This is a genomic window from Streptomyces sp. NPDC058001, assembly GCF_042886315.1.
Lineage (GTDB): Bacteria > Actinomycetota > Actinomycetes > Streptomycetales > Streptomycetaceae > Streptomyces.
This window is the reverse complement of sequence record NZ_JBHVQT010000008.1, coordinates 1-56,776: the sequence shown is the minus strand read 5'-3', so window position 1 is coordinate 56,776 and position 56,776 is coordinate 1. Positions and strand designations below refer to the sequence as shown.

The 56,776-nt window shown below is 70.3% G+C and carries 51 protein-coding genes; 22 read left to right on the top strand and 29 right to left on the bottom strand.

Going from position 1 to position 56,776, the window contains the following annotated elements; all coding sequences use genetic code 11:
• Nucleotides 1-31: 31 nt before the first annotated feature.
• The 4 genes from ACFVT5_RS20640 to ACFVT5_RS20625 form a co-directional block, all read right to left on the bottom strand.
• A complete protein-coding gene (locus ACFVT5_RS20640; RefSeq protein WP_389889605.1) occupies nt 32-241 on the bottom strand; it encodes a hypothetical protein in 210 nt (69 codons plus the stop codon).
• A 51-nt stretch (nt 242-292) separates the two neighbouring features.
• Nucleotides 293-538 (bottom strand): hypothetical protein, encoded by a 246-nt coding sequence (locus tag ACFVT5_RS20635; protein ID WP_389889602.1) that lies wholly within the window; start codon nt 536-538, stop codon nt 293-295.
• An 83-nt stretch (nt 539-621) separates the two neighbouring features.
• On the bottom strand, nt 622-1,164 hold the full coding sequence (locus ACFVT5_RS20630) for an NUDIX domain-containing protein (protein ID WP_389889599.1): 543 nt from the start codon (nt 1,162-1,164) through the stop codon (nt 622-624).
• Nucleotides 1,161-1,547 (bottom strand): hypothetical protein, encoded by a 387-nt coding sequence (locus ACFVT5_RS20625; RefSeq protein ID WP_389889596.1) that lies wholly within the window; start codon nt 1,545-1,547, stop codon nt 1,161-1,163. Before ACFVT5_RS20625 ends, ACFVT5_RS20630 begins: the two co-directional genes overlap by 4 nt.
• 192 nt (nt 1,548-1,739) lie before the next feature.
• Between ACFVT5_RS20625 and ACFVT5_RS20620 the strand changes: the two genes are divergently transcribed.
• The 4 genes from ACFVT5_RS20620 to ACFVT5_RS20605 all read left to right on the top strand — a co-directional run bounded on the left by ACFVT5_RS20620 (nt 1,740) and on the right by ACFVT5_RS20605 (nt 5,004).
• Nucleotides 1,740-2,984: an XRE family transcriptional regulator gene (locus ACFVT5_RS20620; protein WP_389889593.1), complete on the top strand. Its 1,245-nt coding sequence runs from the start codon at nt 1,740-1,742 to the stop codon at nt 2,982-2,984.
• Nucleotides 2,975-3,493, top strand: a complete 519-nt coding sequence (locus ACFVT5_RS20615; RefSeq protein ID WP_389889590.1) for a GNAT family N-acetyltransferase — start codon at nt 2,975-2,977, stop codon at nt 3,491-3,493. The genes ACFVT5_RS20620 and ACFVT5_RS20615 overlap by 10 nt, the downstream gene beginning before the upstream one ends.
• Nucleotides 3,494-3,588: 95 nt before the next feature.
• Nucleotides 3,589-4,116 carry an HD family hydrolase gene (locus ACFVT5_RS20610; RefSeq protein WP_389890711.1) on the top strand — a complete coding sequence of 176 codons (528 nt, stop codon included), beginning with the start codon at nt 3,589-3,591 and terminating at the stop codon, nt 4,114-4,116.
• Nucleotides 4,117-4,239: 123 nt separating this feature from the next.
• Nucleotides 4,240-5,004, top strand: a complete 765-nt coding sequence (locus ACFVT5_RS20605) for an alpha/beta fold hydrolase (RefSeq protein WP_389889587.1) — start codon at nt 4,240-4,242, stop codon at nt 5,002-5,004.
• A 78-nt stretch (nt 5,005-5,082) separates the two neighbouring features.
• Here ACFVT5_RS20605 and ACFVT5_RS20600 read toward each other — a convergent pair whose 3' ends face one another.
• From ACFVT5_RS20600 to ACFVT5_RS20555, 10 genes are all read right to left on the bottom strand, one after another.
• On the bottom strand, nt 5,083-6,294 hold the full coding sequence (locus ACFVT5_RS20600; protein WP_389889584.1) for a glycosyltransferase 87 family protein: 1,212 nt from the start codon (nt 6,292-6,294) through the stop codon (nt 5,083-5,085).
• Nucleotides 6,282-7,763 (bottom strand): polyprenol phosphomannose-dependent alpha 1,6 mannosyltransferase MptB, encoded by a 1,482-nt coding sequence (gene mptB, locus ACFVT5_RS20595; protein WP_389889579.1) that lies wholly within the window; start codon nt 7,761-7,763, stop codon nt 6,282-6,284. The genes ACFVT5_RS20600 and mptB overlap by 13 nt, the downstream gene beginning before the upstream one ends.
• Before the next feature lie 167 nt (nt 7,764-7,930).
• Nucleotides 7,931-10,735: an NHLP bacteriocin export ABC transporter permease/ATPase subunit gene (locus ACFVT5_RS20590; protein ID WP_389890708.1), complete on the bottom strand. Its 2,805-nt coding sequence runs from the start codon at nt 10,733-10,735 to the stop codon at nt 7,931-7,933.
• 64 nt (nt 10,736-10,799) lie between these two features.
• The gene (locus ACFVT5_RS20585; RefSeq protein WP_389889577.1) at nt 10,800-13,022 is read right to left on the bottom strand and encodes an NHLP family bacteriocin export ABC transporter peptidase/permease/ATPase subunit; all 2,223 of its coding nucleotides are present in this window, start codon (nt 13,020-13,022) and stop codon (nt 10,800-10,802) included.
• On the bottom strand, nt 13,019-13,825 hold the full coding sequence (locus tag ACFVT5_RS20580; RefSeq protein WP_389889574.1) for an HlyD family efflux transporter periplasmic adaptor subunit: 807 nt from the start codon (nt 13,823-13,825) through the stop codon (nt 13,019-13,021). Before ACFVT5_RS20580 ends, ACFVT5_RS20585 begins: the two co-directional genes overlap by 4 nt.
• Nucleotides 13,826-13,944: 119 nt before the next feature.
• A complete protein-coding gene (locus ACFVT5_RS20575) occupies nt 13,945-14,160 on the bottom strand; it encodes a type A2 lantipeptide (RefSeq protein WP_389889571.1) in 216 nt (71 codons plus the stop codon).
• A 551-nt stretch (nt 14,161-14,711) separates the two neighbouring features.
• On the bottom strand, nt 14,712-16,580 hold the full coding sequence (locus ACFVT5_RS20570; protein WP_389889568.1) for an AMP-dependent synthetase/ligase: 1,869 nt from the start codon (nt 16,578-16,580) through the stop codon (nt 14,712-14,714).
• A 67-nt stretch (nt 16,581-16,647) separates the two neighbouring features.
• Nucleotides 16,648-16,875: a hypothetical protein gene (locus ACFVT5_RS20565; RefSeq protein ID WP_389889565.1), complete on the bottom strand. Its 228-nt coding sequence runs from the start codon at nt 16,873-16,875 to the stop codon at nt 16,648-16,650.
• A gap of 95 nt (nt 16,876-16,970) precedes the next feature.
• Nucleotides 16,971-18,176 carry an MAB_1171c family putative transporter gene (locus ACFVT5_RS20560; protein ID WP_389889562.1) on the bottom strand — a complete coding sequence of 402 codons (1,206 nt, stop codon included), beginning with the start codon at nt 18,174-18,176 and terminating at the stop codon, nt 16,971-16,973.
• Between the two features lie 3 nt (nt 18,177-18,179).
• Nucleotides 18,180-18,710, bottom strand: a complete 531-nt coding sequence (locus ACFVT5_RS20555) for a toxin-antitoxin system, toxin component (RefSeq protein WP_389890705.1) — start codon at nt 18,708-18,710, stop codon at nt 18,180-18,182.
• A gap of 188 nt (nt 18,711-18,898) precedes the next feature.
• On the opposite strand from ACFVT5_RS20555, the gene ACFVT5_RS20550 reads away from it, so the two are divergent.
• Nucleotides 18,899-20,092: an RNA-guided endonuclease InsQ/TnpB family protein gene (locus tag ACFVT5_RS20550; protein WP_389889559.1), complete on the top strand. Its 1,194-nt coding sequence runs from the start codon at nt 18,899-18,901 to the stop codon at nt 20,090-20,092.
• A gap of 66 nt (nt 20,093-20,158) precedes the next feature.
• Here the strand turns inward: ACFVT5_RS20550 and ACFVT5_RS20545 are convergent, their stop codons facing one another.
• Nucleotides 20,159-20,842, bottom strand: a complete 684-nt coding sequence (locus tag ACFVT5_RS20545; protein ID WP_389889556.1) for a helix-turn-helix transcriptional regulator — start codon at nt 20,840-20,842, stop codon at nt 20,159-20,161.
• 373 nt (nt 20,843-21,215) lie between these two features.
• On the opposite strand from ACFVT5_RS20545, the gene ACFVT5_RS20540 reads away from it, so the two are divergent.
• The 3 genes from ACFVT5_RS20540 to ssuE all read left to right on the top strand — a co-directional run bounded on the left by ACFVT5_RS20540 (nt 21,216) and on the right by ssuE (nt 22,810).
• Entirely contained in the window at nt 21,216-21,887 is a 672-nt protein-coding gene (locus ACFVT5_RS20540) for a hypothetical protein (protein WP_389889553.1), read from the top strand.
• 81 nt (nt 21,888-21,968) lie between these two features.
• Nucleotides 21,969-22,052: a putative leader peptide gene (locus ACFVT5_RS20535; RefSeq protein WP_389890702.1), complete on the top strand. Its 84-nt coding sequence runs from the start codon at nt 21,969-21,971 to the stop codon at nt 22,050-22,052.
• Between the two features lie 182 nt (nt 22,053-22,234).
• On the top strand, nt 22,235-22,810 hold the full coding sequence (gene ssuE / locus ACFVT5_RS20530; protein ID WP_389889550.1) for an NADPH-dependent FMN reductase: 576 nt from the start codon (nt 22,235-22,237) through the stop codon (nt 22,808-22,810).
• A 10-nt stretch (nt 22,811-22,820) separates the two neighbouring features.
• On the opposite strand, the gene ACFVT5_RS20525 is transcribed toward ssuE, so the two are convergent.
• Nucleotides 22,821-23,225: a hypothetical protein gene (locus ACFVT5_RS20525; protein ID WP_389889547.1), complete on the bottom strand. Its 405-nt coding sequence runs from the start codon at nt 23,223-23,225 to the stop codon at nt 22,821-22,823.
• A gap of 68 nt (nt 23,226-23,293) precedes the next feature.
• Here ACFVT5_RS20525 and ACFVT5_RS20520 point away from each other — a divergent pair, with 68 nt between their 5' ends.
• The 8 genes from ACFVT5_RS20520 (at nt 23,294) to ACFVT5_RS20485 (ending at nt 34,633) form a co-directional block, all read left to right on the top strand.
• Nucleotides 23,294-24,646: a 6-phospho-beta-glucosidase gene (locus ACFVT5_RS20520; RefSeq protein ID WP_389889544.1), complete on the top strand. Its 1,353-nt coding sequence runs from the start codon at nt 23,294-23,296 to the stop codon at nt 24,644-24,646.
• A gap of 154 nt (nt 24,647-24,800) precedes the next feature.
• The gene (locus ACFVT5_RS20515) at nt 24,801-25,820 is read left to right on the top strand and encodes a LacI family DNA-binding transcriptional regulator (protein WP_389889541.1); all 1,020 of its coding nucleotides are present in this window, start codon (nt 24,801-24,803) and stop codon (nt 25,818-25,820) included.
• 269 nt (nt 25,821-26,089) lie between these two features.
• Nucleotides 26,090-27,505 (top strand): extracellular solute-binding protein, encoded by a 1,416-nt coding sequence (locus ACFVT5_RS20510; protein WP_389889538.1) that lies wholly within the window; start codon nt 26,090-26,092, stop codon nt 27,503-27,505.
• A 138-nt stretch (nt 27,506-27,643) separates the two neighbouring features.
• A complete protein-coding gene (locus ACFVT5_RS20505; protein ID WP_389889535.1) occupies nt 27,644-28,603 on the top strand; it encodes a carbohydrate ABC transporter permease in 960 nt (319 codons plus the stop codon).
• Between the two features lie 27 nt (nt 28,604-28,630).
• Nucleotides 28,631-29,506 (top strand): carbohydrate ABC transporter permease, encoded by an 876-nt coding sequence (locus ACFVT5_RS20500; protein ID WP_389890699.1) that lies wholly within the window; start codon nt 28,631-28,633, stop codon nt 29,504-29,506.
• A gap of 123 nt (nt 29,507-29,629) precedes the next feature.
• Nucleotides 29,630-31,225: an alpha-amylase family glycosyl hydrolase gene (locus tag ACFVT5_RS20495; protein WP_389889532.1), complete on the top strand. Its 1,596-nt coding sequence runs from the start codon at nt 29,630-29,632 to the stop codon at nt 31,223-31,225.
• Nucleotides 31,226-31,314: 89 nt separating this feature from the next.
• Entirely contained in the window at nt 31,315-33,483 is a 2,169-nt protein-coding gene (locus tag ACFVT5_RS20490) for a discoidin domain-containing protein (RefSeq protein WP_389889529.1), read from the top strand.
• Nucleotides 33,484-33,661: 178 nt separating this feature from the next.
• Entirely contained in the window at nt 33,662-34,633 is a 972-nt protein-coding gene (locus tag ACFVT5_RS20485; protein ID WP_389889527.1) for a DUF4331 family protein, read from the top strand.
• Between the two features lie 112 nt (nt 34,634-34,745).
• Here ACFVT5_RS20485 and ACFVT5_RS20480 read toward each other — a convergent pair whose 3' ends face one another.
• The gene (locus ACFVT5_RS20480; protein WP_389889524.1) at nt 34,746-36,803 is read right to left on the bottom strand and encodes a phosphocholine-specific phospholipase C; all 2,058 of its coding nucleotides are present in this window, start codon (nt 36,801-36,803) and stop codon (nt 34,746-34,748) included.
• A 226-nt stretch (nt 36,804-37,029) separates the two neighbouring features.
• On the opposite strand from ACFVT5_RS20480, the gene ACFVT5_RS20475 reads away from it, so the two are divergent.
• Nucleotides 37,030-37,410 carry a winged helix-turn-helix transcriptional regulator gene (locus ACFVT5_RS20475; RefSeq protein ID WP_389889521.1) on the top strand — a complete coding sequence of 127 codons (381 nt, stop codon included), beginning with the start codon at nt 37,030-37,032 and terminating at the stop codon, nt 37,408-37,410.
• Nucleotides 37,411-37,514: 104 nt separating this feature from the next.
• On the top strand, nt 37,515-40,127 hold the full coding sequence (gene valS / locus ACFVT5_RS20470; protein ID WP_389889518.1) for a valine--tRNA ligase: 2,613 nt from the start codon (nt 37,515-37,517) through the stop codon (nt 40,125-40,127).
• Nucleotides 40,128-40,205: 78 nt separating this feature from the next.
• Here valS and ACFVT5_RS20465 read toward each other — a convergent pair whose 3' ends face one another.
• The 3 genes from ACFVT5_RS20465 to ACFVT5_RS20455 all read right to left on the bottom strand — a co-directional run bounded on the left by ACFVT5_RS20465 (nt 40,206) and on the right by ACFVT5_RS20455 (nt 42,323).
• Nucleotides 40,206-40,394: a CsbD family protein gene (locus ACFVT5_RS20465; protein WP_389889515.1), complete on the bottom strand. Its 189-nt coding sequence runs from the start codon at nt 40,392-40,394 to the stop codon at nt 40,206-40,208.
• Nucleotides 40,395-40,500: 106 nt separating this feature from the next.
• Complete coding sequence (locus ACFVT5_RS20460) at nt 40,501-41,418, bottom strand: DMT family transporter (protein WP_389889512.1); 918 nt, start codon at nt 41,416-41,418, stop codon at nt 40,501-40,503.
• Nucleotides 41,415-42,323 carry a phosphatase PAP2 family protein gene (locus ACFVT5_RS20455; protein ID WP_389889510.1) on the bottom strand — a complete coding sequence of 303 codons (909 nt, stop codon included), beginning with the start codon at nt 42,321-42,323 and terminating at the stop codon, nt 41,415-41,417. The genes ACFVT5_RS20460 and ACFVT5_RS20455 overlap by 4 nt, the downstream gene beginning before the upstream one ends.
• A 176-nt stretch (nt 42,324-42,499) precedes the next feature.
• On the opposite strand from ACFVT5_RS20455, the gene ACFVT5_RS20450 reads away from it, so the two are divergent.
• The gene (locus ACFVT5_RS20450) at nt 42,500-43,168 is read left to right on the top strand and encodes a TetR/AcrR family transcriptional regulator (RefSeq protein ID WP_389889507.1); all 669 of its coding nucleotides are present in this window, start codon (nt 42,500-42,502) and stop codon (nt 43,166-43,168) included.
• Between the two features lie 139 nt (nt 43,169-43,307).
• Here the strand turns inward: ACFVT5_RS20450 and ACFVT5_RS20445 are convergent, their stop codons facing one another.
• Nucleotides 43,308-44,258, bottom strand: coding sequence for a DUF2510 domain-containing protein (locus ACFVT5_RS20445; RefSeq protein WP_389889504.1), 951 nt, complete (start codon nt 44,256-44,258; stop codon nt 43,308-43,310).
• Nucleotides 44,259-44,463: 205 nt separating this feature from the next.
• Between ACFVT5_RS20445 and ACFVT5_RS20440 the strand changes: the two genes are divergently transcribed.
• Nucleotides 44,464-47,157 carry an ATP-binding protein gene (locus tag ACFVT5_RS20440; RefSeq protein ID WP_389889501.1) on the top strand — a complete coding sequence of 898 codons (2,694 nt, stop codon included), beginning with the start codon at nt 44,464-44,466 and terminating at the stop codon, nt 47,155-47,157.
• Nucleotides 47,158-47,353: 196 nt separating this feature from the next.
• On the opposite strand, the gene pcaD is transcribed toward ACFVT5_RS20440, so the two are convergent.
• From pcaD to ACFVT5_RS20410, 6 genes are read right to left on the bottom strand one after another with little or no spacing between them, the layout of a single operon-like run.
• The gene (pcaD, locus tag ACFVT5_RS20435) at nt 47,354-48,478 is read right to left on the bottom strand and encodes a 3-oxoadipate enol-lactonase (protein WP_389889498.1); all 1,125 of its coding nucleotides are present in this window, start codon (nt 48,476-48,478) and stop codon (nt 47,354-47,356) included.
• A complete protein-coding gene (pcaB, locus tag ACFVT5_RS20430; RefSeq protein WP_389889495.1) occupies nt 48,475-49,854 on the bottom strand; it encodes a 3-carboxy-cis,cis-muconate cycloisomerase in 1,380 nt (459 codons plus the stop codon). The genes pcaD and pcaB overlap by 4 nt, the downstream gene beginning before the upstream one ends.
• The gene (pcaG, locus tag ACFVT5_RS20425; RefSeq protein WP_389889492.1) at nt 49,851-50,447 is read right to left on the bottom strand and encodes a protocatechuate 3,4-dioxygenase subunit alpha; all 597 of its coding nucleotides are present in this window, start codon (nt 50,445-50,447) and stop codon (nt 49,851-49,853) included. Before pcaG ends, pcaB begins: the two co-directional genes overlap by 4 nt.
• Before the next feature lie 5 nt (nt 50,448-50,452).
• Nucleotides 50,453-51,235 carry a protocatechuate 3,4-dioxygenase subunit beta gene (gene pcaH, locus ACFVT5_RS20420; RefSeq protein WP_389889489.1) on the bottom strand — a complete coding sequence of 261 codons (783 nt, stop codon included), beginning with the start codon at nt 51,233-51,235 and terminating at the stop codon, nt 50,453-50,455.
• Complete coding sequence (locus ACFVT5_RS20415; RefSeq protein WP_389889486.1) at nt 51,235-51,879, bottom strand: CoA transferase subunit B; 645 nt, start codon at nt 51,877-51,879, stop codon at nt 51,235-51,237. Before ACFVT5_RS20415 ends, pcaH begins: the two co-directional genes overlap by 1 nt.
• A complete protein-coding gene (locus ACFVT5_RS20410) occupies nt 51,879-52,634 on the bottom strand; it encodes a CoA transferase subunit A (RefSeq protein ID WP_389889483.1) in 756 nt (251 codons plus the stop codon). Before ACFVT5_RS20410 ends, ACFVT5_RS20415 begins: the two co-directional genes overlap by 1 nt.
• A 200-nt stretch (nt 52,635-52,834) precedes the next feature.
• Between ACFVT5_RS20410 and ACFVT5_RS20405 the strand changes: the two genes are divergently transcribed.
• Nucleotides 52,835-53,302, top strand: coding sequence for a MarR family winged helix-turn-helix transcriptional regulator (locus ACFVT5_RS20405; RefSeq protein WP_389889481.1), 468 nt, complete (start codon nt 52,835-52,837; stop codon nt 53,300-53,302).
• A 36-nt stretch (nt 53,303-53,338) separates the two neighbouring features.
• On the opposite strand, the gene ACFVT5_RS20400 is transcribed toward ACFVT5_RS20405, so the two are convergent.
• Together ACFVT5_RS20400 and ACFVT5_RS20395 are read right to left on the bottom strand one after the other, a co-directional pair.
• Complete coding sequence (locus tag ACFVT5_RS20400; RefSeq protein ID WP_389889478.1) at nt 53,339-54,337, bottom strand: DUF3048 domain-containing protein; 999 nt, start codon at nt 54,335-54,337, stop codon at nt 53,339-53,341.
• 83 nt (nt 54,338-54,420) lie between these two features.
• Nucleotides 54,421-55,491 (bottom strand): ATP-dependent DNA ligase, encoded by a 1,071-nt coding sequence (locus ACFVT5_RS20395; protein ID WP_389889476.1) that lies wholly within the window; start codon nt 55,489-55,491, stop codon nt 54,421-54,423.
• A gap of 111 nt (nt 55,492-55,602) precedes the next feature.
• On the opposite strand from ACFVT5_RS20395, the gene ligD reads away from it, so the two are divergent.
• Complete coding sequence (gene ligD, locus ACFVT5_RS20390) at nt 55,603-56,634, top strand: non-homologous end-joining DNA ligase (protein ID WP_389889473.1); 1,032 nt, start codon at nt 55,603-55,605, stop codon at nt 56,632-56,634.
• The last annotated feature ends 142 nt before the right edge of the window (nt 56,635-56,776 follow it).

The window sequence follows — 56,776 nt, the reverse complement described above, 5'->3', positions numbered from 1 at the left end:
GGGCCCAGCAGACTGACTGTCTCGTCGCGATCTAGGCGAGGCGGTGCTCCCAGCGCAGCGACGGGTTGTCCTCAATCGAGTATGTGTGCACCCTGTCGGTGATCTGGAGCCGAACGGCGCCGATGTCGGGACGGCCGGCGTCCTGCCATGTGGTGAGAGCCTGCTCGATGTCGTCCCGGCTGTCGGCCGTGATGGAGCCCCGGCTCGTCCCATTCGGCAGGGCGGCTCGCGTGGAAAGCACGGCCAATGGCGTCGAGGCTGTGGGTGCGCGACGCCTGAGCGCGGGTCGCGATCAGCGGTATTCGAGAGGCCGGTAAGTGGTCCAGGCGTCCTGCCTGATCAGAGGGTCGCGTCCGGTGAAGATCAGAACGCGGGCCGACGTGGCGCCGACGGTCCTCATGTCCCGGACCCGCTGATACTTACCGTCGACAAGGATGAAGTCGCCGACGCGGACATCGGTCGGCCATCTGGTGAGCCCCACAGTTCCGACCGGTGGAGGGGGTATGTAGGGCAACTCCCTGGCCCTGCGCTCGTACATTCAGCCTCTCCAGATGCCCACAAAGATTGCCCCTCCGAGGGCGACGACACTTAGGACGTAGGCGAGTTGTTGGGCTCCAGGGCTCATCGGATTCCCATCAGATGGCTTTCCACGCGCTTGTGGACCGAGGGGATGCCGATCTCGGCGAGGGTCACCCAGGCCGCCGTCCCTATTTCGATCACCGAGGGGAAAACCGCGCCCGAGTGGGCACGGAAGAGGTAGCGGATGCCCACCCGGAGGCGGGGCCCGTACCGGTGCTTCCCTGGCACGGTCACGTCGATCAGGAAGGGACCTTCGGCTCCAGGCTGCGTCCATACGTCGAGAAGGCCAACCTCCTCGGCAAGAAGGCGAAGAGCCGCCTCGCGAAGAGACTCGTCCTGCTCTTCGGGCTCGGCCTCCGCGAGTGCGTAACCTCCCCTGTACCGCAGGCAAAGGACACGATGGTGCTCATCGACCACGACAGCGCCCGTCATGACGAGGGGGCAGCGCTGCTCGTGAGTGCAGGCTCGGCGCCGCGAGTGATCGAGCGCAGCGTCATAGACCGGCATCAACGCCATGCGCTCGGACGGGTGTTCATGGATGTAGTGGGCCAACTCGCGGAAGATCTGGTCATCTCCGACGCTCACGGCACATCCAGCCCGTTCCGCGCGGAATAGATCCACAACAACCGACGAGTCAGAAGGGCGACATCGCGAAGGTACAGGAAAGTTCCGAAGGTGGGCGTTTCGGCGGTCGGCCGATTTGTGAGGTCGATCAGCCTGGTCGCCGTGCGGACCAGCTCTCGTACCTCGCTGTCGTCTTCGGCGCCCAAGTTCTGGGCGAGTAGTCCGTTCAACTCCTTGGCAATTCCAGATAAGTGCCGGTCCATCTCGGCGCGGGTCGTGGTCCCCATCCGCAGACTGAGGACGGAATCCGTCCGCGAGGAGATCGCATCCACGTCGATGGGGGAGTAGTCGGCCTCAGATTCCTCGACCAACTCCGTCGCCTTGCCCGTACTTGCCACAGTCATCACTGGCCCCTCCTCCGTGCAGCCGGGCGCCAGGGGTGGCGCCTCTTCACTGCAATGGTGGTTGCGACAAGACCAGTCCACCCGTAGGCCATCTGCGGCAACAGGTGAGTTCGTCGCGCGACGCGTGCGTGAACCCGGTGATTTTTACCTTCGTGCTGTCGTCGCAGGTCGCGTCGCCGCTACCGTGCACATGTGTCGGAGAACCGTGTGCTTGCCGAGGCTATGCATGAACTCGGCTTTTCACAGGCGGGGTTAGCCCGCAGACTCAACTCTGAGAGCGAAGCACTGACGGGGCGGGAGGGGTGCCTGACGGACCGGGACGTGCGGCGCTACCTCGAAGGCAAGACCCGGTGGCCGCACGCGAGGCAGCGGCTCTGCCTTGAGAGGGTGTTCGGTCGCCGGGCCACCGATTTAGGGTTTATCCCGCGTGGTAAGACCGTCCAGGCCCTGCTGGAGGACCCTGTGCACCGTCGTACGTTCATCAAATCGACAGGCGGTACCGCTCTCGCCGCGGCGACCCCTGCCATAACCCGTCTTGGAATGAGCGACGTAGACTGGTTTCATCGTGAGTACGTCCAGATCCTTGATGACGGCTGGCGAGTGGGCGGGGCGCATCCAGTGGAAAATGCTGCCGTAGAGCTGTCGACGCGTATTCAGGCGGCTCTCGCATCGGGGACCGCGTCTCCTCGGGTCCGACAGAAGCTGTACTCTCTGGCTTCCGATGTGATCAACATCGCGGCCTTTGCCGCCATCGACGCCAAGGCTCGGACACGAACGCTCGGGCACTTGGACAGGGCGGTCACCTTCGCGGGTCTGTCCGGGGACAGCGAGACCCAGTATCACGTGTGGAACAACCTTGGGATGGCGGCCAATCAGCGGGGGGACCTTGTCGAGGCCGCGGCTGCGGCCGACGCCATGAAGGCGCTGCGGATCGCCCGGCGAGATCCTGTGTACGCCTCCCTCGCCCACATGCGCAGCGCATCGGCGCTGGCCAGGAGCCACCAGCGCAGCGATGCCCTGAAGGCCCTTGCCGCCGCGGAGAAGTCCTTCTCCCGGGGTCTGGACCAGGAGCGGCCGGCGTGGATCGGCTTCTACGATCAGGGCGAAGTCGACGGGCTTTCGGCGATCGTGTGGCTTTCTCTGGGGCAATTCAGCAAGGCCGAGTATTTTCTTCACCGCGCAATGTCGGGAATCCGCCCGGAACTGGTGCGGAACCGGGCTCTTACCTTGGCCGATCTTGCGGTATCACAGGCAAGCCAAGGAGAGCTGGAACTGGCCTGTGCGACTGGGCAGAGGGCCTACGAAACGCTAGAGCCGGAGTCGGGCTCCAAGCGGACGACAGACACTTTGGAGAAGGTCCGAAATCTGGTAGTCGCCACAGGCTCGGCGGCGCCCGAAATCACTTCCTGGATCGAAAGGTCACGGCAATGGAGCTGAAGCACTACGGGCATGAGGACGCGAAGGACATCCGGACCCTGCTTCTGGACATCCATGACGCGATTTACGAGGGCTCGTCAGATGCCTTCCGTGCCCGGGAGCGTTTCGCGCAGTTTGTCGACGGTTGGAGCGGCCGGGACGGGTGGGTGTGCGTCATCGGCTTTGATGAGGGGGAGGCGGTGGGCTACGCCTACGGAGCCCCCTTCAGCCCCGGCGGTTGGTGGCGGGACTCTGAACGGCCCGAGTCCTTGGCGCCCACGGAACGGGCCTTCGCGCTGTCAGAGTTGATGGTGTTGACACGCTGGCGAAAGACGGGTGCCTCGTTGAAACTGCATGAGGGGCTCCTCGCCGGCAGGGACGAGGAAGCGGTCACGTTGACTGTTGACCTTTCGCACCCCAAGGTCGTTGCCCTATATGAATCTTGGGGGTACGAGAGGGGCAGTGAGTCAAAGCCGTTCGACGACTCCCCGACGTTCGCAGTCATGCTGAAGCGGCTTAAGCCGCTGTGAGCACTGGCGACGAGGCGACGGCCCCGCGTCTTGCGCATCTCAAGGCTGACGCAGAGCAGGAACAGGCGAAGGGTACGGCGGGCTTCCTGCTGGAGATGGGGATGTTGAAGCGGGCCAAGCGGTCCGGCTGGTGGATCGCCGGAGTCAAGGATCCCGAGACCATCGCCGAGCACTCGTTCCGCGTCGCCCTCATCGGCTCTGTGCTCGCGATGATGGAAGGCGCCGATCCGGCGAAGACCGCGCTGCTCGGTCTCTGGCACGACACTCAGGAGACCCGCGTCAGTGACATCCCGCATATCGGTCGGCGCTACCTCCAAGCCGCGTCCAACGAGAAGGTCACCGCGGATCAGGTGTCGGCGGCGCACCCGGCGGTGAAGGCCGGTGCACAGCGGATCGTGGAGGAGTACGAGAACGGTGACTCGCTCGAAGTGATCTGCGCGCACGACGCCGACAAACTCGAATGCCTGGTTCAGGCCGTCGAGTACCGCGAGCAGGGTTACTCGAACGTCCAGCCCTGGATCGACAGCAGCCTCGCGAAGCTCAAGACGGCCTCCGCCCAGGCGCTTGCCGAGGCGGCGTTGAACATGTCCTCGATCGAGTGGCAGAAGACCTACCTGCCCTGAACCCGCCCGACGTCCCCCACCCGTACGTCCAGTCGTGGAGGGCATCACGGCATCGGGGCTCAAGTCGTGAGGGGGTGGCCGGACACGGCCTGGTGCGCGTAGGCGCTGTATAGGATCTTTCGGATGACGCTCTCTCATGACGTGGCCGGCGACGGCCCCGCCCTGGTGCTCTTGCATTCCGGGGTGTGTGACCGGCGGATGTGGGATGCCCAGTGGCTGCCCTTGATCGATGCCGGTTACCGGCTGGTGCGCTGTGATCTTCGGGGCTTCGGTGAGACTCCCGCGCCGGACCGACCTCACAACGACGCCGAGGATGTGCTGACCCTCCTCAACACCGTGGGCATCACTCAGGCGGCACTGGTGGGGTCCTCATTCGGCGGGCACGTCGCTCTGGAGATCGCCGCGCGGTGGCCGGACCGGGTCAGCGCCCTCGCGTTGATCTGCTCCGCCCTTCCCGGGCATGAACCTTCCGCCGAACTGAACGCGCTCGGCGACCGCGAGGAAGCACTGATCGAGACGGGCGACATCGCCGGCGCGACGGAACTGATGGTCGAGACCTGGCTCGGTCCGGAGGCCGACGAGACCGCCCGCGAGGCGGTACGCCGGATGCAACGGCACGCCTTCGAGGTGCAGATCGCCGCTGCCGAGGCGTTCGAGCCGATCGAGGCCGAGATCGATCTGGCGGCAATCCTGGCTCCCTGCCTCGCCGTGTCGGGCGCGCATGACCTGGCGGACTTCCGACAGATCGCCGCCCAACTGCCGGATCTGCTCGCCAACGCCGACCACGTCGAGTTGCCTTGGGCAGGTCATCTCCCCAACCTGGAACGCCCATCGGCCGTCACCGACCTACTGATCGACTTCCTCAAGGACACCGTCCCCACCAATTGATTCCGCCCGCGGTTCCCCTGTCACGCGGCGTCGGTGCTGGAGATCCTGGGCAACACCGACCCGTTTCTGCACGCCCACCTACGCGGCGCGATCGGCTCGGAGTTGGACGGGCTGCGGTCCTGACGCGCCTGTCCGGCTGGGCATTTCCCTCAGGGGGAGGAACAAGAGCAATGCGGCGCACAGCCATACATACGCGTTGCTGCCCAGGAAACCCGTCACCCCCGCGAAGTCGAAGCGCCACAGCCACACCAGGCTGCTGCACAGGAGTACGTGGGCGCCCGCCGCTGCCAGCAACAGGCCCCGGCGGCGGGGCTGTCGCAGGCCCGCCTCTGTCAGTGCGATCAGTGCCGGGACCGCCCAGACCAAGTGGTGCACCCAGGTGATCGGGCTGATCAGGCAGGCCAGGAGTCCGGTCAGGGCAACGCCCGTCCTGTCGTCGCGCCCTGCGGCCCGTACTCGCCGCGCCCAGACGGCCAGCAGGACCGCGACCCCCACCGCCCACACCGCCCGGCTCGGATGGGACGGGTCGAAGTAGCGGGCCACAACGCCCTGCCACGACTGGTTCGAGACGTAGGTCAGGTCGCCCACGCGGGTCGTGTCCCACAGGGCCTTCGTCCAGTAGTAACGCGACGCGTCCAGGTCCGCCCACGCCGCCAGCACCGTGCCGCCGACCGCCACCGACGCCGCGACAAGGGCCGCTCGGCGCCGCCGGGTCAGCAGCAGGTACCCGATGAAGACGACCGGCGTGAGCTTGACGGCCGCCGCGACGCCGATACCGATCCCCGCGTACCGCGCGAACCGTGTCGACAGCAACCGCACATCCGCCAGCACCAGGGCGAGCAGGATCAGATTGACCTGACCGAAGGTGAACGTGTCGTGGACCGGTTCAAGGAGCAAGAAGAGACAGACCGCCAGCACCACCGCGAACCAACCGCACCACGCCTGCCGACGGATCACGGGCCACACCAGCCAATACAGGACGGCCGCCGACGCCGCCACATTCAGCGCCACACTGACCATCACGGCCAGCGGCCAGTTCACCCACGCCATCGGCAGCATGCACACCGCCGCGAACGGCGGATACGTGAACCCGTACCGCGTACCCGGCACCACGAAGTCGTAGAGACTGCCGCCGTCATGGACCCAGTACCCCACCGCACCGTCGTACACCGCCAGGTCGAACCACTCGCGGAACAACGGCACCGTCACCAGGAAGACCCCCGTCGCCGCGACCGCGAGTACCGCCAGCGCGATACGGCCACCGGTCGTGCGCCCCGTCACCGGAGCCACGCCGACAGGGTCCCGCCGGGACGCAGCGTCGAGGCCGACGACGGAAAGGAAGACGACGGGAAGGACGGGGTGAGTCGGGCCTGTAGCAGTGCCAGGGCGGCCAGTACCCCACCGGACACCGCGAGCACCAACTGCGCCTGATCGGGCGCGAATCCGCTAGGCAGCACCATCAGCGCGAGGACGGCGCACCCGCCCGCGACCAGCCGCCGTACCGGACTGTCGGGTGTCGCGGCGGCGATCAGGAACAGCCCCCAGAGCAGGTACCAGGGTCGGGTCGCTGGGCCCAGGAAGGCCACCGCCAGCAGACTGAGCCCCAGTGCGTGCACGGGTACGGTGCGGGGTCTCCGTAGCCAGATGAGGAGCACCGCGACCCCGGTGGCGCAGAGCCCGAGCAGCCGGAACGCGGGCAACGCGAGCGGCGCGAGTTCGCTGCCCGCGCCTTCCAGGACGGACCCGGCGAGCCGCCCGAGGATACTCGTCAGGGACCAGTTGTCCGGTGACGCGGGCGTGCCCAGGGCGGTGAGCCAGCCGTATCCGGTGCCGGTGACGGCGGTCGCCGCGGCCGTCGTGGCGAGCCCGACCGCGAGGGTCGCCGCACCGGCCCGCCACCACCGGTACCGGCCCGTGAGATGCCCCGCCCACAGCACCGCGACCGCGACGAGCCCCAGCGCGGCGGGCGCCTTCACCAGCGCGGACAACGTGACGAGTACCGCGCCGGGCAGCGGACGGCCGCCGAGTACCGCCACCAGACCGACACCGAGCAGTCCGAGCATCACGGCGTCGTTGTGGGCACCGGCCACCAGATGCAGCAGGAGCAGCGGGTTGAGCCCGCCGAGCCACACCGCGGCCCGGGGATCCGTACCGCAGCGGCGGGCGAGCGCGGGCAGCGCCGCCACCATCAGGGCCACGCCGAGCAGCGCGACCAGCCGCATCCCGAACAGGCCCACCGACAGCTCCGAACGCGACACCTCCGCTATCGACGCGGCAAGCCCCACCGCCACCGGTCCGTACGGCGCCGGAGTGTGCTGCCACAGTGGCGCCACCTCGGAGGCGAAGGGGCCGCCGAGCTGGGCCGGTCCGTACGCGTACACGTCCATGTGGGCGTCGGCCATCGCACCCTGCGCGAGATAGCTGTACACGTCCCGGCTGAACAGGGGCGGCGCGATGAGCAGGGGAGAGGCCCAGATCGCCAGGGTCAGCAGCAACGAGCCCTGCGACGGCGGCTGCGGACCGCGTACCGCCCGGCCCATCCGCCACCACGCCGTGATCAGCAGGACCAGGCCGAAGTAGGCACAGACCAGCCCGAGGCTCGCATGTCCGGACGCGGGATCGAAGGTGTCCCGCAGCGGCAGGGCACCCGCCGTCGCGCCGCCCGCCGAGAGCACCGTCGAGCCGATCAGCCCGAGCAGTTGACAGCGGCGTACATCGACGGAGGGGACGGAGGAACCGGACGAACCGGTGAAACCCATGGCCAGCACCCGCCGAAGCCTTCCAAGCGCCTCTGGCGGGAAGACGAAGGGAGCGTCACCGGAGGCATACCGGCGTGTGTCCGGAGTGTGAAGTCACGCCCCACGCGAGCCGCAGTGTCAAGTCACGCCCTACGCGAGCCGCAGTGTCCGGAGTGTGAAGTCACGCCCTACGTGAGCTGGCGCCGCACCAGTTCCCGCAGTCGGCCCCCCGGATCCGCGAGCAGCGCCGCCGGAGGGCCCTGTTCCGTGACCCGGCCCTCGTCCATCACGATCACCCGGTCCGCGTCCATCACCGTCGACAACCGGTGCGCGATGACGATCCGCGTCGCTTGCAGCGCACGGGTGCTCTCGATGACCGTGCGCTGCGCCTCGTTGTCGAGGGCGCTGGTGGCCTCGTCGAAGTAGAGGATGCGCGGACGCCGGATCAGCGCCTGCGCGATCATCAGCCGCTGACGCTGCCCACCGGAGACCGCACTCCCGCCCGCGACGATGGTGTGCAGCCCCATCGGCATCCGCCGGATGTCCTCGGCGAGCCCCGCCATCTCGGCCGCCTCCCACGCCTCCTCCTGCGTGAACGGCTCCGTGCCGCAGATGCAGTCCAGGATCGACCCGGTGAACGGCTGCGCGTGCTGAAGGACGACACCGCACTGCCGGCGCACCGCGCCCTGGTCGAGCGCCGCGAGATCCTGCCCGTCGTACAGCACGCTGCCCGTGACCGGCCGGTCGAAGCCGATGAGCAGCCGCAGCAGCGTCGACTTGCCGCAGCCGCTCGGCCCGACGACCGCCACGAACTCGCCGGGCCGCACCTCGAACGACACATCGTCCAGGACCAGCGGACCGTCGTCCGCGTACCGGAAGGACAGCTTGCGGGCCGCGACCGCGCCGGACAGGACACCCGGCCGGGTACTGCCCTCGCTCACCTCGGGCGCCGCGTCGAGCACCGGCCTGATCTCCTCGAACATCGGCAGCGCGGCGGCGGCCGACACCAGCGCCCCGGTGACCTGGGTGGCCGAGGTCAGCAGCATCGTCATCGCGGTGTGGAAGGTCAGGAAGGCACCCGCCGACATCGAACCCCGGGCCGGACCGGCGAGCAGCATGAACATCAGCAGCGAACAGGCCGGCAGATACAGCGCGCCCAGCACGGTCGTCAGGTTCTTGATCCGGCCGACGCGCTGCTGGAGTTCCCGGCTGCGCGCGAACTCGCCCGCCCACGCGGCGTACGCGTAGTTCTCGGCCGCCGCGACCCGTAGCTTCGGCAGCCCGCGCAGCGTCTGGAACGCCTGGTTGTTCAGCTTGTTGGAGAGCACCACCAACCGCCGCTGCCAGCGCACCTGCCACAGCCCGAGCCCGAGGAACACGGCCGCGATCACGAGCAGCATCCCGATCGCGGCCAGGGCGAGCGGCACGCTGTACATCAGCAGCAGCACCAGGTTCATCACGCCGACGGTGCACGCCTGCACGGCCACCGGACCGATCCCGCTCAGCAGCCGGCGGATCGCGCTGACACCCATCGCGGCACTGGCCAGCTCACCCGTGGACCGATCCGTGAAGAACTTCGTCGGCAGCCGCAACAGCCGGTCCCACACGGCGGGTTGGAGCGTGCTCTCGATCCGGCCCTCCATCCGCAGGATCGTCAAGTTCTGCAGCAGCAGGAACCCCGCAGTCACCACACTGCTGATCATCACCGCGAGACACACCTGCGCGATGAGCCCGCGCTCCGCGTCCGGAACGAACGTACCGAGCACCTGGCCCGTCGCGATCGGGACGAGCGCGCCGAACGCGACGGTCACCAGACCGCTCAGCGCGAGGCGCCGCACATCGGCCCCGGTGCCGCGCAGACTGAACCGCATCAGCCCGAGCGGGCCGAGCCGCCGGTCCGGCAGCGGCCGGTACAGCAGATGCGCGCGCGGCTCGAACTCGTCGGCGTTGTCCTCGCCGATCCGGGTGCGTCGCCCGGACAACGGGTTCACGGCCTCGTACCCGCCGCGCCGCCACAGCAGCGCGACCGGGCTCCCGCTCGCCGCCCGGTGGCCCACCAGCGACCCGGTGTCCTCACGCCACCAGCGGCCGTCGAGCCGTACCACCCGGGTACGGACCCGGGACGCCACGGCGACCTGTTCGACCGGCGGGGTGCGGTCGTCCAGGGCGCCGCCGCGCGCGGGTTCCACGATCCGGATCCCGGCCGCCGCGCCGACGAGTCGGCACGCCGCGTAGGTCGCGTCGTCCGAACGGGACCGCTCACCGCCGCGCGGCAGCCGGCCGCCGGGGCGCCCCGGCCGTCCGATGGAGTCGATCAGGGTCCGGTCGGCCCGCTCACGTACCGCCTCGCCCGCCTTGATCCCGGCCGCCGCGCGGTCCTCGTGGACGCGTTCGAGCTGCTCGATCCACCGGTCGAGGGCGGCGAGCAGGCGGTGTTGCTGGTCGACCATGCCCTGCCACAGGACACCGTCGACCAGCAGATCCCCGGCGGCGTCGGCACTGTACGCACCGCCGTACGCCACGCTGCCCGGCGGCACCTCCATCCACAGCACGTCGGCCGCCGTCGACGGCTCACCGGGGCGTCCGTCGAGCGGTGCCTCGAAGAGGATGCCGAGGGTGCGGCCGACGCCGAGCGCGAAGGCGTACTCCAGCGGACTCGCCACCGGCGCCGGGGCACCGTACTCGGGTGGCCGGTACAGCTCCCGCAGCGGAATCCGGCGCAGCACACAGCCCCGCAACGGACGGCCGACCAGCGTGTGTTCGGGGCCGTCGACCGGGCCGAGGAGCAGCGAGCCCGGTTCGAGCCGGCCGAGGAAGTGCCAGTGCCCGCGCACCGCCGCGTCCACCGCGAACAGGTCCATCGCGCCCTCCTGCACGAGCCACAGCACCAGCGGCCCCTCCAGGGACAGGCTCGGCAGACCGGCGCAGTCGACGGGTGTGCCGAGCCCGCCCAGGGCGCCGAGCACCAGGTCGGTATCGCCCGCGCCAGCCACGGCGGGCTGCGATTGCGACTCCGGCTGTGATTCCGATTGTGGCTGCGGCTGTACGGAGGTCACGTCACCGCTCCCTGACCAAGTCGGCGTATGGGCCACCGGCGGCGAGCAGTTCGTCGTGGCGGCCCCGCTCCACGACCACCCCGTGCTGGAGCACCACGATCTCGTCGCTGTCCCGGACCGTGCTCAGCCGGTGCGCGATGACCACACAGGCACAGCCGCGCCGCCGCAGATTGTCGATGACGACCTGTTCTGTCTCGGCGTCCAGCGCGCTGGTCACCTCGTCCAGGACCAGCACACTCGGCCCGCGCACCAACGCCCTTGCGATCTCCAGGCGTTGACGCTGACCGCCGGAGAAGTTCCGGCCGTCCTGCTCGACCCGGCTGTGGATCCCGCCGGGCCGCCGCGCCACCACGTCGTACAGCGCGGCGTCCCGCAGCGCGTCGAGTACGGCCTCGTCCGGGATCGACGGATCCCACAGCGCGACGTTGTCCCGTACGGTCCCCTCGAACAGGAACACGTCCTGGTCCACGAACGACACCGACGCGGCGAGCGCGCCCCGGGACAGCTCGTCGATCCGCTGCCCGTCGATCCGGATCGTGCCCTCCCACGGGCTGTAGAGCCCCGAGATCAGCCGCGACACCGTCGACTTGCCGCTGCCCGAGCCGCCCACCAGCGCGACCTGCTGCCCCGGACCCACCGACAGCGAGAACCCGGTGAGCAGCGGCTTGTCGAGCGGGCTGTAGCCGAACGTGATGTTGTCCAGCGTCACATGACCCGCCAGCCTGCGGGTACTCGCCGCGGCGCCGGGGCGCGCGTACAGCGAGTCCGCGGGGAAGTTCTCGACATCCTTGAGCCGTGCCACGTCCGCGGCGAAGTCCTGGATACGGCCCGCGACGCCGTTGAGCCGCGTGATCGGCGCGGTGAACCGGGTGACCAGCGCCTGGAACGCGACCAGCAGACCGATCGAGATCTGCCCGTCGACCGCCCGCAGCCCACCGATCCACAGGATCAGCGCACTGTTCAGCGTCGCCAAGGTCGGCGCCACCACGCCCAGCCACGCCGTCGGCACCCCGAGCCGCTGCTGCTCGTCCAGTGTCACCGCGTGCTGCCCCGCCCACCGCCGGAAGTAGCCGTGCTCCCCGCCGGTCGCCTTCATCGTCTCGATCAACTGGAGCCCGGTGTACGAGGTGTTGGTCAGCCGCGCGACATCGGCCCGCAACTTCTGGGTACGGGTGGCCCGCAGCCGTACCACCCAGCGCATCGCCGCCACGTTCAGCAGCGCGACCGCGACCCCGACGAGGGTGAGTTGCGGGTCGTACGTCCACAGAAGCACCGCGTAGAGCAGCACGACGACGGCGTCCACGCCGGCCGCCGTGAGGTCGCGGGCCAGGGTCTCGGCGACCGCGTCGTTGGACTGCAACCGCTGCACCAGGTCGGCCGGACTGCGCTGCGCGAAGAACGTGACCGGCAGGCGCAGCAGATGCCGTAGGAAACGGGCGCTGGTGAGGGTGGACGAGATGAGTCGGCCGCGCAGCAGATTGCCCTGCTGGAGCCAGGTCAGCACGGCGGTCAGCGCCACCATCGCGGCCATTCCCGCGAACAGCACGCCCAGGAGCGAACTCTGACCACCGATCAGGAACTCGTCGATGTACGTGCGGCTGAGCGCCGGGACCGCCGCGCCGACCGCGACCAGGAGCAGACTCGCGAGCACGGCGGCCGGCATGGTGCCCGAAGTGCCGCTGAGCCGGCCCGGGATACCGCCCAGCACCCCCGGCCTGCGCCCGCCCTTGCGGAAGTCGTCGTCCCGCTCGAAGACCAGGACGATCCCGGTGAAGCTGGTGTCGAAGTCCTCCATCGACACGAAACGGCGGCCCTTGCCGGGGTCGTTGATGTGCACACCGCGCCGGCCGAAGCGGCGCCCCATGCCGTCATAGACGACGTAGTGGTTGAAGTCCCAGAACAGGATCGCGGGCGCGGGCAGTCCCGCCAGCGCGGCCGTGTCCATCTGCATGCCCTTGGCCCGCAGACCGTAACTCCGCGCCGCCTTCAGCAGATTGCCCGCCCGCGATCCGTCGCGCGACACACCGCAGGCGATCCGCAGCTCCTCCAACGGCACATGCCGACCGTGGTGGCCGAGGACCATCGCCAGCGCGGCGGCACCGCACTCGACGGCCTCCATCTGGAGCACCGTCGGAGTCCGTACGGCCTTGGCCTTACGGGGCTTGGGCGCCCTGCGGGAGCGGGATGCGGAGACGCGCGGTCCGGCCGCGCGCGACCCGGTCACGGCAGCAACCAGTCGATCGGGCGCCGCTCGGCGAGCCGGACCGCGCCGGTGGCCCGGGTCATCGAGTCGAGCGCGTACGGGGGACCCTTCGGGGACGACCAGCGGTAGCCGGACTTCGTGCCGGACACGGGGTCGAGGCGGACCAGGATCGCGACGGGCGCACCGCCCCGCGAGAACTCGTCACCGAGCTGGCCGTCCCCGAGGAACGCCGTGATCTGACGCCGGGTCTGCTGGCTCCGGCCGACCGCCTGCACGGTGCCACGGACGGTGCCGTACGAACTGCTCGGCACCGACTGGACGGTGACATCGACGGCCGCGCCGACCGGGACCGTCGTGGCGCTGCCCGCCGGTACGTACAGCACCGCGAGGAGCGGGTCGGCGGCGCCCTCGACCCGTTCGACGGTGGCGACGTCGGCGCCGGTCCTGACGACGGCGCCGATCGCGACGGCCATCCCGGTGACCCGGCCCGCCGCGATCGTCCGGACGACCTTCTCGCCCTGCGCGGTACGGACCTTCACCAGGGGCGCGTCGGCGTCGAGCCGGGCCCCCTCGCGGGCGAGGACGCCGGTGATCTGACCCGCGTACGGGCTCTGGAGCACGTAACTGCCCTGCGCGTGTGTGAGGACGCCGGGTGCGCGCAGCGTGGTGGAGACCGTGCCGGTCACCGCCCAGACCGACGCGGCGGCCATCACCAGGACGGTGACGGCGAGGACGAGCCGGCCCTGCGGCCGGGCCAGCCGTACCGGCAGATCGAGTTCCTCGGGGGACTGCAGCTTGGCGAGGGCCTTCTGACGGAACTGCACGGCACGCTTTCCCTACTGACCGGACGCGGAACGGCGTACGGCACGCTTCCCCGAATCGCTGACAACGGACGTGAGTCCCGGAACCTGCCGGTTCCGGGACTCACTGCGCACGGTGCGGCTCAGAGACCGGCGACCAGGCCCGCGACGGGGGCCGTGTTCAGGCCGGTGACGCCCTCGGCGATACCGGTGACGGTGCCCAGGGTGGCCGAGACCGGGAGAACCGAGTCGGCGGTGCCGGTCACGGTGGTGAGGACACCGCCGACGAGGCCGCCCGACACGTTGTCCAGGTCGCTGTCGGAGATTTCGGCGGTCTCGACCTGGGGAGTGAAGTTCATGATGTGAGTGCCCTTCGTGTGGAAATTCCTGAGCGGTTACGGCGGACTGGGGGAAATGTGTCGCGCCGCGTACAGCGGTCGTCATCACGACGAATTCGGGAAACCCGTTCGGGTGACTCCCGCATGCCGAGGATCCAAGCACGGCGGCGCGCCGGGCTGCCAATCCCAGGAACGCCACGAACCGCCTCGCGGTGCGTCTCATTTCGCTCCGGTGCAGGACCGTCCACGAGTTGGTGGCCGCCTCTTCACGGGATCTGCCGACCGCGAGGGGTGTACGGCGCGGCGGACCGATTTGCAGAAAGGACACTCCCGCACCAATGGCGCGACGGCCGGAGAAGGGGTTCGGACCTTTGCTCGATTCCGTGCCCGGTGTGGGCAATCGGTGTGCAGATTCGCTGGAGGCGTTTTGCCCTCGATCTGCATGTGGACGCGCGGTGACACTCTCATTGCGGAGTGCTTTTCTTTGGGGTGAGATATGCGCGGCGTGAGATGCACCCGGCGGTGAGACAGGTCCGGCGCGTGATCCAGCGCTGTGTGGCCCGGCGCGTGATTCAGCGCTGTGTGTACAGATCCTTGATCTCGCGTGCGTACGCCGACACGATCGCGTGGCGTCGCAGCTTCAGGGACGGCGTCAGCATCCCGTTGGTGAGGCTGAACTCGCGGGGCAGGATGCGGAAGGCGCGGATGGACTCGGCGCGGGACACCCCCGAGTTGGCCCGGCTCACCGCCCGCTGGATGAGCGCCCGCAGATCCCGGTCGTCGGTCACCTGGTCGATCCGCGACTGGGGGCGCCCGGTGAGCTTCTGCCAGTGCGCCACGGCCTCCGGGTCCAGGGTGATCAGCGCGGCGATGAAGGGCTGGTTGTCGCCGACGACCACGCACTGGGAGACCAGGGGGTCGTCCTGGAGTTCCTCCTCCAGGGCGAGCGGGGCCACGCTCTTGCCGCCGCTGGTGATGATGATGTCCTTCTTGCGGCCGGTGATGACGAGGTAGCCCTCCTCGTCCAGATAGCCGAGGTCGCCGGTGGCGAACCAGCCGGCACGGAACACGGCCCGGGTCGCCTCGGGGTCGTTCATATAGCCCAGGAACACATTGTCGCCGTGCACCCAGATCTCGCCGTCGCCCGCGATGTGCAACGAGTTGCCCGGCAGCGGACGGCCCACGGTGCCGAACTTGACGGCGCCCACGGGCTGCGCGGTGCATCCGCCGGAGGTCTCCGACAGGCCGTACCCGTCGTAGACCGTGATCCCCGCGCCCGCGAAGAACAGGCCCAGATGACGCCGGAGCGTGGAGCCGCCCGACACCGCGTACCGTGCCCGGCCGCCGAGCACCTCGCGGATCCTGGCGTACACCGCGTGGTCGTACAGCGCGTGCTGCATCTTCAACGCCGCACCGGGACCGGGACCCTTGCCCTGCTGCTGGCGCTCGACCGCCTCCGCGTACCGCACCGCGACCGAGGTCGCCTTGTCGAACAGGGCGAGTTTGCCCGCGAGTTCGGCGTTCCTGCGGGCCTGCTGGAAGATCCGCTCGAAGATGTACGGCACCGCGATCAGACAGGACGGGCGGAAGGTCGCGAGCGCGGGCAGCAGCGACTCCGGCGCCATCTCCGGCTGGTGCCCGAGGCGGATACCGCAGCGGATCGCGGCGACCACCACCATCAGACCGTACACATGCGCGGTCGGCAGGAAGCTGAGAACAGAGCGTTCGCCGTCGGCGCCGGTCAGGATGGAGCGCCAGCCCGTGACGAGCGTGTCGCACTCGTGCGCCAGGTTCCGGTGGGTGATGAGACAGCCCCGGGGGTGGCGGCCCGTGGTGCCCGAGGTGTAGACGATGGCGGCGATCTGCTGCGGGCGCACGGCGGAGCGGTGCCGGCTGACCAGGAGGTCCGGCACCTCGGTGCCCTCCTCCATCAGCTGGCGTACGCAGCCGGAGTCCATCTGCCATATCCGCGAGAGCAGGGTGAGTCCGTCGCAGACGGCGCCGACGGTCATCGCGTGGTCCTCGTTCTCCACGACGACCGCCGACACCTGGGTGTCGTGCAGGATCCAGCGCACCTGCTCCGCCGACGACGTCGGGTACACCGGCACGATGCGGGCGCCGACGGTCCACACGGCGAACGCGAACAGCGTCCACTCGTACCGCGTGCGGGACATCACGGCCACGCGGTCCCCGAAGCGGATGCCGTTCGCCAGCAGGCCCTTGGCGACCGCGAGGACGTCGTCCCGGAACTCGGCCGCCGTCACCGGATACCACTCCTGCGCGGGCAGCTCCTGTGTGGACGGCCCCTGTGTGGACGGCCCCTCCACGCGGCGCGACACCTGCACGAAGTCCGGGGTTTCCAGGGCCACTTGGAAGACCGAGTCCGCGAGCCCTCCCGAAGCGAGCGGCTCCACCAGGCGCGGGCTGCTGATGTCCCTCACCACGGCCCCCTTCCCCCCTGCGATCCCTGTCAGAGCGTGACACGGAACACATCTGCCGCGCTCGGGATCACCCGGATTGGCGACACGAACCCTTCAGCAGGTCGAAGAACTCCGCCTCGTTCCCCACGAGTCCCGCGTCGGCCAGGGCCCGTTCGGCGTCGGCGAGCACTCCGTCGGGCACCAGCGGCGGGCGTCCGCCGAGGGGGGCGTCGAGGGTCGCGCGTACGGTGTGGAGCAGGCGCAGATACGCCTGGACGGCGGTGCGTTCACGGTCGGTCAGCACGGCGGTGGGCATCGGTCGTCTCCCCGGGTCGGCTTCGCTGGATGATGCGTACGGACCAGCTTGCCCGGCACCACTGACAATCCGGTGTGTTCGGCGCGCGGCCGGAGTTATCGGGTCGGCTCGTGGGCGCCGGCGGACCGGGCGACAGCTGCCGCGCGGGCCGCCGCCACGACCGGGGACCGGCTCAGGGCGAGGGACATCCCGACGAGATCGCGGGGCTCCTCGCCGGACGGAATGTCCGGCGCCGACGCCCCGGCCACCTGGAGGACCGCGCCGTCCGGATCGGCGCCACGCGCACGTACCGCCGCCGTCACCATCACTGCGTCGGCGACGGCCTGCGCGCGGACCGGATCGCCGCCACCGGTCGCGGCGGCGGAGTACGCGTCGGCGCGTACCCCGGCGTCGAAGTAGGGACGCAGGCCGAGCAGCCCGTCGTGGATGTCGGACTCGCGCCGCGTGACGAGGAGTTCGGCGGACGCCCGCCAGGACATCCGGACCGGCCGGGCGCCGTACGGCGTGACCGTCCGCAGTTCGTGCCAGAGCGGGCCGAGCCGCCGGTACGTGGCCCAGTTCTGCCACCGGTCCGTCAGGCGCCGGCCGACCAGCGGGAGACAGAAGCCGACGGCACTGACCAGGGCGCCCACCGAGGCGAGGACGGGTGCCGCATAGGTGCTCAGACCGTCCAGGTCGCCGCCCGCCCAGCGCGCGAACACGGCGGTGAACTTGGTCGCCAGATAGGCCAGGTTGAACAGATAGCCGACCACGATCACGACGAGCCCGGTCCGCAGCCACCCCCGCACCCGCAGCGACCACCGCAGACACAGCACCGTCATGCCGACCCCGGCGACGGTCAGCGCCGCCAAATACAGCACGATCATCTCGCGGACGTACGGCGTGCGGACGTAGTACGTGTCGAGGTCCCGGAGCCGTTCGGTCGGCGTGTCGCCGAGCAGGAACAGCACCGCGATGGCGACGACCACCGCCGTGTAGCCGCCGATCCAGCGGCGCGACACGCGCCGGGTCACCTCGGCGGGGCCGCCGCGCCAGTTGACGATCAGGACCAGACAGGACGCGCTGAACGCGCTAAGCAGGCAGTAGACCAGCGGCGCCGACACATTGGTGATGCCGGTGATCCGGTTGACCCGCTCGATCGTCGGGGGCGCCGCGAAGAAGAAGACGGCACTGGCGAGCGCGAGCAGCGCGCACACGGACCGCAGCAGAGGATCACGCCGGGCGCGCAGCAGCGACGGCAGCTTGAACGCGAGCGCGAACCCCATCGCCGCCGCCGGGATGTAGTAGTCGGGACCGTTCACGCCTCAGCCTTGCGGCCCTCGATAGCCCAGGGACGCCTCGATGCGTCCGGCCAGACCGTCCCGTGGCGCGGGCCCGCGCGACGCCGAACCGGCCAGCCACCCACGGCACTTGCTGGCGAGCAGCAGCCCGAAGCTCTCGGCGTCCTCCTCCTCGGCCGCGTCGGAACGCGAGCGGGCCGCGACCGTGTGGACGGTCGTCCCCAGGTCGGCCCCGTCGGTGAGCAGCCGGGCGGCGACGCCCGTACCGTCCACGTGGTGACCGTGGTGGCCCGCGTTCATGTGCCACAGCTCATGGCCGAGGATCACCAACTGGTGGTCGGGCGCCGTGCGTTCCTCGATGACGATCAGGTCCTGGTCGGCCATGTCGAGCCAGAGCCCGCTGGCGGTGCCGGGCGGGAAGGCGGCCATCCGGTGGTTCACCGGGCGACCCCGGCGCCTGCTCATCGCCGCGCACAGCGCGGTACGCAACTCGGCGGCGGGCACCGGGCCGTCCAGGGCCAGTTCGGCGATCAGCTCACCACACAGCCGACGCATCTCCCTGTTCTTCCGCGAGGTCTCGCGCGCGTTCATCTGATTGCCTCCGTGGATACTCCGGCGTTAACGCCGGAGAGGAAACGGGCGCCTGCGGAGCAGGGCAGGGAGAGCCGGTTCGCTGTCAAGGCGGATCGGCGTCCACCACCAACTGCGAGTTTTTCACAAGTTGCCATGCTAGCTTGTGAGATATGACCACTCGTCACGTGAAGCGGGCGTTCAAGTACCGCTTCCGTCCGACCGATGCGCAGGCAGCAGAGCTGTCGCGCACGTTCGGGTGCGTGCGGAAGGTCTACAACATGGCACTGGAGGCCCGTACGCGGGCCTGGCAGCGGGGCGAGCGGGTCAACTACAACGCCACGTCGGCGATGCTGACGGCGTGGAAGAAGACCGAGGAGCTGGCCTATCTGTCTGAGGTGTCGTCCGTACCGCTTCAGCAGTGCCTTCGGCATCTGCAGGGCGCGTTCGTCAACTTCTGGGAGAAGCGGGGCAGGTATCCGCGTTTCAAGGCGCGGAAGAAGTCGCGCCGGTCGGCCGAGTACACCTCCTCCGCCTTCCGCTACCGCGACGGACGGCTGACGCTCGCCAGGATGCGTGAGCCGCTGGACATCGTCTGGTCCCGGCCGCTCCCGGAAGGAGCGGCGCCTTCGACCGTGACGGTCTCGCAGGACAGTGCGGGCCGCTGGTTCGTCTCCCTGCTGTGCGAGGACCCGGCCGTCAAGCCGCTCCCGGCAACGGATGCGGCGGTCGGCATCGACGCGGGCCTGGACCACCTGCTGACCCTCTCGACCGGTGAGAAGATCACCAACCCCAGGTATGAGCGCAAGGACCGTGTCCGCCTGGCGAAGGCCCAGCGGAACCTGTCGAAGAAGGCCCCGGGATCGGCGAACCGGGACAAGGCCCGGCGCAAGGTCGCCAGGATCCATGCCCGGATCGCCGACCGGCGCCGCGATCACCTCCACAAAATCACTACCCGGCTCGTGCGTGAGAACCAAACGCTCGTGATCGAGGATCTGACCGTGCGTAACATGATCAGGAACCGGAAGCTCGCCCGCGCCATCAGCGACGCGGCGTGGTCGCAGTTCCGGAGCATGCTGGAGTACAAGGCGACCTGGTACGGGCGCGAGGTGATCGCCGTGGACCGGTGGTTCCCCTCGTCCAGGCTGTGCCACGCCTGCGGCGCTTTGCGGGAGAAGTTGCCGCTGAACGTCCGTACCTGGACGTGTGGCTGCGGAATGACCCATGACCGGGACGTGAACGCAGCCGTCAACCTGCTTGCCGCCGGACGGGCGGTCCAAGCCTGCGGAGCTGGTGTAAGACCTCAACGGAGTTCTCCGGACGGGCAGTCGGCGATGAAACAGGAAATCTCACGGCGCGAGCCGTAGGAACCTCCCTCCTTCAGGAGGGAGAACGTCAACCGCCTGCTCATCTGCTCGTCCGTTCCCGCCCCGTCAGGAGTCCGCCGAAGGTCCGGACGGCCTGACGCTCTCCAGGAGCATGTCGAGCCACTCCGTGACCTTGTCGCGGTGCTTGTCCGTGGGCAGTTGGGCCGCCCGCCAGGCGATGCCCCGTACACCGTGGTCCTGGAGCAGCCGCTCCAGGGCGTCGTCCGTCTCGTCCCGGGTCGTGGGTGCCATGTCGCTCTCGTGGTCGGCGAGACGCTGGAGCAGTTCCTGCTCGGTGAGCTGGAGCGCGAAGCCGAGCGCGTCGGCGTCCTCGGCGGTCAGGAACCCCGCGTGGACGCCGAAGAAGCGCTGGATGGCGGCGCAGTGCTCCATCGTGGGCCGCCGGTCGCCGTTGATGAGCGCGCCGGCCTGCTGACGGGACATGCCCGCGCCGTCGGCGATCTCCTGCTGGGTCCACCGGCGGCCGTTGGGCTTGATACGGGTCTGGCGCAGCAGGTCGAAGCGTTGCAGGAAGCGGGCCTGGAGATCGGGTTCGCCCGCGGCCCTGCCGTGCAGCAGATCCTGCACGACGTCCTCGGGGACACCGGACTCGACCGACAGACGCGTCACGTCGAAGACCCCGGAGTGGCGGACGCCGAGGCGTTCGGCCAGCGCGGAGACGCGAGCGACGACACCCGGCAGCGAGCCGGGCGGGGCCGCGCCACCCGGCACCGAGAAGTCATCCGTCACCGACAGAACTCCTAGAACGACAGATCCCACGCGAGCGGGTCCCTCGCGAACAGGTCGTGCGGGTCGACCCCTTACGGCGGATCACTCACAGTTGATCACTTACGGCGGAGCACTTGCGGAGAAGTGGTGAACGACGGGGTCATCCGCCGAGCAAGGGGCAGGGTGGAGACTAGCCCTTCTCGCCCGAGGCATCCAGGTCTCGCCACAACTGTGGCGTATTTCAGCCGTCAACAGTCGTCAAATGCCACGATAGTTGACACGCTTCCGCCCGGGGTAGCACGATCGCCACGGTATGAGGGTGGTGTTCCGTGTCCACCCGCCGTGTCGCACGACCAGCGCTCGCCGTCAGAGCCGTAAGAGGGGTGACCACCCGATGGCATTCGAGGCAGAAGGGCGCCGACCGGCCTGGGGGAGCACTCCCGCCAGACCGGAGGGCCGGGCCTATCTCCAGGACTACGCCGCCCTCCTCGACGCCGTCTCCTTCCCCTCCGTCGTCATCGACCACCGCTGGGACGTGCTCCTCGCCAACCGCGCCTACGACACCCTGTTCGCCGGCATAGGACCGCACCCCACGGCGATGCCGCGCGACAACCTCCTGCGGTTCGTGCTCTTCCACCCCGACGCCGGTACCGTCCTCGCCGACCACGAGGCGAGCTGGTGCCTGCCGATGCTCGCGTACTTCGCGGACGCGATCGAGCGGCACCCCGACGACGAGGAGCTGACGGCGATCCGCGCGGCCGTCGCCGACGACCCGTTCATGGACGCCGCCTATCAGCACGGTGTACCGCACTGGATCCGCTCGGTCGGCGCCGAAGCGGTCCTCCCCGACGGGTCGCTGCGCCCCCTGCGCCACCCCGACCCGCGCTGGGGTCTCACGCACTGCCGCATCGTCGGCGAGGCGCCCACCACGCTTCAGGCCATGGGGTACTCACGGCTCACCCTGGTCCTGCGGGAGCCGAGGCGCGCCCCGGACATCCGCCGCACGTCCCGACGCGCACGGCGCGGTACGGGGCATCTGCGGGCTGTTCCGGCGAGCGAGAGCTGACGCGTAGCGCTCCGCGGGTTGGGCGAGGGTTGGCGGTCGTCTTCTTGACCGGTCCGACTCGTCCCTGATTTGATCGGTGGCATGACCATGCGACTGGACCTCACGCGACGACGCCACGTCGACCTCGCGCGTGTCTCCAGCTCCTTCTGTCGCGGCTCCGCCTGACGGTCCGTCGCCCGGCGCCCCCATGACGGGGCGCCCCGCGCGGCCGTCCCTCATCCCGTTACGCCGCCGAGCGCCGGCGTACGGGCGTGGCCCCGCTCCTTCCCCCGGCGTGCAGCGCGCGCCGACCTCCGCCCCGCCCGGGACGTCCGGCTCCGTACGACCGATCCCCGAAGGGTCCGCCCATGGCCACCGTCCTGTCCGTCTCCGGAAGCCCCTCCGCGACCTCCCGCACCGCCAAGCTGCTGCGCCATCTCGACACCAGGATCCGGGCCCAGGGCCACGAGGTGATCCCGCTGGATGTACGCACTTTGCCCCCGGAGGCTCTGCTCGGCGCCGACTTCGGGCACCCCGCGATCGTCGAGACGACCGCCCTGTTCGCGCGGGCCGACGGCGTCGTGATCGGCACCCCCGTCTACAAGGCCGCGTACTCCGGGCTGCTCAAGTCCCTCCTCGACCTGCTGCCGCAGTACGCCCTGGAGGGCAAGACCGTGCTGCCGCTCGCTACCGGCGGCACCACCGCGCATGTCCTCGCGATCGACTACGCGCTGCGGCCCGTCCTGACCTCGATGGGCGCCGACCACATAGTGCAGGGCTGGTTCACGCTCGACCGGCAGATCACCGTACGCCCCGACGACACCATCACCCTGGACCCGGACGCCGCCCAGGCCCTGGCCCAGGTCGTCGACCGGTTCGCGGCGGCAATCGGTCCGACGGCGGAGAACACCCCGATCGCACCCCGGCTGGCCGCCGCCGGCTGACCGGGCGGGGTCAGCGGACGACGTCCACGAAGACCGGGTTCGTGCAGAACTTCGTGCAGAACCAGGTGTCCGGCCAGGGGGCGCCGCCGCGCGGCGGGGGGCGGGGGGCGGGAGCCATCGAACCGTGCTCCGGGCGACGGTCGCCGACGGACCGGTCGCGTCCGCCGCGCGAGCCGGTGGCGGTTCGGCGGCGGTCGGGACCACCGGGTGCCACGGCCGGCCGGGGCGGTGCGCCGTTCGGAGTGGCCGACCGTCGCATGATCCCGTACGGCCCCAACTCCCTTGTGAACCGGGCCTGAAGGCATGACGGCGAGCGGGTGGCCGCGCCGGGGGACCCGTGCCGTACCGCCGCCTCGCGTACCCCTGATCCGTCCTCGTACCGCCGCGCCGCCCCCTCCTGCGCCCGGCCTGTCACCCCCTGCGCGATAGTGACGGCAGCGGCACCTGACAAGGTGCGGAGACAGGCGTAAGGGCGGTACTCGCGTGAAACTGACGATTCTGGGCGGCGGCGGCTTCCGGGTGCCCCTCGTGTACGGGGCGCTGCTCGGCGACCGGGCGGACGGCCGGGTCACCCGGGTCGTCCTCTACGACACGGACCCGGCCCGGCTCACCGCCGTCGCCCGGGTCCTCGCCGACCAGGCCGACGGCGTACCCGAAGCGCCCGCCGTCATCGTCACCACCGACCTCGACGAGGCCCTGCGCGGCACCGACTTCGTGTTCTCGGCGATCCGCGTCGGCGGTCTCGAAGGCCGCGCCGCCGACGAACGCGTCGCCCTCGCCGAAGGCGTACTCGGCCAGGAGACGGTCGGCGCCGGCGGTATCGCGTACGGGCTGCGCACCCTGCCCGTCACGGACCACATCGGGCGCCGCGTGGCGGCCCTCGCGCCGGACGCCTGGTTCATCAACTTCACCAACCCGGCGGGCCTGGTCACCGAGGCGATGTCCCGGCACCTCGGCGACCGGGTCATCGGCATCTGCGACTCCCCGGTGGGCCTCGGCCGCCGTGTCGCGCGGGTGCTCGGCGCCGCCGACCCGCACTCCGCCGGGATCGACTACATCGGCCTCAACCACCTCGGCTGGCTGCGCGGCCTCACCATCGACGGCCGCGACCAACTCCCGCGTCTCTTCAGCGAACCGGGCCTGCTCGACGGCTTCGAGGAGGGCCGGCTCTTCGGCGCCGACTGGCTCCGGTCCCTCGGCTCGGTGCCCAACGAGTACCTGCACTACTACTACTTCAACCGCGAGACCGTCCGTGCCTACCAGCAGGCCGAGTTGACGCGTGGCGCCTTCCTCCGCGACCAACAGGCCCGGTTCTACGCCGGGTTGACCGATCCGGCCGCGCCCGCTCTGGCCACCTGGGACGCTGTACGGGCCGAGCGCGAGGCCACCTACATGGCCGAGAGCCGTGAGGCGGCCGGCGCGGGGGAGCGGGACGAGGCGTCGCTCACCGAGTCCGGCGGATACGAGAAGGTGGCGCTCGCACTGATGCGGGCCATCGCACGCGACGAGCGCAGCACGCTGATCCTGAACGTTCGCAATCGCGGAACACTCGCCGCCCTCGACGCCGACGCCGTGATCGAGGCGCCGTGCCTGGTCGACGCGAACGGCGCGCACCCGCTGTCGGCCGCCCCGCTCCCGGACCACGCCACGGGTATGGTGACCGCCGTCAAGGCCGTCGAACGCGAGGTGATGGCCGCCGCCGCGTCCGGGTCACGGGCCACCGCCGTGAAGGCGTTCGCGCTGCACCCGCTGGTCGACTCGGTGTCGGTCGCCCGCCGTCTCGTGGACGGGTATCTCGCGGTGCATCCGGGGCTCGCGTATCTCAGGGAGCGGTAATACGCCGGAGAGCGGTAACGCATCGGGAAGCGGTAGCCACGCGGGCGTACGGCGGTTGGCGACGGCACGAGGGTTGCGTACCACCGCAGAACCTTGTCACGCTGGGACACACAGGACGCAAGCCGCTTGCAGGGTTTGCGCTACTCTTGCGTGTATGACGCGACGACTTGCTCAGGTGGCGAAGAAGGTAGGGGTCAGCGAGGCCACGGTCAGCCGGGTCCTCAACGGGAAGCCGGGCGTCTCGGAGGCCACCCGGCAGGCCGTGCTCACGGCCCTGGACGTCCTGGGCTACGAGCGGCCGACCCAGCTGCGCGGTGAGCGGGCCCGGCTCGTCGGCCTGGTGCTGCCCGAACTCCAGAACCCGATCTTCCCGGCGTTCGCAGAGGTGATCGGTGGGGCGCTCGCCCAGCAGGGCCTCACCCCCGTGCTGTGCACCCAGACTAAGGGCGGCGTCTCGGAGGCGGACTACGTCGAGCTGCTGCTTCAGCAGCAGGTGTCCGGGGTGGTCTTCGCCGGTGGTCTGTTCGCCCAGGCCGACGCCGAGCATGGGCACTACCAGCAGCTCGCCGACCGCAAGGTGCCCGTCGTCCTCATCAACGCGTCGATAGAGCGCCTGGATTTCCCCTGTGTCGCCTGTGACGACGCCGTCGCCGTCGACCAGGCGTGGCGCCATCTCTCCTCGCTCGGGCACGAACGCATCGGCCTCGTCCTCGGCCCGGCGGACCACATGCCGTCCCGGCGCAAGCTCGCCGCCGCCGAGGAGTGCGCCCGCGCGGCCGGCGGGGAACTGCCCGAAGAGGCTGTGGAGCGCGCCATGTTCTCTCTTGAGGGTGGCCACGCCGCGGCGGCCCGCCTGCTCGACAAGGGCATCACCGGCATCATCTGTGCCAGCGACCCGCTCGCCCTCGGCGCCGTGCGCGCGGCCCGCAGGCGCGGCCTCGGCGTGCCGAGCGACATCTCCGTCGTCGGGTACGACGACTCGGCGTTCATGAACTGCACCGAGCCGCCCCTGACGACCGTGCGCCAGCCGATCGAGGCGATGGGCCGTGCCGCCGTCGAACTGCTCGCCGCGCAGATCCAGGGCGGTGTCGTACCGCCCGGTGAACTCCTCTTCGAGCCCGAGCTGGTGGTCCGCGGCTCCACCGCGCAGGCCCCGCATCCGGCGTACAACTGACGGTCACCCCCTGTTCAGCGGGTGCGAGGGGCCCCCTTGTCGGCGGAGTGTCGTACCGCCCGCAAGGGGGCCTCGGTACGTCCACAACCCGACCGTGCCCGCCTGCATCTGGCTGTCAATCTTTTGCGAAATTGGCGCGAGATCTTGCGGACATGTGTCGGTGGTGGTTGAGTGTGCGGCGCCCCGGCCGATGATTTCAGGCGTCGGCCTTCCTGCGGTTGTCCGACAACCGTGGGGCCTTCCACGCACATGCCCGAAGGGGACCACCGATGAGAAGCACTTGGTTCCGCCGTACGTCTCGCACCTCCGCGGCCTCGGTCGTCGCCGCGCTCGCCCTCGCCTCCCTCGCCGCCTGCGGCACCAGCAGCAGCGACAACAACGACGACGACGGATCGAAGGGCGGATCCACCGACGCCACGGCCCCGTTGGACCCGAAGGCCAAGGTCTCGCTGACCATCGACTGTATGCCGCCGACCGCGAAGGCGGCGGAACTGAAGGAGTGGAAGGAGGACGTCAAGGAGTTCAACAAGAAGTACCCGAACGTCACCATCAACGGTAAGTCGACCCCCGGCCAGTGCGAGGAGCCCGCCCGCTTCACCGCGCAGCTCAAGGCCAAGTCGCAACCGGACGTCTTCTACACGTACTTCACCGATCTTCAGCAGGTCCTCGACAACGACGGCGCCGCGGACATCACGGACTACGTCACAGCGAAGACGGTCCCCGCCCTCGACAGCATCGACCCCAACGTGCTGAACGTCCTCAAGAAGGACGGCAAGCTCTACGGCCTGCCCACCAGCAACTACACCATGGGTCTGCTGATCAACCGGGGTCTCTTCGAGAAGGCCGGACTCGACCCCAACACGCCTCCCACGACCTGGGAAGACGTCCGTACCGCCGCCAAGAAGATCGCCGGACTCGGCAACGGCATCTCCGGCTACGGCGAGTACAGCGCCGAGAACACCGGCGGCTGGCACTTCACCGCCGCGATGTACAGCCTCGGCGGCGATGTCGTGACCCCGGACGGCACCAAGGCCGCGTTCAACAACGACACCGGCAAGCAGGTCGCCCAGCAGCTGAAGGACATGCGCTGGAAGGACGACAGCATGGGCAAGACCCAGCTGCTGAAGTGGGGCGACCTCCAGAAGCAGATCGCCTCCGACAAGCTCGGCATGTTCCTCGCCGCGCCCGACGACATCACGTACATGGTCCAGCAGCTCGGCGCCAAGTTCGAGAACTTCGGCATGGGCCCGATCCCCGGCGGCAAGGCCACCCTGTTCGGCGGCAACGACTACATGATCAAGAAGGGTTCGTCGCCCGACAAGATCAAGGCCGCCATCGCCTGGCTCAACTTCAAGAACCTCACGCCGGACCAGGGCCAGTTCAACTGGGCGCGCACCAAGGCGGACAAACTGCCCGTCGGTCTGCCGCAGCCCAACTTCTTCACCGGTGACGCCAAGGCGAAGGACCTCCAGTCCCGCACCGACAACGCCACCATGCCGGTCGAGAACTTCAAGACCTTCATGGACAACCCCGTCCAGGGCAAGGCCGAGCCGCCGAAGGCGCAGGAGATCTACAAGGTCCTCGACAATGTGATGTCCGGCGTACTCACCAACAAGAACGCCGACATCGACAAGTTGCTCTCCACCGCGGAGAAGCAGGTCAACCAGGTACTGGCCAACCAGTAGGCCGATCCGCCCGCGGGGGAGCAGTCACGCAGGCGCGCGGGGCCGGGCCCACACCCGTCCGGCCCCCGCCCGCCGGGCACGCTCCCGGGCGGCACGGTCCGCGCAGCACGGTCGGCACCAAGGTTTTGAGGAGAGACCATGTCGGTCCCCACCCTGTCCACGAGCAAGGCGGCCCCGCCGCGCCCCGGCCGGCCCGCCGGCCCCTCGCCCCGCGCGGGCCGCGAGGAGTTCCTGCGGGCCCTGCGGCGCAATGTGTCCGCGCACGGCTTCCTGATCGGCGCCGTGCTCTGCTTCTCCTTCTTCTCCTGGTACCCGATGGTCAGGGAGTTCTTCCTGGCCTTCCAGAAGACGAAGGACGGCAAGACCACCTGGGCCGGCTGGTCGAACCTCAGCTATGTCGTCAACGACCCCGCCTTCTGGCAGGCATGGCGCAACACGCTGCTGTTCACCGGTCTCGCGCTGCTCCTCGGCTTCGCCCTGCCGTTCCTCGTGGCGGTGCTGCTCAATGAATTCCGGCACGGTCAGGGCTACTTGAGGATGCTGGTCTACCTCCCGGTGATGCTCCCACCGGTGGCGTCCGTCCTGCTCTTCAAGTACTTCTACGACCCGGGCTACGGTCTCTTCAACCGCGTCCTCGACATCTTCGGGCTTCCCGCACAACAGTGGCTCCAGTCCACCGACACGGCGATGCTCTCGGTGGTGATCGCGGCGACCTGGATGAACATGGGCGGCGCCACCCTGATCTACCTCGCATCCCTCCAGGGCATCCCCGGCGAGCTGTACGAGGCGGCCGAACTGGACGGCGCCGGACTGTGGCGCAAGATCTGGCATGTGACGATCCCTCAGACCCGGCTCATCCTCTCGCTGATGTTCCTGATGCAGATCATCGCGACGATGCAAGTCTTCACGGAGCCGTTCCTGCTGACCAACGGCGCGGGCCCCGAGGGCTCCACGACGACGGTCGTCTACCTCATTTACCAGTACGCCTTCAACTTCAACAACTACGGCGGCGCGGCGGCCCTCGGTCTGGTGCTGCTCGTCCTGCTCGCGGGCTTCTCCGCGGTGTACGTGCGTCTCAGCCGGGCGCAGGAAGACTGACGGGGGATCACGATGGCAACCGACACGATGCGCCCCAGGACCCTGATCTCGCCGGCCCAACTCGGCCGCACCCGGGGCAAGGTCATCTACTGGACCGTCTTCGGCCTGGTGATGCTCGTCTTCACGCTGGTCTTCCTCGGACCGCTGTACTGGATGGTCAGCGGCGGTCTGAAGACCACGCAGGAGTTCGTCCAGTCACCGCCGACCCTGGTCCCGGGCAGCGTGCACCCCGACAACTACCAGGACGCCTGGCGGGTCATGGACCTCGCCAAACTCCTCGGGAACACCCTGTACTACGCGTTCGGCGCGCTCGCCTTCCAGCTGGTGTTCGATGTCGCCGCCGCGTACTCCCTGTCCAAGCTGCGGCCCCTCTTCGGCAATGTGATCCTCGGCATGATGCTGGCCACGCTGATGATCCCGGCGACGGTCCTGGTCGTACCGCAGTACCTCACCGTCCTGGACGTGCCGATCTTCGAGCGGAATCTGCTCAACTCGCCCTGGGTGATCTGGCTGCCGTCCGTGACCAACGCCTTCAACATCTTCCTGCTCAAACGCTTCTTCGACTCCATCCCGCAGGAACTCCTCGACGCGGCCTCCATCGACGGGGCGTCCCCGGTGCGGACCCTGCGGTCCGTGGTGATGCCGATCTCCCGGCCGATCCTCGGCGTCGTGTCGATCTTCGCGGTGGTCGGCGTCTGGAAGGACTTCCTCTGGCCGATGCTGACGCTGCCCGACCCGAGCAAACAGACCCTCAACGTCGGCATCTACTCGCTCGCCAGCGGCGTCCCCGAGAACCAGTTGATCGCCGCGCTCACCATCGCCTCCATCCCCACCCTGCTCCTCTTCCTGCTGTTCCAGCGCAACATCATGAGCGGCCTGACCGCCGGAGGACTGAAGGGCTGACCGCCCTCTTACCGATGGGCCGACCGCCCTGCCTCACCCCAGCGCTCCGCCACCGGCCCCCTTGCACGCGCCCCGCTGTCCGGGGCCGGCGGCGGAGTCCCACCTGCCCGAAAGGACGTTCACGTGGCAGCCCCCAACCCCGACACATGGTGGCGCTCAGCCGCCATCTACCAGGTGTATGTACGCAGCTTCGCGGACGGTGACGGAAACGGCACCGGCGATCTCGCGGGCGTCCGCGCCCGGCTGCCGTACCTCGCCGAACTCGGCGTGGACGCGCTGTGGTTCAACCCCTGGTACGTGTCACCCATGGCGGACGGCGGCTACGACGTCGCCGACTACCGGGCCATCGACCCCGCCTTCGGCACCCTCGCCGAGGCGGAGAAGCTGATCTCCGAGGCCCGAGAACTCGGCATCCGTACGATCGTCGACATCGTCCCCAACCATGTGTCCGACCAGCACGCCTGGTTCCGCGCCGCACTCGCCGCGGGCCCCGGCAGCCCGGAGCGCGAGCTGTTCCACTTCCGTCCAGGGCGTGGCGAGAACGGCGAACTGCCGCCCAACAACTGGCCCTCGCAGTTCGCCGGGGACACCTGGACCCGGGTCCCGGACGGCGAGTGGTACCTGCATCTGTTCACGCCGCAGCAGCCAGACCTCAACTGGGCGCACCCGGCGGTCCGCCAGGAGCACGAGGACCTGCTGCGCTTCTGGTTCGAGCGGGGCGCCGCGGGCGTACGGATCGACTCGGCGGCGCTGGTCGCCAAGGACCCCGGCCTGCCCGACGCGGACGAGAACGACACCACGCCGTACGTCGACCGGGACGAACTGCACGACGTGTACCGGGCCTGGCGGGCCGTCGCCGACGAGTACGACGGGATCCTGATCGGTGAGCTGTGGGTGCCGGACCCGGACCGCTTCGCGCGCTATCTGCGCCCCGACGAACTGCACACGGCCTTCAACTTCGACTTCCTCGCCCGCTGTTGGGACGCCGCCGAGCTGCGTGCCTCCATCGACACCACGCTCGCCTACCACGCTCCGGTCGGGGCGCCGGCGACCTGGGTGCTGTGCAACCACGACGTGACCCGGACGGTGACCCGCTACGGACGCGCCGAGGACACCGGCTTCGACTTCGCCAAGAAGCGGTTCGGTACGCCGACGGACCTGGACCTCGGCACCCGAAGGGCCCGCGCGGCGGCGCTTCTTTCCCTCGGGCTGCCGGGTGCGGTCTACGTCTACCAGGGTGAGGAACTCGGGCTGCCCGAGGCGGAGATTCCGCTCGACCGCATCGAGGACCCGATGCACTTCCGCTCCGGCGGCGTCGACCCGGGCCGGGACGGCTGCCGGGTCCCGCTGCCCTGGGCCGCCGACGCGCCGTACGCGGGCTTCGGGGCGCAGACCGAACCGTGGCTGCCGCAGCCTCCGGGCTGGGCGGCGTACGCCGCGGACCGGCAGGCCGCGGACCCGGACTCGATGCTGTCGCTGTACCGGGCGGCGCTCGCCATCCGCCGTACCGAACCCGGCTTCGGCGACGGGCCGCTGACCTGGCTGCCCGCCGAGCCCGGGGTCCTCGCCTTTACCCGGACCGACGGTCTGATCTGCGTCGTCAACTTCGCCGACGCGCCCGCCGGGCTGCCCGGCCACACCAGCGTCCTGCTGACCAGCGGCCCCCTGGACGAGGAGGGTCGGCTGCCCCGGGACACGGCGGCCTGGCTGCGGGCCTGATCCCCGGCCCGGCCGCCGCTTTGCACCTGTTCTCACCACCCCCATCCCCCCACGGAAAGGGAACAGCCATGCAGCACCATGTCAGGCATATGCCATCACGAGGAGCCGTATGGACGGCCGCCGGCGCGGCCGTCGTGCTCGCCGCCGGCATGCTCTACGCGACCGTCCCCACCGCCCACGCGGCGGTGGCGGCGGCGGGCGCGACCCTGCCGTTCACCTCGGTCGAGGCCGAGTCCGCGACGACGACCGGCACGAAGATCGGCCCCGACTACACCCAGGGCACCGTCGCCTCTGAGGCGTCCGGACGCCAGGCGGTACGCCTGAACGCGGGCCAGCGCGTCGAGTTCACGGTGCCCCGCGCGGCCAACGCGGTGACCGTCTCGTACAACGTCCCGGACGGCCAGTCCGGGCAGCTCGCGGTGTACGTCAACGGACAGCGGATCAGCGCGACGCTGCCGGTCACCTCCAAGTACTCGTACGTCGACACGCCCTGGATCGTCGGCTCCAAGACGCACCACCTCTTCGACAACGCGCGTCTGCTGCTCGGGCAGAACGTCCAGGCGGGCGACAAGGTCGCCTTCGAGGCGCAGTCCCAAGTGACCGTCGACGTCGCCGACTTCGAGCAGGCCGCTGGGCCCGCCACCAAGCCCGCGGGCGCGGTGTCGGTCACCGACAAGGGCGCCGACGCCAGCGGTCAGGGCGACTCGACGCAGGCGTTCCGCGACGCCATCGCGGCGGCCAAGGGCGGTGTGGTCTGGATCCCGCAGGGCACCTTCCGGCTCACGTCGTCGCTCAGCGGTGTCGAGAACGTCACTCTTCAGGGAGCGGGCCACTGGTACTCGGTGGTGCGCTCGTCCCGCTTCATCGACCAGTCGGGCTCGGCGGGCAACACCCACATCAAGGACTTCGCGGTGATCGGCGAGGTCACCGAGCGCGTCGACTCCAACCCGGACAACTTCGTCAACGGCACCCTCGGCCCGAACTCCTCCGTCTCCGGCATGTGGGTGCAGCACGTCAAGGTCGGCCTGTGGCTCATGGGCAACAACGACAACCTTGTCGTGGAGAACAACCGCATCCTCGACACCACCGCCGACGGACTCAACCTCAACGGCAACGCGCGCGGCGTACGCGTCCGCAACAACTTCCTGCGCAACCAGGGCGACGACGCGCTCGCCATGTGGTCCCTGTACTCGGCCGACACCGACAGCAGCTTCGAGAACAACACCATCTCGCAGCCCAACCTCGCCAACGGCATCGCGATCTACGGCGGCCGGGACATCGGCGTCAAGAACAACCTGATCTCCGACACCAACGCGCTCGGCAGCGGTATCGCCATCTCCAACCAGAAGTTCGCCGACCCGTTCTCACCCCTGGCCGGCACCATCACGGTCTCCGGGAACACCCTCATCCGCACCGGCGCGCTCAACCCCAACTGGAACCATCCGATGGGCGCGATCCGCGTCGACTCCTACGACAGCGCCATCGAGGCCCAGGTCAACATCACCGACACCACGATCACCGACAGCCCGTACAGCGCCTTCGAGTTCGTCTCCGGCGGCGGCCGGGGTCTGGCCGCGAAGAACACCACCGTCGACCGCGCCACCGTCAACAAGGTGGGTACCGTCGTCGTCCAGGCCGAGGCGCAGGGCGCCGCCAAGTTCAGCAATGTGCAGGCCATCGGGGTCGGCGCCGCCGGTGTCTACAACTGCCCCTACCCGACCGGTTCCGGCTCCTTCGTCCTCACCGACGGCGGCGGCAACTCCGGCTGGAGCAGCACCTGGTCGGACTGCAACTCCTGGCCGCAGCCCGGCGCGGGCAACCCCGACCCGGATCCGGGCAGCAACCTCGCACAGGGCCGCACGGCGACGGCGACCGGCTCGGTGGACGTCTACACCCCGGGCAAAGCGGTGGACGGCAACGCGTCCTCGTACTGGGAGTCCACGAACAACGCCTTCCCCCAGTCCCTGACGGTCGACCTCGGCTCCGCGAAGGCGGTCCGCCGCCTGGTCCTGAAACTGCCGCCCGCCACGGCGTGGCAGGCCCGCACCCAGACCCTGTCCGTACTCGGCAGCACGGACGGCTCATCCTTCAGCACCCTCGTGGCGTCGAAGGACTACCGCTTCGATCCCGCCACCGGCAACACGGTGACCATCCCGGTACCCGCCGGGACGAACCCGCGCCATCTCCGTGTACAGATCACCGCGAACACGGGGTGGCCGGCGGCCCAACTGAGCGAACTGGAGGCGTACCTGTCCTGACCCGGACGGGTGAGGGCGGGCGCGCGACCGATGTAGAAACCGGCGACGCGCCCGCCCGAAGCCATCCCTCGCCCCCTGCGTGCGCCAGGAGCACAGTTCCTGAGCGTCCGGGTGACCCGGCGCGGTGTGCGGCACCGCCTCCCTGTCCGGTCCCGGGCTCCGATGCAGCCTTGCCGCTATGTCTCATCACCTCAGTGGCCCGGACCTGCGCTCGCCGATGGGCGACGCCCGGCTGGACATGACCGACCTGTTCGCGTTCACGGTGCCCGAGGACCGCACCGTACTGATCCTGAACGCGCACCCGGCCGTCCCCAAGGAGGGCGCCGCCTTCCACCCCGACGCGGTCTACCGCATCAACGTCGACACCGACGGAGACCACCAGGCGGACGTGGCGTTCAGCTTCGTGTTCTCGCCGCCGCGGGACGGTCGCCAGACCGTCAGTGTGTACCGGGCGACCGGCCCGGAGGCCCGCGAACACCGGGCGGGCGGCGAGAAGATCATCAGCGAGGAACCGGTCGCTTTCGGCGCCGAGCCCCAGGTGGTCGAATCCGGTCCGTATCTGTTCGCCGCCGGACTCCGCAGCGACCCCTTCTTCGCCGACCTGGAGGGAATCGCCCAGCAGTTCCAGTGGACCGGCAAGGACTGGGGCGTCGACAAGAACGTCTTCAGCCTGGCGCTGGAGATGCCCGGTGCGGAGCTGGGCCCGGACCCCGTCATCGGTGTGTGGGGCCGGGTGAGCCTGTACGAGGACGGTCGGCTGAAGTCGGTCGACCGGGGCGCCCACCCCTCACTGACCGCCTACTTCAACCCCGAGAACAGCGCCAAGACCGCGTACTACGAAGGCGAACCCGCGCACGACCGGGACGCCTACCTCAAGCCGTGGACCGAGGTGCTCCAGCACACCGGTGGCTACGACCCCGAGGCCGCCGAGAAGGCACTGCGTACGGTCCTGCCCGACATCCTGCGGTTCGACCGCTCGAAGCCGGCGGCCTATCCCAACGGACGCAAGCCCACCGACGACGTCACCTCTGCCCGTCTGCGCATGGTCTCCGGAGGCAAGATCACCAGCGACGAGATCGGCCCCCACACCGATCTGCTGCCCGGATTCCCCTACCTGGGCACGCCCCACCCCGAACCGGCGAGTCTCTGACGAACGGAACGGAACGGGGTGGCCAGGGCGAACGCGCCCTGGCCACCCCGTTTTTCGCGGGTGACGCGCCCGGCCGGTCCGCCGGTTCGGACCGCCCGGTCAGTCCGTGCGGTCAGTCCGTGCGCAGTGCGGGGTCGCTCACCCCCGGACGGCCCGTTTCCACGTGGCCCGCGAAGCGGCGCAGATACGTGGTGTCGTGGTCCGAGACGGCGGTCAGGTCGTACCAGCGCCTGCTTCGCGCCAGGTCCACGGTGTGCGTGACCGTGGCGCCGGCCGCGACCTTGAGGGTGGTCGGGCGGCCACCGTACGCGTTGGACAAGGTGAGACGGGCCGTCTTCGTGCCCGTGTTGGTCAGGGTCAGGCGCAGGTTGCCGGTGCGGGAGTCATGGCGGGCCGTTATCTCCGGACCTGCCGACTTGCCGGGGCCCTGGAAGGTACGCAGGAAGCCGTTCGGGCCGTGCGCCGTCAGGTCGTAACTGCCCTGGGAATAGGCAGAGTTCCAGGCGTCGGTCAGGGTGCTGCCCGATGCGGTGGAGTAGGTCCAGGGGCCGTCCGTGCGGTTGCCGGACGTGATCAGGAAGGCCGCGCCCGCCTTGTCGCCGCCGGTGAGTGTGAGCGCGTACTTGCCGGTGGCGGGGTCGAGCGCGCCGTCGACGTGGGGCGCGTACGGCAGGGGGCGGGTGGGGCGGGTGCCGCGTTCCTGCTTCGGGAGGCTGGGGTTCGCCGGCGGCTTCAGGAGGTAGCTGGGGTGGCGGTCGTTGTCCGGCGGCAGATACGCGTCGGTGTCGGGCAGCCGGGCCGGGCGGTGATCCGTAAGGGCGAAGTCGAACGCCGAGGTCAGGTCACCGCACAGGGCGCGGCGCCACGGCGAGATATTCGGCTCGTGGACGCCGAAGCGGGCCTCCATGAAGCGGAGCAGCGAGGTGTGGTCGAAGGTCTCGGAGCAGACGTAACCGCCCTTGCTCCAAGGGGAAAGGACGAGCATCGGGACGCGCGGGCCGAGTCCGTAGGTGCCCGCGCCGTAGCCCTTGCCACCGGCGTACAGGTCGGCCTTGACGTCGACGGTCGACAGGCCCTGGTTCGCGGAGGAGGGCGGGAAGGGCGGGACGATGTGGTCGAAGAAGCCGTCGTTCTCGTCGTAGGTGATGAAGAACGCGGTCTTGCTCCACACCTCGGGGTTCGACGTGAGCGCGTCGAGGATCTGCGAGATGTACCAAGCACCGTAGTTCGAGGGCCAGTTGGAGTGTTCGGTGAAGGCTTCGGGGGCGGCGATCCAGGAGATCTGCGGCAGCCGGTCGGCCTTCACGTCGGCGCGCAGCAGGTCGAAGAAGCCGTCGCCGTTCTTGGCGTCGGTGCCGGTACGGGCCTTGTCGTGGAGCGGGTCGCCGGGTGCGGCGTCGCGGTACTGGTTGAAGTAGAGCAGCGAGTTGTCGCCGTAGTTGCCCCGGTAGGCGTCGTTGATCCAGCCCCAGTGGCCGGCCGCGTTCAGGCCGTCGCCGATGTCCTGGTAGATCTTCCAGGAGACGCCCGCCCGCTCCAGGCGCTCGGGGTACGTGGTCCAGCCGTAGCCCGCTTCCTCGTTGCCGAGTACGGGGCCGCCGCCGGTGCCGTCGTTGCCGGTGTGGCCCGTCCACATGTAGTAGCGGTTCGGGTCGGTGGCACCGATGAAGGAGCAGTGGTAGGCGTCGCAGACGGTGAACGCGTCGGCGAGCGCGTAGTGGAAGGGGATGTCCTTGCGGGTCAGATGGGCCATGGTCCCGGCCGACTTCGCGGGGATCCACTTGTCGTACCGGCCCTGGTTGATGGCCTGGTGGCCGTCGGGCCAGGAGTGCGCCAGACCCTGGAGGAACTCCATGCCCAGGTCGTCGGACTCGGGCCGGTACGGGAGGATTTCCTTGGTGCCGTCGGACTGGTGCCAGACCGATTTTCCGCTGGGCAACGTCACGGGGCGCGGGTCACCGAAGCCGCGTACGCCGTTGAGCGCGCCGAAGTAGTGGTCGAAGGAACGGTTCTCCTGCATCAGGACGACGATGTGCTCGACGTCGCGCAGGGTGCCGGTGCGGCGCCGTGCCGGGATGGCGGTGGCGCGGTCGATGCTCTGCGAGAGTGCGGTGAAGGCAGCGGTGCCGCCAGTGAGCTGAAGGAAACGGCGCCGGTTGAGTTCTGACATACGCGGGCGACCTCTTGTCCGGACAGGTGGCGGATGAAACACGAGTGCAGCGAGTGTTCCAAGCGCACCGAACCTCCGGGAAGGGTCATATGTCGCCAAGCTGAAGTCCGGTGGTACAGGAGGGTCTGAGGCGAAGTGGGCGACCGCTCTCTTGTGGTTACTCAGGAACCGTAGGAGAGTGAGCCCCGACCTGGAAGAACGCACTTCTCTGTGACTGAGGAACCTCATGGTGACCAAGAAGTACACGGGCTCGCCCGAGGACGCCGACCTGCGGCGCGCCGATTCCCTGGCGCGGGAGATCTTCTCCGACGTCGCCAACAAGTGGGCGTTCCTGATCATCGAGGCCCTCGGCGAGCGCACCCTCCGCTTCAGCGAGCTGCGGGACGACGTCGAGGGCGTCAGCCACAAGATGCTCACCCAGAACCTGCGCATGCTGGAGCGCTACGGCCTGCTCGACCGGAAGGTGCACCCCACCGTCCCGCCGCGAGTCGAGTACACCCTCACCGAGCCCGGCCAGGCCCTGCGCGCCACGGTCGACGGCATGTGCGGCTGGACCCACCGCTACCTCGGCCACATCGAGGCATCCCGCAGCCGCTTCGACGCCTGAGCCCCGTACCGACGAACCCAGATCGCCCGCACCCGCACCGCCCGCACCCGCACCGCCGGAAAAGCACGTGATCACCCCCGCCCCCGCCGCTAGCATCGGCAGGCATGAACCCCACCCATCGCCCCGCGGGCGTCCCCGGCAATCCGGCCCTTGACGGGCTTGAGGAGAAGTGGTCGACGCGATGGGACGAGCGGGGCGTATTCGCGTTCGACCGTGAGCGGGCCCGTACCCGGGACGACGTCTTCTCCATCGACACCCCGCCGCTCACCGCCAGCGGCTCCCTGCACATCGGGCACGTCTTCTCGTACACGCACACCGACACCGTCGCCCGCTTCCAGCGCATGCGCGGCAAGGAAGTCTTCTACCCGATCGGCTGGGACGACAACGGTCTGCCCACCGAGCGCCGCGTCCAGAATCACTACGGCGTCCGCTGCGACCCCTCCCTTCCGTACGAGCCCGACTTCACCCCGCCCGAGAAGCCGGGCAAGCGGCAGATCCCCGTCTCGCGCCGCACCTTCGTCGAGCTGTGCGAGCGGCTGACCGCCGAGGACGAGGCCGAGTACGCGCGGGTCTGGCGGCGGCTCGGCCTGTCCGTCGACTGGACACGCCCGTACCGCACGATCGCCGCGGACACCCGGGCCACCTCGCAGCGCGCCTTCCTGCGTGACCTCGCGCGCGACGATGCGTACAAGGCGGAGGCGCCCACCCTCTGGGACGTCACCTACCGCACCGCGGTCGCCCAGGCCGAACTGGAGGACCGGGACCGTCCCGGCGCCTACCACCGGCTCGCGTTCCACCGACCCGGCGGCGACCCGGTCCTGGTCGACACGACCCGGCCCGAACTGCTGCCCGCCTGCGTCGCGTTGGTCGCCCACCCGGACGACGAGCGGTACGCCGACCTCGTCGGGAGCACCGTCCGCAGCCCCCTCTTCGACGTCGAAGTCCCCGTCCTCGCTCACCACTTGGCGACCCCGGACAAGGGCACCGGCATCGCCATGGTCTGCACCTTCGGTGACACGACCGACGTCGTCTGGTGGCGCGAACTGCGGCTCGCCACCCGCCCGGTGATCGGCTGGGACGGTCGCTTCGTCCCAGAGCCACCGCCCGGCGTCAGCACGGACGCGGCCCGTACGGCCTACGCCCGGCTCGCCGGGGCGACCGCCCACACCGCGCGCGAGCACATCGTCGACATGCTCCGCGCGAGCGGCGACCTGCTCGGCGACCCGCGACCGGTCGTCCACGCCGTCAAGTTCTACGAGAAGGGCGACCGTCCGCTCGAAATCGTCACCACCCGGCAGTGGTACCTCCGCAACGGCGGCCGTGACGCCGAACTCCGGGACCGACTCATCGCCCGGGGACGGGAGTTGACCTGGCATCCGCCGCACATGCGGATCCGGTACGAGAACTGGGTCACCGGACTCAACGGGGACTGGCTCGTCAGCAGACAGCGGTTCTTCGGGGTTCCGATCCCCGTCTGGTACCCGCTCGACGCGGACGGCCGGCCCGACCACGAACACCCCCTGCTCCCCGACGAGTCGGCGCTGCCCGTCGACCCCAGCAGCGACACACCGCCGGGGTACGAGGAGGAACAGCGCGGCGCGCCCGGCGGGTTCGCGGGCGACCCCGACGTCATGGACACCTGGGCCACCTCGTCCCTCACCCCGCAGATCGCGGGCGGCCTGCTCAGGGACCCGGAGCTGTTCGAGCGGGTCTTCCCGATGGATCTCCGTCCGCAGGCCCACGAGATCATCCGTACCTGGCTGTTCTCGACGGTCGTCCGCTCGCATGCCGCGCACGGCACCCTGCCCTGGCGGCACACGGCCATCTCGGGCTGGATCCTCGACCCCGACCGCAAGAAGATGTCCAAGTCCGCCGGGAACGTCGTCACCCCGGCCGACCTGCTGGTCCGGTACGGGTCCGACGCGGCCCGTTACTGGGCGGCGAGCGCCCGGCTCGGCACCGACACCGCCTTCGACGTCGGCCAGTTGAAGATCGGCCGCCGTCTCGCGACGAAGATCCTCAACGTCGGCCGGTTCGTCCTCGGCCTCGGCGAACCCGGCCCCGGTGCTGCCGTCACCGCGCCCCTGGACCGGTCCCTGCTCGCCGCGCTCACCACCGTCGTCCACGAAGCCACCGCCGCCTTCGAGGACTTCGACCACGCACGTGCCCTCGAACGCACCGAGCAGTTCTTCTGGCGGTTCTGCGACGACTACGTCGAACTGGTCAAGGCGCGGGCGTACGGGGACGCTGGCGAGTCCGGTCCGGGCGGTACGGGGGTGGGGGGTTCGGAGGCGGCGGGCCGGGATTCCGCCCTGCTCGCGCTGCGTACCGCGCTCGACACCCTGCTCCGGCTGTTCGCGCCGTTCCTGCCCTTCGTCACCGAGGAGGTCTGGTCGTGGTGGTCGGACGGTTCCGTCCACCGGGCCCCTTGGCCGGGCGACAAGGGTGCCGGTGACGATGGACCGGATGCCGATGAGTCGGACGCCGGGCTGCTCGCCACCGCGTCCGAGGTGATCGCCGCCGTCCGCAAGGCCAAGTCGGAGGCGCATCTGTCGATGCGCGCCGAGGCCGCGTACGCGATCGTCTCCGGTCCGCGACCCGCCCTCGACCGCTTCCACCGCATCGCGGCGGACGTCCGCGCGGCCGGCCGTATCGGCACGGTCAGCGAGGAGGAGTCGGAGGGTGAGCTGAGGGTCCGGGTGGAACTGGGGCCGTAGGCGGCGTGGCCCCGTCAGCGTCGTGGCGCCCGCCCTCGTACGGAACGAGAGCGGGCGCCACGTGCGAGGCGTGCCGGGTCACTTGTCGTCGGGCTTGAGGGAGTCGCGTACGCCCTTGGCCTTCTCGCGACCGCTCTGGGCGGCGTCGCGTGCCCTGCCCTTGGCCTTGTCCGTCTTGCCCTCGGCTTCCATGCGGTCGTCGCCGGTCGCCTTGCCCGTCATTTCCTTGGCCTTGCCCTTTGCCTTGTCCATGGCACCGTCGCCCATGATCACTCCTTGGTTCGCGTTTGATCCGGGAGGACGCCTGCCACGCTAGGCGTGGTCGAAACCCGGCGCATCTCGGGCACCCGGGACCGAGCCGGACGCCGTCCGGCTAGGCCGACGGGCTGAGGTGCGGTGCCGACGAGTCCGAATCCGGCTGGGCCGGGATCAGGGGAGCCGTCGGCGGCCGGTCGCCCGGAAGGCTCTCGCGGGGTCTGCGGGCCAGGATCACCACACCCCGGGCCGCCGCCGCCGCACCCACCGCGGCGAGGGCCAGTCCCGCGATCCCGCCCTGGAGACGTTCGCCGAGCAGGGTCAGTCCGACGACCGCCGCCGCGACCGGGTTGGCCAGGGTGACCAGGGCGAGCGGGGCGCCGAGCCCGTCCCGGTAGGCGGTCTGGGACAGGAAAAGGCCGCCCACGGCGAAGGCCGCCACCAGCACCGCCACCACGATCACCCGCGCGCTCAGCAGCGGCCCGGCCCGGTCCGTCGCGGCCACCGTCACGGTCTGCGTCAGCGCGGACGCGACGCCCGAAGCGAAACCGGACGCGGTCGCGTGCCGCAGCCCCGGGCGGGCGCCGCGCCGCGAGAGAAGGCCGATCAGGGTGGCCGTCACGCCGGCCACGCCGACCGCCTCGGGCAGCGACAGGGTGTCGTCGGGCGCCGGTCCCGACGCGGTGACCAGCAGGGCGGCCAGACCGAGCAGCGTCAACGCGGTGCCGCGCCACTCGACGCCGGTCACCCGCCGCCCGGCGACCCGCGCGCCCAGTGGCACCGCCGCCACCAGCGTCAGCGCGCCGAGCGGCTGCACCAATGTGAGCGGACCGAAGGCGAGCGCCGTGACATGCAGCAGCGCCGCGCCCGCGTTCAGCAGGACCGACCACCACCAGGCGCCGGTGCCGAGGAGGCGCAGCAGCCCGGTGCCGGTGTCGGCGGTCCGGGCGGCGAGGCGTTCCTGGGCGACGGCCGCGGCGGCGTACGCGACGGCGGACAGCAGGGAGAGCGCGACGGCGACGACGGCGGCGTTCACCGCCCGGCTCCGGAGCCGACGACCCCGGCGGACACCGCGTCCGGCACCGCGTCCGGCACCGCGTCCGGCACCGCGTCCGGCACCGTGTTTGACGCCGTGTCCGACGTCACCAGGCGGACCCGGCGGGGCGACGCCGTACCGAAGTGCCGTACCGCAGCCAGCGCGCCCGCGAGCAGTACGGCCGCGACCACCGCGTCCAGCCAGTAGTGGTTCGCCGTGGCGACGACCACGAGCAGCGTGAGCAGCGGGTGCAGCAGCCACAGCCACCGCCACCGGGAACGGACCGCGGCGATCAGGCCGATCGCGACCATCAGCGCCCACCCGACGTGCAGCGACGGCATCGCGGCGAACTGGTTCGCCATCGTGTCCGCGTGCGGCGCCGCGCCGTACACCGTCGGCCCGTAGACCTGCCCGGTGTCCACCATGCCCGTCAGCTTGAGCAGGCGCGGCGGGGCCAGCGGGTAGGCGAGGTGCAGGACGAGCGCGGCGGCCGTGAGGACGGCCAGGACGCGCCGCGCCCAGACGTAGTGGCTCGGGCGGCGCAGATACAGCCAGACCAGGAACAGCGCTGTCGCCGGGAAGTGGACGGCCGCGTAATAGGTGTTGGCGAGGTGGACGAGCGTGTCGCTGTGCAGTAGCGCGCCCTGTACACCGCCCTCGCCGGGCAGCCGCAGGGCCCGCTCGGCGTCCCATACATGGTGTGCGTTGCGGAACGCGGCTTCGGTGTGGCCGGTCGCCAGTTGCCGGCCCGCCTTGTAGACGGCGAAGAGCCCGACGACGAGCAGGAGTTCACGCAGGAGCGGCGGACGGTTGAGGGCGGGACGGGCCGCGCGGGTGCGGACCGGGGCCGGTGGATCATCCGGTATGTCCGGCTCCGGCGCGGAAGGCTCGGTTCGGGAATCCATCCCCCGGCCCCTTTGCTGACGTGAGAGTGGCGGTGCGGTGAGCAGACGTCGGCCGTTTCACCCTGGAGGGGTGGCCCGACCGACGCCTATCGATACGCCAGTGTACCGATACGGTGGCGTACCGGTACACTGGCGTATCGATAGGGCCGGGGGCCGCCGGAGCGAGGAGAAGAGCCATGACGTCGCGGGCAGCAGAGGCACCGGTCCCGTCGCGCCGCTCCAAGATCACGCCGGAGCGGGAGCGGGAGTTCTACGAGGCCGCGCTCGACCAGCTCCGCGAGTGCGGGTACGAGTCCCTGACCATGGAGGGCGTCGCCGCCCGCTCACGGTGCAGCAAGTCCACGCTCTACCGGCAGTGGAAGACCAAGCCGCAGTTCGTCGCCGCGGCGCTTCGCTCGAACCGGTGCGCGCGTTTCGTCGACATCGACACCGGCAGCCTCGCCGGTGACCTTCGGGCCGCCGCGCTCGCGGCCGGTGACCGGTCGGGCGACGACACCCAACTCCTGCACGCGGTCGGGCATGCCGTCCTGCACGACCCGGAGCTGAAGCGGGCCCTGCGCGAGGCCCTGGTCGACCCGGAGGTCACGGCGATCGACGCGATGCTGTGCCGGGCCGTCGAACGCGGTGAGATCGCCGCCGACCACCCGGCCGCCGCCTTCGTCACCGCCCAGCTGTTCGGCGTCCTGCGGGCCCGGCCGGTCCTTGAGGGCCGTTACGCGGACGGGGAATACATGGCCCGCTTCGTCGAGGCGTCGGTACTGCCCGCACTCGGACTCACCGCACCCCCCAAGGGCACCTGCCCCTCGGGGGCACCTGAACGACAGGCCGCCGTCGAAACGGGATGACCGGACGGCGGCCTGCCCGCGCCGCACCGTGGGGACGGGGGCGGCGCGCCACCCGGACCGGGCGGACCCTCTTCACAGAAGGGGAGCCCGCCCGGTCCGCCGTGTCACCGTCCAGAAGCCGGCACTCCTGCTTCGGGCTTCAGGCTTCCTGACCGTTGCCCGCGCCCGCCGGTGCCTTCTTGATGCCCTCCCTGATCTCGTCCATCACGGACAGCTTCGGCGCCTTGTCGCTGACGTCGAAGCCGGAACGGACCAGCACGATCCGCTCCTTGTTCGTGGGGGACGGGAAGGCCAGCGACTCCACATACCCGTCGTCGCCCGTGCTCGTGACGACCTTCCAGCGGACCAGATAGCCCTTGGCGCCCGCGACCGTCACGGCCTTCGACTCCAACTCGTCGTGCGAGCTGATCTTTCCGTACGCCTCACCGCCGTAGGACTCCTCGGCGTTCTTCTCGATGTCCGCCTTGGCCACCGCCTCCGACGTCGTCTGCGTCAGCTTGAGCGCCGCCGCCGGAGCCGAGAACACCCCGCCGCGCACACACTGCGTGGACGTGTCACCCGGGCACTTGTACTGGCCCGTGGACACCTCGGCGCCGACATAGCCCGACTGTCCGGTCCAGCCGTCCGGCACCGGCAGACTGATGCCGCTCGCCGCGTCGGTCGCGAAACCGTCCTCGCTCGGCGGCACCGACGGCATACCGGACGGGGGCGGTGTGCCCGGTGTGCCCGGCTCCCGGGGTGTGTCGCCCCGGCCGCCGGGAGACGACGCGTCGGGCGAAGGCTCCACCGCCGCACGGTCCTTGCCGTCGCTTCCGTCGTCGCCCGCCGTCAGGGCGTACACCCCGCCGCCTATGCCGGCCAGGACGACCAGCGCCACGACCGCGCCTATCGCCGCGCGTGCCTTCTTCTTACGCCGCTGGTCCGGGGCCGGGGCGCCGGGCGGATACGCCGGCGGACCCCACACGGCGTTGGACCCGGCGGCTCGGGTCTGTTCCGTCCACACACTGCCGTCCCACCAGCGCTCGGTGGGCGGTCCTTCACTTGTCTGGCCGGGGTCGGGATACCAGCCGGGAGGAGTCACCTGGGTCATGCCGTAACAGTAGGAGACGTGCCTGAAATCCCCATGAGAGCCCCATGAAAGGGACGGCCGACCTATGCCTTAGCGTCTTGCGCGCGTCACCGCAAGTCACTTCACCCAACTCGGGAAGACCTCGCCCGACCCCACCCGCATCGGGCATCCGGCCAGCTAATCTCAAGGTCCGTACGTCGATTGAGCGACCTCGGGAGGTTGCGGGATGACGCAGGGACGGCCGACGCGGGGCGTCGTGGCTTCGCTGTGGGAGCGTGATGCAGAGATCGCCGCCGCCACGGAAGCCGTGGATCTGCTCTGCGCGGACCCCGGTTCACCGGGCAGCCTGCTGGTCTTCTCCGGCGAGGCGGGCATCGGCAAGACCGCGCTGCTCGCCCAGGTCCGCCGTATGTCCGAAGGCCGTTGCACGGTGTGGTCGGCACGCGGCGGCGCGACCGTCACCTCCGTACCGTTCAACGTCGTACGGCAGTTGCTGCAACCCGCGCTGCTGACGCTCTCGCCCGGCGAGGCCCGCGACTACCTCGGCGGCTGGTACGACATCGCGGGACCCGCGCTCGGCATAGCCGAGCCGGGCGAGGGGCAGGCCGACCCGCAGGGCGTCTGCGAAGGTCTGGTCGTCGCCGTCCGACGGCTCGCCGAGATCCAGTGGCCGCTCGTGCTGCTCATCGACGACGCCCACTGGGCCGACCAGGAGTCCCTGCGCTGGCTCGCCGCCTTCGCCGAACGCCTCGACGACCTCTCGGTGTTCGTCGTGGTCGCGCACCGGCAGGGCGAGGCCGCGCCGGAGAGCGCCCACTTCCTCCAGCGGATCGGCGCCGCGGCCCGGCCCAGTTCCACGCTGCGCGCCTTCACTCCGGACGCGGCGGCCGGACTCACCCGCGCCACGCTCGGCGAGCAGGCCGACGCGCCGTTCTGCCGTGAGGTGTGGGCGGTCACCGGCGGCAATCCGTACGAGACCGTGGAACTCCTCGCCAAGGTCCAGGACAGCGGGCTCCAACCGGTCGAGACGTCCGCCGCCGAACTGCGCGCCCTCAACAAGTCGGCACGCGGCCTCGGGTTGGTCGCCCGGCTCGAAGGGCTCGGCATCAAGGCGACCCGGCTCGCCTGGGCCGCCGCCATCCTCGGCACCCGGATCTCGCTCGCCCTGGCCGCCAGACTCGCCGGCCTGTCGAAGGAGGAGGCCGAGCACTACGCGCAGGTGCTGCGGACCGCCCGTATCCTCACCGCGGCCGGCGACACCGCGCAGGCCACCGGCGACGGCCTCACCGGCGACGGCGAACTGGAGTTCGTGCACCCGCTGATCGCCGACGCTGTGTACGAGTCGATCCCGATCGCCACCCGTACCGCGTTCCACGGTGTGGCCGCCGCGGAGGTCACCCGGACCGGGCTGGGAGCCGCCGCGGCATCCCGGCATCTCCTCGAAGTCCACCCGGACGACGATCCCGAACTCGTCGAGCAGATGCGGGTGGCCGCCCGCGAACACCTCGCCGTCGGCGCCCCTGACGCGGCCCGGCGCTGTCTCGAACGGGCCCTGGAGGAGCCGCCGTTGCCGGAGGTCCAGGCGCGGGTGCTGTACGAACTCGGCTGCGCCACGCTGCTGACCTCGCCCGCCACCACCATCGGACATCTCCGCGACGCCCTCGCGACCCCGGGACTCGAAGGCGACACCCGCGTGGACGCCGTCTGCCGACTCTCCCAGGCACTCGTCCACAACGGCGAGTTGGAGGAGGCCGTCCGCGCGGTCGACGCCGAGGCCGAGCGGCTGCCGGTGGGACCCGCGCGGCTGCGGCTCACGGCCATGCACTACATGTGGGAAGGCATCCACGCCGGTGAGGAGGACTCGCCCGGCCGGTCCCGCAGCCTCGCCACGCTCGCCGGACCGCTCACCGGACGCGACAACTCCGAGCGCGCCCTGCTGATACTGCGCGCGTACGACGCCATGAACCGGGGCGAGAATGCCGAGGAGGTCGTCGAACTCTGCGACCGTTCCCTCGTCAACGGCAGTCTCGCGCCCGGACTCGGTTGGACCGACACCGAGTGGGGCTTCGAACTCCTCGTGATGCTCGGCGCCTCGTACACCTTCGCGGACCGACTCGACCGTGCGCAGAGCCTGTTCACGGGGGCGCTGCGGGCGTACCAGGCGGCGGGCTGGAGCGGTGGTCATCTCGCGCTCGCCCAGGCGTTCGTCGGATTCGTGCACCGCAGACGCGGGCGGCTCAGCGAGGCGGAGGGCTATCTGCGGGAAGCGCTGCGGCTCGCCGACCGGGTCGGGCGCGGACTGCCGATGCACTGGGACGCGGCGTGCATGCTCATCGACACCCTGCTCGCCCGTGGCCATGTCGACCAGGCCCTGGAGGTCGCCGACCGGTACTCCTTCGCGCCGCCGTACCCGTCGACGGTCGTCATGCCCGACGTCCACTCGGTACGCGGCCGGTTGCTGATCGAGGCCGGGCGGGTCAAGGAGGGCGTGAACGAGTTGGAGGCGGCCGAGAAGGCGGCGGCGGCCCGTGGCCGGCACAACACGATCATGGCGCCGTGGGCCGGGGATCTGGCCCGCGCCCTCGCCAAGGACGATCCCGGCCGGGCGGCCTCGCTCGCCGCGGACGCCCGTGCCCAGGCGGAAAGGTTCGGCACCGACACGGCCATAGGGGAGGCATTGCGGTGCGCCGCCGCCCTGGAGACCGGTCAGCGCTCGGTCACGCTGTACGCCCAGGCCGCGGCCTATCTGGAGGCGTCACCCTGCGCCTACGAACACGCCGTGGCCCGCGTCGACTACGGCATCGCGGCCAGGTCCGTCCCGGAACTCACCCGGGGTCTGACGCTGGCGCGGTCCTGCGGAGCGGACGGCGTCGTGGCACGCGCGGAAGAGGTCCTGGCGACGGGCCGGGGCCTCCGCTGATCCCTGCCGATCCCTGCCGGGACGAAACCGGGACTTGACCCGGGCCCCCGCCCGCCCGGGGATCGTCCCTGCCGGGAAGGGGCTGCGGCTGTCGCGGATTCCGCCGGACACTCGCCGTGGTGGGCTGTTCGCCGTGGCGGCGGGAAAGTGTTCTTGGCGCGACACAGAGTGCGGGACACAGTGCGGCCTGGGTCGGTCAGGTGCCGGGCTCGTCGTTCAGTGTCCTGCGGGCCACCGCGAAGGCCGCGTTGGCCGCCGGTACGCCGCAGTACACCGCTGTCTGCATGAGGACGGCGGCGATCTCGTCGGGGGTCAGTCCGTTGCGACGGGCCGCGCGGAGGTGCATCGCCAGTTCGTCCAGATGGCCGTGGGCGACCAGAGCCGTCAGCGTGATCATGCTGCGCTCCCGGCGCGACAGCGTCGGATCGGTCCAGATCTCCCCCCACGCGTACCGTGAGATGAAGTCCTGGAAGCCGACCGTGAACGCGTCCGTACTCGCCTGCGCCCGGTCCACATGCGCGTCACCGAGCACCGCGCGCCGTACCGCGATCCCTTGCCCCGGCTCCCCGTCGAAGTGCCCCCGCAGCGCGGCGAGTACGGCCCCCGGGCGCTCGGCCGGTGCCAGATGCGAGGCGCCCGCCAACTCGGTGAGCGTCGCACCGGGCACCGCGTCGGCGATCTCCCGCAGATGGGCAGGCGGAGTCGCCGGATCCTCGCGCCCCGCGACCAGCAGCGTCGGCGCGACGATCGTCGGCAGCGCGTCGCGGATGTCGAAGGCGGCCAGCGCGTCGCAACACGCCGCGTACGCCTCCGGATCGGCCCGCCGGTTGTCCTCGACCAGTGCGGGCACCGTGAACCCCGGAGTGAACCACCGCGCGGACGCCGTCTCCGCGACCGGACCCGTACCCTCACGCCGTACCAGCGCCGCCCGCTCCCGCCACGGCTCTGGGGCACCGAAGTGCGCCGACGAGCACAACACCGCGAGCCGCTCGACCCGTTCGGGGTGACGCACCGCCAGATGCAGCCCCACCGCGCCGCCGAGGGAGACCCCCGCGTACGAGAACCGGTCGATGCCCAGCGCGTCCGCGAGAGTCAGTACCAGTTCCGCCAGATCGGCGACCGTGGCACCGGGTCCGATCAGTTCGGCGGGAGAGCCGCCATGGCCGGGCAGGTCCCAGCGGATCACCCGGTGCCTGGTGGAGAGTTCGGGGGCCACCGCGTCCCACAGGGCGAGCGAGGTGCCCAGGGACGGGCCGAGGATCAGCGGGGGAGCGGTCGCCGGGCCTTCCGCGCGGTGGTGGAGCAGGGTCGTGTCGGTCATGAGCGCTCCAAGGCGCGATCGGTAAGGGCTCCGGCGGAACCCGTATAGGCGGTCGGGTCGGTCAACTCGGCGAGATCCAGGCCGAGTTCCGCGAGGTCGGGCTCGTCGGCCAGTACGTCCGCGAGCGCGCGGCCCTCAGCTGTGGCGCGGCGGGCCGCGTCCGTGAGGAGCGCCTTCGCCCGTGACCGGCCGATGCGGGGCGCGAGTTCGGCGGACAGCCGCTCGGAGACGATCAGCCCATGGGTGAGGTCGAGGTGCGCCCGCATCGTGCTCGCGTGCACCTGAAGGCCGCCGGTGAGTGCCACGGAGTGGTGCGCCGCCCCGCCGACCAGCCGGAGCAGGTCCCGCAACGGTTCCCACTCGGCGTGCCAGGCACCGGCGGGCCGTTCGTCCTCGGCGGCGACGGAACCGTACAGCGTGGCGGCGAGTCCGGGGGCGCGGCGGGCCGACGCGGCGATCAGGGTGGCGTGGACCGGGTTCGCCTTGTGGGGCATGGCCGACGATCCGCCGCCGGTGCCTTCGGTGATTTCCGCGATTTCCGTGCGGGTCAGGGTGAGTATGTCCACCGCGAGTTTGCCGAGGGCGCCTGCGGTGAACGTCAGGGCGCCGGTGAGGTCGGCTACGGGGGTGCGGAGTGTGTGCCACGGCAACTTCGGTTCTTTCAGGGTGAGTTCGTGGGCGTAGACCGCGGGGAGCCGGTCCCATGGGGTTGTGCCCACCTGTCCCGCCCTGCGGGACGCCTGCCCACAACCGGCGTACACCTGGAAGGCCGCCAGCGTTCCCGCCGCTCCGCCCAATTGCGCCGGCAACCCATCCCTCACCCCCCGCAATCGGTCCCTCGCGTCCAGGGTCAGCCAGCGCCAGCCCGCTGCCTTCAGGCCGAAGGTGGTCGGGACGGCGTGTTGGGTGAGGGTGCGGCCCGGCATCACGGTGTTCCGGTGTGTCGTCGCCAGGCGGGCGAGCGCGGTCTCCGTGTGGGACAGGTCCGCGAGGACCAGGTCCAGGGTCCGGGACGCGACGAGCATCATCGCGGTGTCGAGGATGTCCTGACTCGTCGCCCCCCGGTGGACGTAGGGCCCGTACTCCTCGGGCACCGCCGCCGTCAGATCCGCGACCAGCGGGATCACCGGGTTGCCGCCGGCGCGGGCCCGCAGCGCGAGGTCCCGTACGTCGAAGCGGGCCGTGTCGTCGGCCGCCGCCGTCAGCGCGAGGGCGGCCTCCGCGGGTGCGAGTCCGACCGTGGCCTGGGCCCGGGTGAGCGCGGCCTCGGCGTCGAGCAGTGCCCGCAGGAAGGCGCCGTCACCGGTCGCGGCCTCGGCGGCCGAACCGGCCCGTCCGGGAGCCAGCAGCCCCACGTCGGATTCCACGAATGTCACGGAAACTCCAGGAAGACCGTTTCGCCCTCGCCCTGAAGGCGGATGTCGAAACGGTACGTCCGGTGCGGTCCCGGCCGTGCGACCAGCGTGGCCCGCCGTTCGTCCGGCAGTGCGTCCAGGAGCGGATCGGGGCCGTCCGCCAGGTACACGCGGGTGAAGAGGTGGTGCAGCAGCCCCCGCGCGAACACGCACACGGCGAGATACGGCAGCCCCACCTCGTCCCCGGTCGGTCCCGGCTCCAGGGTGAACAGCGCGAAGTGGCCGTCCGCGTCCGTGGCCACCCGCCCGAATCCCGTGAAGTCGGTGCCGTTGCGGCCGAGGTAGCCGCCGGTCACGGTGTCCCGGCGCAGCGATCCGGGGGCGCCCTTCAGGGAGCCGTCCGGGTCCGCCTGCCAGAACTCAAGCAGCGCGTCCGGCACCGGATCACCGGCGCCGTCGAGGACGTACCCGTGCACGGTGATCGTGTCGGGGTGTCCCTTGGGCGCGATCTGCTCGCCCTCCGGGAAGGGCAGCGCATAGCCGTAGAAGGGGCCGACGGTCTGTGCTGGGGTGGGGAGTAGACGCTCGCCGGGCCCGGTCAGTCGCTCGGTCATGGCAGTCAGCGGCCTTCCTCGATCCAGGTGGCGGACGGTCCGTCGAGGACGATGTCCCACTCGTAGCCGAGCGAGAACTCCGAGCGCGACAGGTCGTGGCGGTAGGCGGCGACCAGCCGGTCACGGGCCGCCGTGTCGGTCACGGACCGCAGGATCGGGTCGTAGGGGAAGAGGGGGTCGTTCGGGAAGTACATCTGCGTGATGAGCCGCTGCGTGAACGCCGATCCGAACACCGAGAAGTGGATGTGCGCGGGCCGCCAGGCGTTGTCGTGGTTGCGCCACGGATAGGCGCCCGGCTTGACCGTGGTGAAGGAGTAGCGGCCGGCGTCGTCGGTGAGGGTGCGGCCGACGCCGGTGAAGTTCGGATCGAGCGGCGCCGGGTGCTGGTCGCGCAGATGCGCGTATCGCCCTGAGGCGTTGGCCTGCCAGATCTCGACGAGCTGTGCGCGCACCGGGCGTCCGTCGCGGTCCATGAGCCGTCCGGTGACGGTGATGCGCTCGCCGAGCGGTTCGCCCTGGTGCTGCGCGGTGAGGTCGCTGTCGGTCCCGGTGATGTCGGTCGCGCCGAACACGGGCCCCGACAGCTCCACGGTCTCCGGGTCCCCGCCGCCCACGACGACCAGCGGCTGCCGGGGATGCCGCAACAGGGAGCTGCGGTACGGGGCGTAGTCGCGCGGTGGATGGTGCCGCGCGGGGGCGCCCGCCGCGCGGGCCTTGTCGTACGCGTCCTGGGCGTCGGCGATCCCGACGTCCATGTCCTGCTGGGTGGGTGTCACCGGCGCGCTCATCACGCGATCCCTTCCGCGAAACGGACCTTGGCCCCGGTCCGCTCCCGCACCTCGTCGGCGCTCACGTCGGGCGCCGTCTCGATCAGCAACAGCCCGTCCTCGGTGACGTCGAGGACACCGAGGTCGGTGATCACCCGGTCCACACAGGCCCGCCCGGTCAGCGGCAGATCGCACTCCTCGACAAGTTTCGGGCTGCCGTCCTTGGCGGTGTGCGTCATCACGGCCAGGACCGTCCGGGCGCCGTGGACGAGGTCCATCGCACCGCCGATCCCGGTGATCAGCTTGCCGGGTACGGCCCAGTTGGCGAGGTCGCCGCGCGCCGACACCTGCATGGCGCCGAGCACCGCCACATCGATATGGCCGCCCCGGATCATCGAGAACGACAGCGCCGAGTCGAAGAACGACGCCCCGGGCAGGACCGTGACGGTCTCCTTGCCCGCGTTGATCAGATCCGGGTCCACCTCGTCCTCGCCCGGGTACGGGCCGGTGCCGAGGATGCCGTTCTCGGACTCCAGGACCACTTCGACGCCCGGCGGCAGATGGTTCGGGATCAGCGTCGGCAGCCCGATCCCCAGGTTCACGTACTGCCCGTCGCGCAACTCGCGTGCCGCACGCGCCGCCATCTCCTCACGCGTCCACGCCATCACGCGCTCACCGTCCTGTTCTCGATCCCCTTGTCCGCCGCCTGCTCCGGCGTCAGCGCGACCACGCGCCGCACGAACACGCCCGGCAGATGCACCTGGTCCGGATCGATCGCGCCCGGCTCCACCAGCTCCTCGACCTCCGCGATCGTCACGCGACCGGCCATCGCGGCGAGCGGGTTGAAGTTGCGGGACGACTTCGCGAACACCAGGTTCCCGTGCCGGTCGCCACGGGCCGCGCGTACCAGGGCGAAGTCGGTGCGGATGCCCCGCTCCATCACGTACTCGACGCCGTCGAAGACCCGGACCTCCTTCGGTGGGGACGCCACGGACACCCCGCCCCGGCCGTCGTAGCGCCAGGGGAGTCCACCGTCGGCGACCTGGGTGCCGACGCCCGCCGGGGTGAAGAACGCCGGAATGCCCGCGCCGCCCGCCCGCAGCCGCTCCGCGAGCGTGCCCTGCGGGATCATCTCGACCTCCAGCTCACCGGCGAGGTACTGCCGCGCGAACTCTTTGTTGGCGCCGATGTAGGACCCGGTCACCCGGGCGATCCGGCCGGCCGCGAGCAGCACCGCGAGCCCGGAGCCCATCGCCCCGCAGTTGTTCGACACCACCTTCAGGCCGCCGATGCCCCGCTCGAAGAGGGCGCGGATCAGGACGTTCGGTACGCCCGAGAGTCCGAAGCCGCCGACCGCGAGCGACGCGCCCGCGCCCACGTCCGCCACCGCTTCGGCGGCCGAACCCACCACCTTGTCCATGTGCGACGCCCCATCCCGTCTCCGTGCCCGACATCAGATAGTCAGCGCACTGACTATTTTCTGAAGTGCTGGTCACGTTGCCATCTACGTGTGCAGCCGTCAATACTCGCTACCCTCGCTCGGTATTGTTCAGTGTGCCGACGAAATCAGCGGATCGGCAGCGTCGGGATCACCGGCGTCACGGGGAGCGGAGGACCTTTATGGGCGCGGTGGATCTGGGCACCCACCCCGGGCATCTGGCCCGGCGTCTCCAGCAGGCGCACCATCTGCTGTGGAACACGATGGTCTCGGAGGAGATCACGTCCCCGCAGTTCGCCGTCCTCAACACCCTCGTTGTTGAGCCGGGTCTCGATCAGCGGACGGTGGGGGAGCGGGTCGGCCTCGACCGCTCGACGATCGCCGAGGTGATCAGCAGGCTCGAAAGGCGCGGGCTCCTCGACAAGGTGCGGGACCCGCAGGACGGCCGCCGTTTCCTGCTGCGGCTGACCGACGAGGGCATCCGTACACATCGCAAGCTGACGGTGCGGACGGCCAGGATGAACCAGGTGTTCCTGGCACCGCTCACAGAGGATGAGCGGGCCCAGTTCTTGACGCTGATCCGCAAGGTCGCGGACGCCGCCGAGGACCTGCGCAACCCGGCCGAACCGCTCGCCGCGAAGGGCGCCTGAGCGAAGGTTCAGGGAAGGTCGCGGGAGGCCCGGGGGTCACGCCTTGGCCAGCACCACCCACACCTGCCCCGGGGCGAAGTTCACCGGAGTGCCGTCCGCAGTCGTGAACTCGGTGCCCTCGTCCGCGCTCGGACGGCTCCACCGGACCTCGTAGGACCGGCCGTCGCGCAGCACCTCGGCGGTGCCCGAGCCGACCGTCTCGCTGTACGGGGAGTTGTTGCCGAGGAAGTCATGGAACGCGGACTTCCGTACCGTCACGTGCTGCACGACCACCGTCGCGGGCGCCAGGTCCTTGCCGTCGGTGGTGCGGGCCCGGGTGCCGTCCATCGAGACCAGCCAGCGCCCGCGATCGGCGGACCAGGTGAACGTGAAGCGCGCGGCAGGGAACTTCACGGTCCGCTGCTTCACCGCCTTGCCGCCCGTGGGCGCGGGACCCGTGCGGAACCCGGTCTGCGCGAGGGCCGCCGCGCCCGCCGCCTTGTCCATCACCTTGTCCGGGCGGAGATAGAGATTGTGCGGGGCGGGCTTGCCCATACCCCGGTAGTAGGCCGACACCGCCTTCTCCGGCGGGACGGGCCGCAGCGGCGCCTTGTCGATCAGCGGCAACAGCTTCGACTGCGCGCCGGAGAAGGCCAGTGTCGGATCGTGGAACTGGCCGAGCAGTTCGAGATCGGTCTCCCGCGCGCTGCGCACCGGCCCCACGGCCTGGGGCAGCCGGGTCGCGAACACCGCCATCAGCCGGCTCAGACCGGCCTCCACCTGCTCCGCGTACACGATGTCCGCCGCGTCGATGCCGGTCTGCGGGCGGGCCGGACCCACATTGTCGATCTTCACGGCGAGTACCGGCGGTGCGGTCGGCGTGGGGCTGGCGTCGGGGCTCGGTGACACGGATGTGCGGGACGGGGAGGCGTCGGCCCTGGGTGGCGGGGTCTCGCTGTGCACGGTGCACGCCGACACCAGGGCGGCCACCGTGACCGCGACGGCGGCGCCGTACCGTATGCGGACGCCGTACCGTATGTGCGCGGACGGTCTCATACGACCTGCACCCCCGTGTCCCCGAAGTCCCCGTAATTCGCTTGTGTGTTCAAGCGTACGTCGGGATCCGGCAAGGGAGCCGGTCAGTGCCCGGTGCCCAGGATCTCCGCCAGGTCATAGCGCACCGGCTCCTCCAACTGCCCGAACGTGCAGCTCTCCGGTGCCCGGTCCGGGCGCCAGCGGCGGAAGCGCGCCGTGTGCCGGAACCGTGCCCCGTTCTCCATGTGGTCGTACGCCACCTCGGCCACCCGCTCCGGACGCAGCGGCACCCACGACAGGTCCTTCTTGCCCGACCAGCGGCTCGGCGCGCCCGGCAGCCGCGCCGACTCGTGCGCCGTCTCGTCCGTCCACGCGGCCCATGGATGCCCGGCCGCCGACTCCATCCGCAGCGGCTCCAACTCCTCGATCAGCTCCGCCCGTCGCGTCATCGAGAAGGCGGCGCAGACCCCGACGTGCTGGAGCGCGCCCCGGTCGTCGTGCAGCCCGAGGAGCAGCGAGCCGACAATCGGGCCCGTCTTGTGGAAGCGGTAGCCGGCGACCACGCAGTCCGCCGTCCGTTCGTGCTTGACCTTGAACATCAGGCGCTCGTTCTGCCGGTAGCGCAGTTCGAGCGGTTTCGCGACGACCCCGTCCAGGCCCGCGCCCTCGTACTGCTCGAACCAGCTCCGCGCCACATCGCGGTCCGTCGTCGCGGGCGCCAGATGCACCGGCGGCGTCACTCCGCGCAGCGCCTCGGCCAGACGGGTGCGCCGGTCCGTCAGCGGGGCGTCCAGCAGGCTCTCGTCGCCCAGGGCCAGCAGGTCGAAGGCGACGAAGGAGGCCGGGGTGCGCTCCGCGAGTGTCCGGACCCGGGACGCGGCCGGATGGATCCGCTCGGTGAGCGCGTCGAAGTCGAGCCGCCCCTCACGGGCGATCACGATCTCGCCGTCCACCACACACCGCTGCGGCAGCCGCTCGCCGAGCGCCGTGACCAACTCGGGGAAGTAGCGGGTCAGCGGCTTGCCCGTACGGCTGCCCAGCTCGATCTCGGGGCCGTCCCGGAAGACGATCGCCCGGAACCCGTCCCACTTCGCCTCGTACTGCATGCCCGGCGGGATGCTCGCCACGGACTTGGCGAGCATCGGCTTCACGGGCGGCATCACCGGCAGTTTCATAGCCCGATTCTGCCGGGTACCACGAGGATCGGCCCGCTGTGCGACGGCCTGATATGCCGTATATCGCCGTCCGATATGCGGTGTATGGGGGCCTCGCCTACTGTGACCGTCATGGGTGCGAGCAGCCACGGTGCGGCGATCGAGCTGGAAGTGGGCGGGCGGACCGTGCGTCTGTCCAGCCCGGAGAAGGTCTACTTCCCGGAGCGTGGGTTCACCAAGCTGGACCTCGCCCGCTACTACATCGCGGTCGGCGAGGGCATCCTGCGCGCCCTGCGCGACCGGCCCACCACACTGGAGCGCTACCCCGAGGGTCTCGGCGGCGAGTCCTTCTTCCAGAAGCGCGCCCCCAAGAACATGCCGAAGTGGATCCCCACGGCCCACATCACCTTCCCCAGTGGCCGCTTCGCCGACGAGATGTGCCCCACCGAGGTCGCCGCCGTGCTCTGGGCCGCCCAGTTCGGCACCTTCACCTTCCATCCCTGGCCCGTGCGGCGCGACGACACCGACCGCCCCGACGAACTCCGGCTCGACCTCGATCCGCAGCCCGGCACCGACTTCAAGGACGCGGTACGCGCCGCCCATGAACTCCGGGCGATCCTGGAGGAGCACGGACTGCGCGGCTGGCCCAAGACCTCCGGCGGACGCGGCCTGCATGTCTTCGTACCGATCGAGCCGCGCTGGACCTTCACCCAGGTCCGCCGCGCCGCCATCGCCTGCGGACGCGAGCTGGAACGCCGGATGCCGGGCCGCGTCACCATCGCCTGGTGGAAGGAGGAGCGCGGCGAGCGCATCTTCGTCGACTACAACCAGACCGCACGCGACCGCACCATCGCCTCCGCCTACTCCGTACGCCCCCGCCCGCACGCCCCCGTCTCCGCGCCGCTGCTCTGGGACGAGGTGGACGACGCGGTGCCCGAGGACTTCGACATCGCGACCATGCCGGTCCGCTACCGCGACGTCGGCGATGTGCACGCCGACATGGACGCGCACCGGTTCTCGCTCGACTCGCTCCTCGAACTCGCCCGCCGCGACGAACACGACCACGGGCTCGGCGATCTGCCCTATCCGCCCGAGTACCCGAAGATGCCGGGCGAACCGAAGCGGGTCCAGCCCAGCCGCGCCCGGAACGACGACGACACCTGAGCCACCGGGCCCGCGCCCCGGACACGGGTCTGGGCCCCTCCCGCCGGCTTGGGTTCTAATGGTCCTCGCAACACCCGCGATCTGTGGGAGTTGCGAGGACCGTGGCCGTTGGACACGATGATCTTTCGGGGTTGAGGGAGCG

Bases quoted from the DNA above. Each gene is read 5' to 3' on its own strand.
- mptB (WP_389889579.1), bottom strand. From the start codon at position 7,763: ATGGGTTTCACCGGTTCGTCCGGTTCCTCCGTCCCCTCCGTCGATGTA.
- ACFVT5_RS20455 (WP_389889510.1), bottom strand. From the start codon at position 42,323: ATGGATTCCCGAACCGAGCCTTCCGCGCCGGAGCCGGACATACCGGAT.
- ACFVT5_RS20415 (WP_389889486.1), bottom strand. From the start codon at position 51,879: ATGGCGTGGACGCGTGAGGAGATGGCGGCGCGTGCGGCACGCGAGTTG.
- ACFVT5_RS20445 (WP_389889504.1), bottom strand. From the start codon at position 44,258: ATGACCCAGGTGACTCCTCCCGGCTGGTATCCCGACCCCGGCCAGACA.
- pcaD (WP_389889498.1), bottom strand. From the start codon at position 48,478: ATGACCGACACGACCCTGCTCCACCACCGCGCGGAAGGCCCGGCGACC.
- ACFVT5_RS20500 (WP_389890699.1), top strand. From the start codon at position 28,631: ATGCGCCCCAGGACCCTGATCTCGCCGGCCCAACTCGGCCGCACCCGG.
- ACFVT5_RS20440 (WP_389889501.1), top strand. From the start codon at position 44,464: ATGACGCAGGGACGGCCGACGCGGGGCGTCGTGGCTTCGCTGTGGGAG.
- ACFVT5_RS20625 (WP_389889596.1), bottom strand. From the start codon at position 1,547: ATGACTGTGGCAAGTACGGGCAAGGCGACGGAGTTGGTCGAGGAATCT.
- ssuE (WP_389889550.1), top strand. From the start codon at position 22,235: ATGGCCACCGTCCTGTCCGTCTCCGGAAGCCCCTCCGCGACCTCCCGC.
- ACFVT5_RS20410 (WP_389889483.1), bottom strand. From the start codon at position 52,634: ATGGACAAGGTGGTGGGTTCGGCCGCCGAAGCGGTGGCGGACGTGGGC.
- ACFVT5_RS20510 (WP_389889538.1), top strand. From the start codon at position 26,090: ATGAGAAGCACTTGGTTCCGCCGTACGTCTCGCACCTCCGCGGCCTCG.
- ACFVT5_RS20555 (WP_389890705.1), bottom strand. From the start codon at position 18,710: ATGCGTCGGCTGTGTGGTGAGCTGATCGCCGAACTGGCCCTGGACGGC.
- ACFVT5_RS20615 (WP_389889590.1), top strand. From the start codon at position 2,975: ATGGAGCTGAAGCACTACGGGCATGAGGACGCGAAGGACATCCGGACC.
- ACFVT5_RS20535 (WP_389890702.1), top strand. From the start codon at position 21,969: ATGACCATGCGACTGGACCTCACGCGACGACGCCACGTCGACCTCGCG.
- ACFVT5_RS20475 (WP_389889521.1), top strand. From the start codon at position 37,030: ATGGTGACCAAGAAGTACACGGGCTCGCCCGAGGACGCCGACCTGCGG.
- ACFVT5_RS20400 (WP_389889478.1), bottom strand. From the start codon at position 54,337: ATGAGACCGTCCGCGCACATACGGTACGGCGTCCGCATACGGTACGGC.
- ACFVT5_RS20610 (WP_389890711.1), top strand. From the start codon at position 3,589: ATGGGGATGTTGAAGCGGGCCAAGCGGTCCGGCTGGTGGATCGCCGGA.
- ACFVT5_RS20505 (WP_389889535.1), top strand. From the start codon at position 27,644: ATGTCGGTCCCCACCCTGTCCACGAGCAAGGCGGCCCCGCCGCGCCCC.
- ACFVT5_RS20480 (WP_389889524.1), bottom strand. From the start codon at position 36,803: ATGTCAGAACTCAACCGGCGCCGTTTCCTTCAGCTCACTGGCGGCACC.
- ligD (WP_389889473.1), top strand. From the start codon at position 55,603: ATGGGTGCGAGCAGCCACGGTGCGGCGATCGAGCTGGAAGTGGGCGGG.
- ACFVT5_RS20635 (WP_389889602.1), bottom strand. From the start codon at position 538: ATGTACGAGCGCAGGGCCAGGGAGTTGCCCTACATACCCCCTCCACCG.
- ACFVT5_RS20540 (WP_389889553.1), top strand. From the start codon at position 21,216: ATGGCATTCGAGGCAGAAGGGCGCCGACCGGCCTGGGGGAGCACTCCC.
- valS (WP_389889518.1), top strand. From the start codon at position 37,515: ATGAACCCCACCCATCGCCCCGCGGGCGTCCCCGGCAATCCGGCCCTT.
- ACFVT5_RS20485 (WP_389889527.1), top strand. From the start codon at position 33,662: ATGTCTCATCACCTCAGTGGCCCGGACCTGCGCTCGCCGATGGGCGAC.
- ACFVT5_RS20550 (WP_389889559.1), top strand. From the start codon at position 18,899: ATGACCACTCGTCACGTGAAGCGGGCGTTCAAGTACCGCTTCCGTCCG.
- pcaH (WP_389889489.1), bottom strand. From the start codon at position 51,235: ATGAGCGCGCCGGTGACACCCACCCAGCAGGACATGGACGTCGGGATC.
- pcaG (WP_389889492.1), bottom strand. From the start codon at position 50,447: ATGACCGAGCGACTGACCGGGCCCGGCGAGCGTCTACTCCCCACCCCA.
- ACFVT5_RS20465 (WP_389889515.1), bottom strand. From the start codon at position 40,394: ATGGGCGACGGTGCCATGGACAAGGCAAAGGGCAAGGCCAAGGAAATG.
- ACFVT5_RS20490 (WP_389889529.1), top strand. From the start codon at position 31,315: ATGCCATCACGAGGAGCCGTATGGACGGCCGCCGGCGCGGCCGTCGTG.
- ACFVT5_RS20450 (WP_389889507.1), top strand. From the start codon at position 42,500: ATGACGTCGCGGGCAGCAGAGGCACCGGTCCCGTCGCGCCGCTCCAAG.
- ACFVT5_RS20605 (WP_389889587.1), top strand. From the start codon at position 4,240: ATGACGCTCTCTCATGACGTGGCCGGCGACGGCCCCGCCCTGGTGCTC.
- ACFVT5_RS20405 (WP_389889481.1), top strand. From the start codon at position 52,835: ATGGGCGCGGTGGATCTGGGCACCCACCCCGGGCATCTGGCCCGGCGT.
- ACFVT5_RS20515 (WP_389889541.1), top strand. From the start codon at position 24,801: ATGACGCGACGACTTGCTCAGGTGGCGAAGAAGGTAGGGGTCAGCGAG.
- ACFVT5_RS20395 (WP_389889476.1), bottom strand. From the start codon at position 55,491: ATGAAACTGCCGGTGATGCCGCCCGTGAAGCCGATGCTCGCCAAGTCC.
- ACFVT5_RS20575 (WP_389889571.1), bottom strand. From the start codon at position 14,160: ATGAACTTCACTCCCCAGGTCGAGACCGCCGAAATCTCCGACAGCGAC.
- ACFVT5_RS20565 (WP_389889565.1), bottom strand. From the start codon at position 16,875: ATGCCCACCGCCGTGCTGACCGACCGTGAACGCACCGCCGTCCAGGCG.